At 45.7% G+C, this 54,934-nt stretch carries 48 protein-coding genes and 2 pseudogenes (1 of these 50 running past the window's edge); 40 read left to right on the top strand and 10 right to left on the bottom strand.

The window, feature by feature from the left end:
- Window positions 1-404: 404 nt before the first annotated feature.
- Complete coding sequence (locus tag ACL9RM_RS22370; protein WP_235308172.1) at window positions 405-1,328, top strand: NAD(P)/FAD-dependent oxidoreductase; 924 nt, start codon at window positions 405-407, stop codon at window positions 1,326-1,328.
- Between the two features lie 10 nt (window positions 1,329-1,338).
- Here ACL9RM_RS22370 and ACL9RM_RS22365 read toward each other — a convergent pair whose 3' ends face one another.
- Both ACL9RM_RS22365 and ACL9RM_RS22360 read right to left on the bottom strand, forming a co-directional pair.
- Complete coding sequence (locus ACL9RM_RS22365) at window positions 1,339-1,668, bottom strand: hypothetical protein (RefSeq protein ID WP_061830319.1); 330 nt, start codon at window positions 1,666-1,668, stop codon at window positions 1,339-1,341.
- Between the two features lie 142 nt (window positions 1,669-1,810).
- A complete protein-coding gene (locus ACL9RM_RS22360; RefSeq protein ID WP_007430161.1) occupies window positions 1,811-2,131 on the bottom strand; it encodes a winged helix-turn-helix transcriptional regulator in 321 nt (106 codons plus the stop codon).
- A 290-nt stretch (window positions 2,132-2,421) separates the two neighbouring features.
- Here ACL9RM_RS22360 and zwf point away from each other — a divergent pair, with 290 nt between their 5' ends.
- From zwf to ACL9RM_RS22315, 9 genes are all read left to right on the top strand, one after another.
- Complete coding sequence (gene zwf, locus ACL9RM_RS22355; protein ID WP_165175553.1) at window positions 2,422-3,924, top strand: glucose-6-phosphate dehydrogenase; 1,503 nt, start codon at window positions 2,422-2,424, stop codon at window positions 3,922-3,924.
- 54 nt (window positions 3,925-3,978) lie between these two features.
- Window positions 3,979-4,872: a phosphogluconate dehydrogenase (NAD(+)-dependent, decarboxylating) gene (gene gnd / locus ACL9RM_RS22350; RefSeq protein ID WP_053325295.1), complete on the top strand. Its 894-nt coding sequence runs from the start codon at window positions 3,979-3,981 to the stop codon at window positions 4,870-4,872.
- 156 nt (window positions 4,873-5,028) lie between these two features.
- The gene (locus tag ACL9RM_RS22345; protein WP_235308175.1) at window positions 5,029-5,703 is read left to right on the top strand and encodes an SOS response-associated peptidase; all 675 of its coding nucleotides are present in this window, start codon (window positions 5,029-5,031) and stop codon (window positions 5,701-5,703) included.
- Window positions 5,704-5,724: 21 nt separating this feature from the next.
- Window positions 5,725-5,850, top strand: a complete 126-nt coding sequence (locus ACL9RM_RS22340) for a hypothetical protein (RefSeq protein WP_268819851.1) — start codon at window positions 5,725-5,727, stop codon at window positions 5,848-5,850.
- Window positions 5,851-6,082: 232 nt separating this feature from the next.
- Window positions 6,083-7,291, top strand: coding sequence for an MFS transporter (locus ACL9RM_RS22335; RefSeq protein WP_250268144.1), 1,209 nt, complete (start codon window positions 6,083-6,085; stop codon window positions 7,289-7,291).
- A 55-nt stretch (window positions 7,292-7,346) separates the two neighbouring features.
- A complete protein-coding gene (locus tag ACL9RM_RS22330; protein ID WP_250268145.1) occupies window positions 7,347-7,793 on the top strand; it encodes an OsmC family protein in 447 nt (148 codons plus the stop codon).
- 69 nt (window positions 7,794-7,862) lie between these two features.
- A complete protein-coding gene (locus ACL9RM_RS22325; protein ID WP_061830324.1) occupies window positions 7,863-8,948 on the top strand; it encodes a lactonase family protein in 1,086 nt (361 codons plus the stop codon).
- A gap of 803 nt (window positions 8,949-9,751) precedes the next feature.
- Window positions 9,752-9,907 carry a hypothetical protein gene (locus tag ACL9RM_RS22320; RefSeq protein WP_172828312.1) on the top strand — a complete coding sequence of 52 codons (156 nt, stop codon included), beginning with the start codon at window positions 9,752-9,754 and terminating at the stop codon, window positions 9,905-9,907.
- Between the two features lie 173 nt (window positions 9,908-10,080).
- Entirely contained in the window at window positions 10,081-10,590 is a 510-nt protein-coding gene (locus ACL9RM_RS22315) for a hypothetical protein (RefSeq protein ID WP_061830325.1), read from the top strand.
- A 143-nt stretch (window positions 10,591-10,733) separates the two neighbouring features.
- On the opposite strand, the gene ACL9RM_RS22310 is transcribed toward ACL9RM_RS22315, so the two are convergent.
- Window positions 10,734-11,360 (bottom strand): FMN-dependent NADH-azoreductase, encoded by a 627-nt coding sequence (locus ACL9RM_RS22310; RefSeq protein WP_043882169.1) that lies wholly within the window; start codon window positions 11,358-11,360, stop codon window positions 10,734-10,736.
- Between the two features lie 241 nt (window positions 11,361-11,601).
- Here ACL9RM_RS22310 and murI point away from each other — a divergent pair, with 241 nt between their 5' ends.
- From murI to ACL9RM_RS22280, 6 genes are all read left to right on the top strand, one after another.
- Window positions 11,602-12,456, top strand: coding sequence for a glutamate racemase (gene murI, locus ACL9RM_RS22305; RefSeq protein ID WP_250268146.1), 855 nt, complete (start codon window positions 11,602-11,604; stop codon window positions 12,454-12,456).
- 91 nt (window positions 12,457-12,547) lie between these two features.
- Window positions 12,548-13,396 carry an aminoglycoside phosphotransferase family protein gene (locus ACL9RM_RS22300; RefSeq protein WP_250268147.1) on the top strand — a complete coding sequence of 283 codons (849 nt, stop codon included), beginning with the start codon at window positions 12,548-12,550 and terminating at the stop codon, window positions 13,394-13,396.
- A 14-nt stretch (window positions 13,397-13,410) separates the two neighbouring features.
- On the top strand, window positions 13,411-13,833 hold the full coding sequence (gene fosB, locus ACL9RM_RS22295; protein ID WP_250268148.1) for a metallothiol transferase FosB: 423 nt from the start codon (window positions 13,411-13,413) through the stop codon (window positions 13,831-13,833).
- A 59-nt stretch (window positions 13,834-13,892) separates the two neighbouring features.
- Window positions 13,893-15,287: an MATE family efflux transporter gene (locus tag ACL9RM_RS22290; protein WP_069291764.1), complete on the top strand. Its 1,395-nt coding sequence runs from the start codon at window positions 13,893-13,895 to the stop codon at window positions 15,285-15,287.
- 201 nt (window positions 15,288-15,488) lie between these two features.
- Window positions 15,489-16,469: a S8 family peptidase gene (locus ACL9RM_RS22285; protein WP_250268149.1), complete on the top strand. Its 981-nt coding sequence runs from the start codon at window positions 15,489-15,491 to the stop codon at window positions 16,467-16,469.
- Window positions 16,470-16,624: 155 nt separating this feature from the next.
- Window positions 16,625-17,110 (top strand): tetratricopeptide repeat protein, encoded by a 486-nt coding sequence (locus ACL9RM_RS22280; protein WP_061830331.1) that lies wholly within the window; start codon window positions 16,625-16,627, stop codon window positions 17,108-17,110.
- Between the two features lie 156 nt (window positions 17,111-17,266).
- Here the strand turns inward: ACL9RM_RS22280 and budA are convergent, their stop codons facing one another.
- The gene (budA, locus tag ACL9RM_RS22275; protein ID WP_025722973.1) at window positions 17,267-18,013 is read right to left on the bottom strand and encodes an acetolactate decarboxylase; all 747 of its coding nucleotides are present in this window, start codon (window positions 18,011-18,013) and stop codon (window positions 17,267-17,269) included.
- A gap of 162 nt (window positions 18,014-18,175) precedes the next feature.
- A complete protein-coding gene (gene alsS, locus ACL9RM_RS22270; protein ID WP_172828313.1) occupies window positions 18,176-19,879 on the bottom strand; it encodes an acetolactate synthase AlsS in 1,704 nt (567 codons plus the stop codon).
- A gap of 518 nt (window positions 19,880-20,397) precedes the next feature.
- Here alsS and uxaC point away from each other — a divergent pair.
- The 3 genes from uxaC (at window position 20,398) to ACL9RM_RS22255 (ending at window position 24,586) form a co-directional block, all read left to right on the top strand.
- On the top strand, window positions 20,398-21,822 hold the full coding sequence (gene uxaC / locus ACL9RM_RS22265; RefSeq protein ID WP_061830332.1) for a glucuronate isomerase: 1,425 nt from the start codon (window positions 20,398-20,400) through the stop codon (window positions 21,820-21,822).
- Between the two features lie 271 nt (window positions 21,823-22,093).
- Window positions 22,094-23,494 (top strand): MFS transporter, encoded by a 1,401-nt coding sequence (locus ACL9RM_RS22260; RefSeq protein WP_061830333.1) that lies wholly within the window; start codon window positions 22,094-22,096, stop codon window positions 23,492-23,494.
- Between the two features lie 87 nt (window positions 23,495-23,581).
- On the top strand, window positions 23,582-24,586 hold the full coding sequence (locus ACL9RM_RS22255) for a LacI family DNA-binding transcriptional regulator (RefSeq protein ID WP_069079639.1): 1,005 nt from the start codon (window positions 23,582-23,584) through the stop codon (window positions 24,584-24,586).
- Between the two features lie 99 nt (window positions 24,587-24,685).
- On the opposite strand, the gene poxB is transcribed toward ACL9RM_RS22255, so the two are convergent.
- Entirely contained in the window at window positions 24,686-26,410 is a 1,725-nt protein-coding gene (gene poxB, locus ACL9RM_RS22250; RefSeq protein WP_250268150.1) for a ubiquinone-dependent pyruvate dehydrogenase, read from the bottom strand.
- A gap of 315 nt (window positions 26,411-26,725) precedes the next feature.
- Between poxB and ACL9RM_RS22245 the strand changes: the two genes are divergently transcribed.
- The 4 genes from ACL9RM_RS22245 (at window position 26,726) to ACL9RM_RS22230 (ending at window position 31,349) form a co-directional block, all read left to right on the top strand.
- A complete protein-coding gene (locus ACL9RM_RS22245) occupies window positions 26,726-28,219 on the top strand; it encodes a tagaturonate reductase (protein ID WP_250268151.1) in 1,494 nt (497 codons plus the stop codon).
- A 17-nt stretch (window positions 28,220-28,236) separates the two neighbouring features.
- Window positions 28,237-29,736, top strand: a complete 1,500-nt coding sequence (locus ACL9RM_RS22240) for a UxaA family hydrolase (protein ID WP_250268152.1) — start codon at window positions 28,237-28,239, stop codon at window positions 29,734-29,736.
- Between the two features lie 127 nt (window positions 29,737-29,863).
- Window positions 29,864-30,310: an acetyltransferase gene (locus tag ACL9RM_RS22235; protein ID WP_250268153.1), complete on the top strand. Its 447-nt coding sequence runs from the start codon at window positions 29,864-29,866 to the stop codon at window positions 30,308-30,310.
- A gap of 181 nt (window positions 30,311-30,491) precedes the next feature.
- Complete coding sequence (locus ACL9RM_RS22230; RefSeq protein ID WP_250268154.1) at window positions 30,492-31,349, top strand: DNA-binding protein; 858 nt, start codon at window positions 30,492-30,494, stop codon at window positions 31,347-31,349.
- 246 nt (window positions 31,350-31,595) lie between these two features.
- On the opposite strand, the gene ACL9RM_RS22225 is transcribed toward ACL9RM_RS22230, so the two are convergent.
- On the bottom strand, window positions 31,596-32,486 hold the full coding sequence (locus ACL9RM_RS22225) for a hypothetical protein (protein ID WP_250268155.1): 891 nt from the start codon (window positions 32,484-32,486) through the stop codon (window positions 31,596-31,598).
- A gap of 253 nt (window positions 32,487-32,739) precedes the next feature.
- Here ACL9RM_RS22225 and ACL9RM_RS22220 point away from each other — a divergent pair, with 253 nt between their 5' ends.
- The 6 genes from ACL9RM_RS22220 to ACL9RM_RS22195 all read left to right on the top strand — a co-directional run bounded on the left by ACL9RM_RS22220 (window position 32,740) and on the right by ACL9RM_RS22195 (window position 39,989).
- Complete coding sequence (locus ACL9RM_RS22220; protein ID WP_069291771.1) at window positions 32,740-33,702, top strand: ABC transporter permease; 963 nt, start codon at window positions 32,740-32,742, stop codon at window positions 33,700-33,702.
- 14 nt (window positions 33,703-33,716) lie between these two features.
- Entirely contained in the window at window positions 33,717-34,604 is an 888-nt protein-coding gene (locus tag ACL9RM_RS22215; RefSeq protein WP_061830342.1) for a carbohydrate ABC transporter permease, read from the top strand.
- A gap of 26 nt (window positions 34,605-34,630) precedes the next feature.
- The gene (locus ACL9RM_RS22210) at window positions 34,631-36,277 is read left to right on the top strand and encodes an extracellular solute-binding protein (protein ID WP_250268911.1); all 1,647 of its coding nucleotides are present in this window, start codon (window positions 34,631-34,633) and stop codon (window positions 36,275-36,277) included.
- A 46-nt stretch (window positions 36,278-36,323) separates the two neighbouring features.
- Window positions 36,324-38,285 (top strand): sensor histidine kinase, encoded by a 1,962-nt coding sequence (locus ACL9RM_RS22205; protein ID WP_069291772.1) that lies wholly within the window; start codon window positions 36,324-36,326, stop codon window positions 38,283-38,285.
- Window positions 38,257-39,045: a response regulator transcription factor gene (locus tag ACL9RM_RS22200; RefSeq protein WP_061830344.1), complete on the top strand. Its 789-nt coding sequence runs from the start codon at window positions 38,257-38,259 to the stop codon at window positions 39,043-39,045. The genes ACL9RM_RS22205 and ACL9RM_RS22200 overlap by 29 nt, the downstream gene beginning before the upstream one ends.
- 131 nt (window positions 39,046-39,176) lie before the next feature.
- Complete coding sequence (locus ACL9RM_RS22195; RefSeq protein WP_250268156.1) at window positions 39,177-39,989, top strand: DUF3891 family protein; 813 nt, start codon at window positions 39,177-39,179, stop codon at window positions 39,987-39,989.
- A 114-nt stretch (window positions 39,990-40,103) separates the two neighbouring features.
- Here the strand turns inward: ACL9RM_RS22195 and ACL9RM_RS22190 are convergent, their stop codons facing one another.
- A complete protein-coding gene (locus ACL9RM_RS22190) occupies window positions 40,104-40,241 on the bottom strand; it encodes a hypothetical protein (protein ID WP_023988334.1) in 138 nt (45 codons plus the stop codon).
- Window positions 40,242-40,498: 257 nt separating this feature from the next.
- Here ACL9RM_RS22190 and ACL9RM_RS22185 point away from each other — a divergent pair, with 257 nt between their 5' ends.
- The 7 genes from ACL9RM_RS22185 to ACL9RM_RS22155 all read left to right on the top strand — a co-directional run bounded on the left by ACL9RM_RS22185 (window position 40,499) and on the right by ACL9RM_RS22155 (window position 50,611).
- Window positions 40,499-41,644 carry a glucose-1-phosphate adenylyltransferase gene (locus ACL9RM_RS22185; RefSeq protein WP_069291775.1) on the top strand — a complete coding sequence of 382 codons (1,146 nt, stop codon included), beginning with the start codon at window positions 40,499-40,501 and terminating at the stop codon, window positions 41,642-41,644.
- 23 nt (window positions 41,645-41,667) lie between these two features.
- Entirely contained in the window at window positions 41,668-42,771 is a 1,104-nt protein-coding gene (glgD, locus tag ACL9RM_RS22180) for a glucose-1-phosphate adenylyltransferase subunit GlgD (protein WP_250268157.1), read from the top strand.
- 45 nt (window positions 42,772-42,816) lie between these two features.
- A complete protein-coding gene (locus ACL9RM_RS22175) occupies window positions 42,817-45,270 on the top strand; it encodes a glycogen/starch/alpha-glucan phosphorylase (protein ID WP_250268158.1) in 2,454 nt (817 codons plus the stop codon).
- A gap of 190 nt (window positions 45,271-45,460) precedes the next feature.
- Entirely contained in the window at window positions 45,461-46,012 is a 552-nt protein-coding gene (locus tag ACL9RM_RS22170; protein WP_061830376.1) for a DUF2062 domain-containing protein, read from the top strand.
- A 102-nt stretch (window positions 46,013-46,114) separates the two neighbouring features.
- Window positions 46,115-46,468 carry a hypothetical protein gene (locus ACL9RM_RS22165; RefSeq protein WP_250268159.1) on the top strand — a complete coding sequence of 118 codons (354 nt, stop codon included), beginning with the start codon at window positions 46,115-46,117 and terminating at the stop codon, window positions 46,466-46,468.
- A gap of 90 nt (window positions 46,469-46,558) precedes the next feature.
- Window positions 46,559-49,234 carry a YhgE/Pip family protein gene (locus ACL9RM_RS22160; RefSeq protein WP_414126559.1) on the top strand — a complete coding sequence of 892 codons (2,676 nt, stop codon included), beginning with the start codon at window positions 46,559-46,561 and terminating at the stop codon, window positions 49,232-49,234.
- A 402-nt stretch (window positions 49,235-49,636) separates the two neighbouring features.
- Window positions 49,637-50,611 carry an aldo/keto reductase gene (locus ACL9RM_RS22155; protein WP_165175499.1) on the top strand — a complete coding sequence of 325 codons (975 nt, stop codon included), beginning with the start codon at window positions 49,637-49,639 and terminating at the stop codon, window positions 50,609-50,611.
- Window positions 50,612-50,797: 186 nt separating this feature from the next.
- Here ACL9RM_RS22155 and ACL9RM_RS22150 read toward each other — a convergent pair.
- Window positions 50,798-50,991 (bottom strand): annotated as a pseudogene (locus ACL9RM_RS22150) (multidrug resistance efflux transporter family protein); the annotation flags it as partial.
- 133 nt (window positions 50,992-51,124) lie between these two features.
- On the opposite strand from ACL9RM_RS22150, the gene ACL9RM_RS22145 reads away from it, so the two are divergent.
- Window positions 51,125-52,312, top strand: a complete 1,188-nt coding sequence (locus tag ACL9RM_RS22145; protein ID WP_250268161.1) for a GTP-binding protein — start codon at window positions 51,125-51,127, stop codon at window positions 52,310-52,312.
- A 5-nt stretch (window positions 52,313-52,317) separates the two neighbouring features.
- Here ACL9RM_RS22145 and ACL9RM_RS22140 read toward each other — a convergent pair.
- Window positions 52,318-53,143, bottom strand: a pseudogene (locus ACL9RM_RS22140) (LysR family transcriptional regulator).
- 168 nt (window positions 53,144-53,311) lie between these two features.
- On the opposite strand from ACL9RM_RS22140, the gene ACL9RM_RS22135 reads away from it, so the two are divergent.
- The 3 genes from ACL9RM_RS22135 to ACL9RM_RS22125 form a co-directional block, all read left to right on the top strand.
- On the top strand, window positions 53,312-53,641 hold the full coding sequence (locus ACL9RM_RS22135; protein ID WP_250268162.1) for an antibiotic biosynthesis monooxygenase family protein: 330 nt from the start codon (window positions 53,312-53,314) through the stop codon (window positions 53,639-53,641).
- Between the two features lie 235 nt (window positions 53,642-53,876).
- Window positions 53,877-54,896 carry an ATP-binding cassette domain-containing protein gene (locus ACL9RM_RS22130; protein WP_250268163.1) on the top strand — a complete coding sequence of 340 codons (1,020 nt, stop codon included), beginning with the start codon at window positions 53,877-53,879 and terminating at the stop codon, window positions 54,894-54,896.
- Window positions 54,893-54,934, top strand: partial view of an ABC transporter permease gene (locus ACL9RM_RS22125; protein WP_061830363.1) — the beginning only. 774 nt of this gene lie beyond the right edge of the window; only the first 42 of its 816 coding nucleotides appear in the window; it begins with the start codon at window positions 54,893-54,895; the stop codon falls past the right edge of the window. The genes ACL9RM_RS22130 and ACL9RM_RS22125 overlap by 4 nt, the downstream gene beginning before the upstream one ends.

Here is a 54,934-nt window from a genome sequence, read left to right as displayed (position 1 = left end):
ATATGTATCCACTTTACGAAGCAGATGATCTTGCGGTACCAGTTCTTCCAGAGAAACCAATTCAAAAGATTGTTGTTTGTCTTGATGAGGTCGCAGCATATCAACACCGTCCGTTCTACAATAGTTACCTATATTATATAACATTAACGCGGTGTCGTCTTAAATAAAATGAACATAAAAAAAGCTGTCGAGACTTTCTCGACAGCCTGAGCACTGTGGGTATCCACAGTGCTTTTTGTCATTCCATTTTTAAGGCATATAAGCTTTGATATGTACGGACACAGGGGTTAATTCATCCGTTAGTGGGTGATATTATGTTTAAAATTGGATGAGATGTTTACATTGGTGTTATTGCGGTTTTATGCAGATGTCTAGGATAACGCGCATTCAAAGGAGGAAAAATGATGAACTATGATTGCATTATTGTTGGTGGGGGAATTGCCGGATTGCAAGCAGCGATTCAATTGGGGAGATACAGCAGTCATCGGGTGCTGGTCATAGATTCGGGCTATGGCCGATCTACGCTGTGCCATCAGTATCATAATATTTTGGGCTTTCCTGACGGAATTTCTGGTGAAGAGCTGCGACGGCTTGGACGTAGTGAAGCCACAAAACTAGGTACTGAGTTTATTGAAGGGAAGGCAGTAAAAGCCGCCCAAAGAGGAGAGCTTTTTGACATTCAAGTGGAGGCAGGAACCGTGTATTCATCTAAGACGCTGTTGTTAGCTACAGGGCTAACGGACCGTTTTCCAAAGCTGGAAGGGTTACAAGCCTGCTTGGGCAACAGTGTATATGTGTGCCCGGACTGTGACGGTTACGAGGTTCAGGATCGCAGCACGGTCGTCATGGGGGCCGGTAAAGCAGGAGCTTCCATGGCTCTGATCTTGTCAGCGCGTACCGATCAACTTGTTTATGTCAATCATGAGCGTTCAGAGGTGCCGGACGAGCTGATTGTGAAGCTGCGGGAAAAAGGGATTGGCTATAAGGAAGCAGCCATTTCTGAGATTATAACCGGAGAACCGGGCTGTTTTGAAGGAGTGCGGCTGGCTGATGGACAAGTGGTTCGAGCAGAGCGGGGCTTTTTAGCTTTTGGCAGCAATCATGTTCATTCAGAGCTGGCAGAGCAACTGGGTGTACATCTGCTGCACAATAAGCATATTGAAACTCATCCTCGCAGCAAAATGACAAATGTGGAAAATGTATGGGTAGCCGGGGACTTAGGAGCTCATGCCGAGCAAGCGACTGTGGCAATGGGAGAAGGAGCTATGTCAGCGATTTGGATACACAAGGTATTAACTGGTATGAAAACAAAAGTACCGCAGCTCTGAGAGCTGCGGTTTAGAACGATGGGCGTGTACTCGTTGGGAGTTGAAGTTCAAAGCGTTTAAATTGATCGCTAATGCCATACTTACGTAAAATTTCCGCTTGTTTGTTACCGATGAGATCAAAATGCGGATAGGGCTGACGCTGATGAATATATTGGGGGTCTAATCCGTTTTGGTTGCACCATAAGCGCAGCTTGTCCAAATCAGAACATCCTACCTTGGTGACAGTTGTAATGCCTGGAAAGCGATCATCCAGCCAGTAATGTGTCAGAAAAGCAATTTCACCACGACTGACCTCTCTTTTCCAGGCCATAAGTTCCTGGCGGGTAATGCCAAATGCCATCGTTCTCATCCTTCCTTGGCCCATTCTGAAATTATGAGCTGCTGAGCGGTTGTCCCATTATTTTCGTACTATAGTTTGTATTATGATCCACATGGGGTAACACAATAACAGGAGACCATGTGTGGCGACCTCCTGTTAGCAGTTAAAGCCATCTCTCGGCCCAGCTCTCCACACCATTCAATGCATCACCTAGCTCTTTACCCTTGCGTGTCAGCGAATACTCAGTACGCACAGGCCGCTCTGTGATGACATTGCGAAGGATCAGGCCGGAAAGCTCTAGTTCCTTGATGCGTTCGTTCAGCATGCGTTTGCTAAGATCAGGTATAGAGACGTGAATTTCACTAAATCGTTTGGGATGTTCCATCAAAGTATGAATGATGAGAGCGGTCCATTTTTTGCTGATGATCTGAAAGGACTGTTCCACCTTACCGCACAAAAGCTTAGGCTGCCTGTCGTCGCTCATCTGAATCCCCTCAATTTCATTGTTGTTTTAAACAGTATACTAAAAGTAACTCTGTATACCAATAGTAACTATAACGCTTTGTATCAACTGTGACATATTTAACAGTTTTTTCTCTTTCCTTTCGTCAATCATACCACAGAAAACGTTATCATTACAGGATATATCGAATGTTCACGATTTCGCTAAAATTTGATTGACTTGCCCCTTATTTTGGGTGTATTATGGGTTACGTTAATTCCTCAGGTAACTTTTAATAACCTCATCTTTATAATGGGAAGAAGGAATAATTCATGGATTCAATGACATTTGTCTTATTTGGAGCGACAGGGGATTTGGCGAAACGCAAAATTTACCCTGCCTTGTATAATTTGTTTGTAGAAGGTAAAATTCCGGCTTCCTTTTCTGTAATTGGGATGGGGCGTCGTGAAGTGGCAGACGAGCAATTTCAAAGTAATGTAGAGCAATCCATTAAGGACTTTTCCAGACACGTGAATGAAGACCGTGCACAGATGGATCAGTTCTTAAGTGCTTTCCGTTACAGCGCATTGAACGTCAACCACCCGGAAGATTATAAAAAGCTGCTACAGCTTGCTGAGCAACGTGAAAATGACTTGGGAATTCCGGGGAACCGCATGTTTTACTTATCGGTGGCACCGGAATTTTTTGATGTGATTGCCCTCAATATTCGCGAGAGTGGTTTAGCTGAAACAAAGGGTTGGAAACGGCTCATTATCGAAAAACCATTTGGACATGATTTGGAATCCGCACGTGAGCTGAATGATCGCCTAAGCAGAACCTTTGCTGAGGATGAGATTTATCGTATTGACCATTACTTAGGTAAGCCCATGGTGCAAAACCTGGAAGCCTTAAAATTTGCTAATCCATTACTCCAAGGAATATGGAACAATCAATACATCGCCAATGTGCAAATTACCGCATCCGAGACTGTAGGGGTGGAGGAGCGAGCAGGATACTATGATCATTCCGGCGCTATTCGTGATATGGTACAAAATCACATGCTGCAGGTGTTGATGATGACGGCGATGAACAAGCCGGGACATGTCACGGCTGATCAGGTGCGTGACGAAAAAAGCAAGGTGATGGACGCGCTTCGTGCGCTTGATCCTTCCGACATTGCTTCCAACGTGGTTAGAGGCCAATATACCAACGGTGAGATCAACGGAAAAGCAGTTCCTTCCTATAAAGAAGAGCCGGACATCGGACCTGATTCGCAAAATGATACTTTCATTTCAGCTCGCCTATGGATTGACAACGAACAATGGTCGGGTGTGCCGTTCTATATTCGTACCGGCAAACGTATGAAAGAAAAATCTACTCGTATCGTCGTGGAATTCAAAAAGGACAGCACAGATCCTTATGCCGCTCAAGGGCAACCGACTGACCCGAACTTGCTGATCATCCATGTTAACCCGGATGAAAAGGTAACGCTGCGTCTGAATAGCAGAGACCCGCTAAACGCTGGTCAACTGGAAACGGTTCTGATGAATTATCATTCCGAGGCCAAGGATGTACCAGAAGCCTATGAGCGCCTCATCTTTGATGCGCTGCGCGGCGATTCCACCTTTTTTGCTCATTGGAACGAAGTTGAGCTTTCATGGGTGTGGGTTCAACCTGTACTGGAAGCTTTTGCTCGTGGTGAGGTTCCACTTCACACATATGCAGCAGGCTCTTACGGTCCAGAAGCTTCAGATCAATTGTTGGAAGAACAAGGCTTTACATGGTGGCTGGACGAAAAGTCCGAAAGCACTGAAAAAGCAGTCGTTCGTTCTTAACACCAATAAGAAAGTATATACAAAATATGTTTGCTACGGCAGGAGGCCTTTACAATGCAAGTAGGATTAATTGGTTTGGGAAAAATGGGCTTGAATCTCGGAAAAAATTTGATCGATCATAAGCATGAACTTGTCGCTTACGACGTCAATGCGGCCGCAATCCAAGAAATGAAGGATTATGGAGCTACAGGTGCTTCTACATTGGAAGAGCTTGTACAGGCAACTCAATCCCCTAGAGTATTATGGATTATGGTTCCTCACCAAATTGTTGATTCTGTGCTGGATCAGCTTCAACCGATGTTGTCCAAAGGGGACATCATTATTGAAGGTGGTAATTCTCATTACAAAGAGTCTATTGCTCGTCATGCCCGTCTTCAAGAATATGGTATCAGCTTCATGGATGCTGGAACTTCAGGCGGGATGGAAGGCGCACGTAATGGCGCTTGTTACATGATCGGTGGCGATCCGGAAGCTTGGGCGGTTGTTGAGCCTATTTTCCGTGACACAGCAGTGGAAAATGGATATCTGTATGCAGGTAAATCCGGAAGCGGACATTTTCTGAAAATGGTTCATAACGGTGTGGAATACGGCATGATGGCTTCCATCGGTGAAGGATTTGAAGTGCTAGAAAAAAGCAGCTTTGATTTTGATTATGAACAAGTAGCGCGCGTGTGGAACAACGGTTCTGTTATTCGCTCTTGGCTGATGGGCTTGACTGAACGTGCATTTTCCAAAGATGCAAACCTGGACGAAATTCGTGGGGTTATGCACTCTTCTGGTGAAGGAAAATGGACGGTTGAAGAAGCATTGGACATTCAGGCTGCAACTCCAGTCATCGCTTTGTCCCTGCTGATGCGCTATCGTTCTCTTGATGCGGACACGTTTAACGGGAAAGTGGTTGCTGCGTTGCGCAATGAATTTGGCGGTCACGCGGTAGAAAAGAAGTAATAACAATATAAGTTAGTATCTATCCCCGTAGCTTCACAACTGCGGGGATATTGCTATATGTTTTGTCGTTTATTGGATTTTTGCAAAAGCTGCATATGCATATTTTTCCTTGTATATCCGCACAATAGGTGAAAAAGGCGGAAGGATGAATAGCAAATGTGCAAAAGGTTTTCGTTATCGGCTGATTTGGATGAGGTTAGGGATCATTTTGGTATACAACGGGTGATGTATTATTACAAAACACGCTATAACATGAGTCCCACCCAGCATGTTCCAATTGTGCTGTATCAGGATGGAGAACGAGTACTTGATGAATTTCGCTGGGGATTTATTCCCTACTGGGGCAAGGATTGTGTCAATGCAGACTTGAATACGGTTCGGGTAAATCCAAGTTATCGCAAGATGGCGGAAACCCGGCGCTGTATCATTCCATGCAATGGATTTTATTATTGGCGAAAATTGGGTAAACGCATGTGTGCTGTACGGGTGGTATTGCCGGAACAGAAGATGTTTGCGGTCGCGGGGCTATATGAAGTATGGCAGGATAGTCGTAAGGAGCCTTTACGCACCTGTACGATGATGACAGTTCAGGCCAATACGGATATACGTGAATTCGATACCCGTATGCCGGCTATTTTGGAAGCTGATCATATAGATTCATGGCTGAATCCGTCTGTACAGAACATAGATGAGCTGCTACCTCTACTACGCACGTATGAGCAAGGAGACATGAGCATCTATCCGGTGACCCCACTGGTGGCCAATGATGAACATGATAACCGTGAATGCATTCAGGAAATGGATTTGCAGTGGTCCTGGATTAAACCTTAAAACGTATGGAGATTTTCATCCATGATTGATCATAAGCTTCCCGCCGCCTGCATAGGTATGTATTGGGGAACAAGCGTCATGATCCGGGGAGAGGGGAAACGGCCGAAGGAGTATCTCATATGGGATGGAGGCGATTGGAATGAGTAACGATACACTCATCCAGCTGCTGGTGCTCATGGTGACGATCATCGGTCTGGTCCAAAACCGGTAAGTGGCAGGTTCCAGAAGGCGGGAGAATTGCCGTAGGCAATCTTCCGTTTTTTTTGTGTTAAAAAGCTCGCAGATTAAGGAAGCTTACGGTACAATAGAGCTAGGCTACAGGTGACAAGACACCTGAATATACGTCTACATACGATATATTTTTAAGGGAGAGCAAATCATGAGTGAATTAACTTCATTACCACCAGCCAAAAAAAGAAAATTGCTGTTTAGCGCAGGGCTCAGCTGGTTGTTTGATGCTATGGATGTGGGGCTGCTTTCATTTATAGTCGCAGCGTTGGCAAAGGAGTGGCATCTGGGATCTGAGCAAATTGGACTGCTAACTGCAATGAATTCGATAGGAATGGTGTTCGGAGCCGCTTTGGCGGGGATTTTGGCTGATCGTTACGGTAGACGTGCCATATTAGTGTGGACATTGTTGATCTTTTCTATTGCCAGTGGATTATCCGCTTTGGCGACAGGTCTCGGAATGCTACTGGTACTGCGTTTTATTGCTGGTGCAGGCTTGGGTGGGGAATTGCCTGTTGCTTCGACGCTGGTGTCAGAATCAGTGCCTGTGAAAGAACGAGGAAGAGCGGTTGTCCTGCTGGAAAGCTTTTGGGCGGCAGGCTGGATCCTTTCGGCTCTTATTGCTTATTTTGTTATTCCAAAGTATGGTTGGCAAATGGCGTTTATTCTCGGCGCAGTACCTGCGCTGTACGCTCTTTATCTGCGCAGAGCTATTGATGATTCACCGCGTTATAAGCAGCAAAGCGTCAAACTTCCGCTGCGTGCACGATTGGCTTCGATTTGGTCGGGACCCCATCGCAAGTCTACGCTGATGCTGTGGATTTTATGGTTCACAGTTGTATTTTCATACTACGGCATGTTCCTGTGGCTACCGAGCATGATGTTTATGAAAGGTTTCGAACTGGTTAAAAGCTTTGAGTATGTGCTGATCATGACGCTTGCGCAACTACCAGGTTACTTTACCGCCGCTTATCTAATTGAAAAGCTGGGCCGCAAATTCGTACTGGTCATCTACTTGCTGCTCACAGCAGTGTCCGCCATTTGGTTTGGCACCTCGGAAACGGCGGGAATGCTGTTGGCTGCTGGTATCTGCTTGTCCTTTTTTAATCTTGGTGCATGGGGAGCCATGTACGCCTATACTCCAGAATTGTACCCGACAGCTGTACGTTCAACTGGTGTGGGTATGGCGGCTGCGTTTGGCCGTATTGGAGGCGTTATTGGGCCTTTTGCGGTCGGTATACTCGTAGGACAGGGCGTAGCGCTACCATCAATCTTTGTGATTTTCTTCGTAGCTATCTTGATCGGAGCTGCGGCTGTATGGTTGCTGGGTACGGAAACCAAAAATCAGGAGATTGACTAACCTTTACATTCACCTGTGTAAAGATTCATAATATAAGAGAGAGGAGTGACCTGAAATGGAGCATACCTTTCTGCTCAAGGCAGACTGGAACGGGGGGCGCAACAGCGACGGCCGTATTGAGGCTGGACAGTTGCGGACTGCAATTTCGATCCCGGCTGAGATGGGAGGCCCTGGTGTGGGCACCAATCCAGATGAAATGCTGCTCGGTGCCGCCGCTACCTGCTATTTGATTACGTTGGCGGCGATGATGGAGCGCGCGAGTCTCCCGGTGGCATCACTGGCGCTGGAATCCGAAGGGATTGTCGATGTAACGAACAATATTTTTACATATCGCCGAATTGTGCATCGTCCGCAGGTTCAATTGGCCGCCGATGCGACAGAATCGCAGATTGAACAAGCATTTCGACTGGCAGAGCAGGCAGAAACCTCATGCATGATCTCGCGTGCCGTAGCGGGAAATGTGGCGTTGTCCACAGAGCCCGTGGTGGAGCGCGCCTCTTAAAGCGATATTTGTAACAGGAGCAATCATTCCAATTGCCCATCATTTTTTTAATCCAAGGAGGACACAACCATGACAGCACAACAAAAATTGCTCGTATTTGCAGGCTCTTACGCCGAATTGGAAGGTAACGGAGTTTATTCGTACACTTTTAATGAACAGACAGGAGCACTTACACTACAGGATGAGTTCTCCGGCTTGAAAAATCCTACATTCCTGAATGTGGACGTCAAAAATCGGAAGCTGTATTCCATTGGAGAGACGACTTCTGCTGCAGGAGCGAAAGTAGGCGAAGCCTCTGCTTTCGAAATTGACCCAGTTAAAGGAACATTTACATTGCTGAATCGTGCGGAAAACGTGGGTGCAACAACTTGCCACATTCAGCGTGATCCATCTGACCGTTACCTTATTGTAGTCAGCTACCACGGTGGTATGGTGGGACTGGTGTCTCTGACTGAGGACGGACGTATCGGTGAGTTGCTGGATGTTAAACAGCATGAGGGCAAAGGAGCGCATCCTGAACGTCAGGATCGTCCACATCCACATTCCAGTTTCTTTAGTCCGGACGGCCGCTTCCTGTTCGTACAAGATCTCGGTCTGGATCTGATCCGCGTTTACACCATTGATGACAGCAAAGGACAACTGGTGTTTCATGGTGAAACGAAAACCCATGCAGGTGCAGGTCCACGTCATTTGACGTTCCACCCGAATGGTAAATTTGCTTTTGTCATTAACGAAGTGGATTCTTCCATTACTTCTTTTGCATATGATGCAGAGGCTGGCAAGCTCACTGAGCTTGAGAGCGTACCGACATTACCGTCTGACTTTACAGGTGAAAACACAACTGCTGAAATTGCGATTTCGGGGGATGGAGCTTATCTGTACGGTTCCAACCGTGGGCATGACAGCATTGTCGTATACGCTGTAGACGGAGCAACTGGCAAGCTGAGCCTAGTCGAGCATGTATCTGCTGAAGGAGAGCATCCACGCCATTTTGCTTTGACTCCAAATGGTGACCATATGCTCGTGGCCAACCGCGACACCAACAACATCGTTACGTTCAAAGTGGACAAGGCAAGTGGACGCTTGACCTACACCGGGCAACAAGTAACCGTATCCAAGCCAGTATGCGTACAGCCTTTTTACTTTTCTGTGTAAAAGGAGCGTTACATTTATATCATGCAGAGTGACAAAGTAACGGTATGCGGCTTGTGACCGCTACGAGGACGGATCATTCTTCCGATCGCTGTTGCTCCCAGATTTCTTGTTTGTATGTTCAAGGGTAGAAATCCGGGGGCAAAGGCGAACGCTCCGCTTCTTCAGAACAATTCCGTCCTCTCCGCTGCTTTAGTGCTTTTGGCGACCATTTTTTATGCAGAAACAATAAACGAATACGTTATATGTTGATGGTACTAATAGATTAACCAAGCATATAAAATTTTTTAGTGAAAACGGCTCGTAGAATAACCTACAGCCGTTTTTATTTTAGGACTTAGTCATTTCTAAAGAAGTCACTACCTACAAAAATAATATAAAATTTTATGGTTACAAATAAGATACGAATAATCTCGGTAGGAAAAGGGTACATATGTTATAAGCGGGACAAGAACCCCTCAAGCACTCCGATAATGCAAATCTAGGACAAGCATTGTGAGTTCCATATAAGGGTTAGAGGCTTTAAATAAAAGTATTATATTTGGCCTAAGTATCAGTTTAGGTCGTTGGCTTTTTAGAAGTGAACTCATGAAAAATGAGAATGGCAAGGATAAGCTGGGTAACGAAGCGGGCAGATGGATTTCGGAGAAGCGATAGCGTTCGCCTTTGGAACCTGATTTTAACCATTAAAATATAATTCAAAAAATCAGGCTCCAACAGCGATCGGAGAAACCATCTGATCGCGAAGTGGGATACACAAATCGACAGCCTTGGATTGCACATATTTTACAGGAGGAGGAAACGAAATGAAAATTATCATTACACAACAGGAAGCCGTCGACAAAGGAATATGGACAGAGATCATGGGGATGTTTGCTGTAACTAAAGAGGACGAAGTATGGCAAAATGAAGAGTTTATTCTCACCGAAGAACAGGCACGTCAGGTCGGGTTATTAAGATAGCAAAGATAAATAGGACTTATTATCAAGTTTTAAGACCAAGTCTTAAAAAATCGTAACTTCTTTTTTATGTATCTGATACACTTTTTAACCGTGCAACGTTTATGATAAGTACACAAGGGTAATGAAGCTTACAGACACCGTGTACATACCCAAACGGCAAGGAGAGATCAGACATGATGAAACTAGCTTCGAAATGGACCGTATTGGCTTTAATGATGATGCTGATTACGACGGCAGGGGCAACAGCGCAAGGCTACACGCCTGTAGCAGCTGCTGAAAATCAGGAGACCGTATATATAAACCAAATGGAGATTCGTGACGGACAGATTTATTTGTCGGCAGACCCGATTGAATGGTATGAAGGCGCGGCAGCTGACAAAGCATTATTGGAGCATGAAGGAAATACAGGATTGGATGGAGCTCCAGATGGCTACTACATCGTAAACAATTCCGTGCAAAATGACGTGTATCAGGTTGCACCAGATGCTTCGGTAGAGGTGCAGATTTATGATCACACGGGTAACATAGAAGATACAGACGTGCAATGGAATGAATCGATTCCTCTGGCACAGTTTGAGAAAGATTTTGCTAAAAAGGACGTTCTGGACCTCAGTCAATTTCCATACCATGTTACGCTTCGTGAGGGTAAAGTTGTAAAAATCGTTCAGCAATTCATTCCTTAAAATAGAAGTAATCTCATTTCACAAACACGTGCTTTCACTTGATTATAGATCAGGGGAGCACGTGTTTTTTATACTTTATAACAAAAAAGAGGATATCCAGCCCATATAGGGCGCGGATATCCTCTTCTCTTCATAATATATGATTAGAACGATTTTGCTGTGTCCACTGCACGTTGTACGGCAGAAGCAACGATTTCTTGTGCTTGATCTGGAGCTTGGTTATGTCCTTCCAGAACAACTTTCACGATGTCTTTCACTCCGAAGAAGGATAAGATGTTGTTCATGTAGTTCAAAGACATTTCAGCTGCAGCAGCTGGTCCTTCGGAATAAACGCCGCCTCTTGCATTCAACAGGGCTACTTTAGTTTCAGTTACGAGACCAACTGGACCTTCAGCAGTGTATTTGAATGTTTTACCAGCCTGGTTCAGGTAATCAATGTACGTATGCAGTACAGCTGGAATCGTCATGTTCCAGAGCGGGAAAGCAAATACGACTTTGTCTGCTGCCAGGAATTGATCCAGGTAGCCATTAGCGATGTTTGCTAGGCGAGCTTCTTCTGCGTTCAGCTCCATGCCTCTAGCGGATTTGAACGTGCCGTTGATCATGTTAGCGTTCAAATAAGGAAGCTCAACGGAGAACAGGTCCAGCTCAGTGATTTCATCAGTTGGGTGGGAAGACTTGTAGCTTTCTACGAAGGCGTTATACAATTTAACTGTTGCAGATTCTTCAGCTGTACGATCATTAGCTTTGACAAATAATACTTTAGACATGATTTATTTCCCCCTAAGTAAGTTGAATAAGTAAGTTAAGTTAGTAAGTTACCACGTAATATTACAATATAAAGATAATATCTGTCAACACTTTTATATTAAATTTACTTTGAAAAGCTACTTTATTTTTTACACTGTAAATTTTACGTGTTTCTTTTGCAAAATATCAGTTTTGCGGTAAAATTTAAATGTAAAGTCTTAATGAAGAGAATGGTTTGAGTAGGCGAAGAAGAAAATGAACATGGTGTCTGCAAGATATGGCACAATAGTTGAACGAAAAAAGGTGAGTAGCTTGAAGATAGGTTTTTTTGATTCAGGATTGGGTGGAATTACAGTATTGTCCGAGGCACTAAGACGTTTGCCAAACGAAAATTTTGTATACATGGCGGATACGCTTCATGTGCCTTACGGGACGAAAACTCCTCAAGAGGTGCTTGGTTATGTCAAGGCTTCAGTAGAAACGATCCTTAAAGAAGATGTTAAGGCATTGGTCATTGCCTGCAATACGGCTACAAGTATCGCAGTTGCGGAGCTAAGGAAGGAATATCCTATTCCGATTATTGGTATGGAGCCAGCTGTGAAGCCAGCGGTCGAGATGAACCGAGCCAATGGTAAAAGAGTTCTGGTGTTAGCCACACCATTGACGTTGAAACAATCCTGTTATGCAGCGCTGGTATCCAGGGTTGACGATCATGGGAGCGTGGACTCACTACCTCTGCCGGAGCTAGTACATTATTGCGAACAGTTGAATTTTGACCGGGCAGAAATGTTCGAATATTTTAACCGTGAGCTGTCTTCGTTCAATCTCGACATATATGGCACGGTGGTATTGGGATGTACTCATTATCCTTTTTATAAGGAAATTCTAAGGGAACTACTACCTTCTCATATTCAGTTAATTGACGGGAGCCAGGGAACAGTTAGGCGGTTGAAACAGGTGTTGTCTGAGCGTAATTTGCTGGAACCTTCGCCAAAATCCGGTCCATCGCAGGAGGGACACATTACATTTCTATGTTCTAGTCAGGATGAGGCCTATGTGCATAAGATGGAGCGGGCGCTTGAAATCTATGCGGAGCATGAAAAGATTTATTTTTAAAAGAAGAGTGGCTGGCGAACGTGTGGGAGCTAAATGAAATATCCAAATCGCCAGCCGCATTGTGGATCAGACGCATGGAGGGAGGTGTGAGATGGATGTTCAACTGATCCTGAATGAGCTTCACGAAACGGGCGTGCTTGAAAGCCGTATGCGAAATCTCAAACCACTGACTGGCGGAACTTCGAGCAAAGTGGTAGTTGTCATGGACGGAACTAAGCCACGATACGTGATTAAGCAAAATGATCCCGCTGTCGTAGAAGCCGAGGCAGAATTCTTACATACCTATGTACAGATTGAGAAACTATCGCGTTTGGTTTATGTAGATCCGTTGCACCGTTATTTGGTATACACGTTCAGGTCAGGGTTCACACAGTATCATGGAAGAAACAAAAGCGATTTGTTGCTTCGTCTGGCAACGGAGGTGATCTCGCACTACAAGCCTTGTGGTGAGGAACGTCATTATGGTTATCCGGATCACCCGTTTGTGGAATGGAGAGATTTTCTGCTGCACAGAACGAAGGAATCTGGAAAGATCATACAAGGCGTTTTACCCCGAGAGAATCATCGGTTCGTTCATACCCTTGTGGCTGGATTGCCGCAACGTAATATTAAATATTTGCTTCATGGTGACTGTGGGGTACATAATTTTGTGTTTACCGAAAACGGCACATTGACGGGTATTATTGACCCTGATCCAGTGGTAGGAGAACCTCTGTATGATCTGATATACGCCTTTTGTTCTTCACCGGATAGGCTGACCGTCGATACTATTTTGCCTGCCTTAGAGAAGCTTGAGCCGGAGATGACAGGGGAATACGAGCTGAACAGGGAAGTGTTACTGGGATTATACTTTCGTATAGCTACCTGCATTCGCCATCATCCTAAAGACCTCGATAAATATACAGAAGCGTGGACCTACTGGCTAGACAGGGTACGCTGAAAGGAATAGGGAACATGAGCATACAAGGGTGGAATCATATTTGCTTTTCGGTGTCTGATTTGGAGAAGTCTATACATTTCTATCAGAATGTACTAGATGGAAAACTGCTCGTTAAAGGACGTAAGCTGGCTTATCTGGACTGTTTGGGAATGTGGTTGGCTCTCAATGTGGAAGAGGATATCCCGAGAAATGAAATTCATCATTCCTATACGCATATTGCATTTTCGATAGAGGAAGCTGATTTTGAGAATATGCTCAACAAGCTGAGAACTTTTAATGTCACCATTTTGCCCGGACGAGAGCGGAATGAACAGGATAAAAGATCGGTCTATTTTACAGATCCAGACGGACATAAGTTTGAATTCCACACAGGACAATTGCAGGACCGCTTGGAATATTATAAAAAAGATAAAAAGCATATGACTTTTTATGATTGATTAATTGACGTGTAGGTATTAAGTAATAATTGGGTCGCATTTAGGAGGAATACGGAAGGATGTCACTTTCTCAGGAAAACGGTTCCAAGCAAGCACAAGTCGTTAAAACGATGACGGTTTTTGCAATCACTTGGCCGATCTTTATAGAGATGTTGTTTCACATTTTGATGGGTAGCGTGGATACGTTCATGCTAAGCCATGTTTCTGATGAGGTTGTATCGGCTGTGGGTGTGTCGAGACAGTTGATTGAATTTACGATTATACTTTTCAATCTGCTTGGTCTTGGTGTAGGTGTGATCATTGCTCAGCTATTGGGGGCGCAAAAGCATGTGGATGCAAGCCGTGTTACGGCTTCGGCACTAACCTTTAATCTGGTGTTTGGTCTGGCGCTGAGCTTGATGTTTATTGTGAGCCGGGATTTTTTGCTATCCTTTTACCATATTACCCCGACGATCAAGGAAAATGCAGAGATTTATATGATGCTAGCAGGGGGTTCGCTGTTTCTGGAAGCGCTTATGCTAACCGCAGGTCCGGTTATTCGATCGCATGGTTTTACTAAAGATACGATGATCGTGGGCATTGGTATGAATATATTACATATCGTGGGGAATGCGCTGCTCATTTATGGCTGGTTTGGTCTGCCCCAGATGGGAGTGGCGGGTGCAGCGATTTCAACGGTGATTAGCCGTGCTGTAGCATGTGTCTGGATTTTTCTACTGCTGTACAAGCGTGTGAGTGCGCCGATTCGCATCCGGTATTATGTACAGCTTCAATGGAGTAAGCTGGTAGCAATCCTGAAGATTGGTATTCCTGCCGGGCTGGAATGGTTGTCTTATCAACTTAGCCAAATGATGGTGACCCGATTTGTCAGCTTTATGGGTACAACAGCGATCGCAACCCATTTTTATACGAATACAATTGTGTACTTTTTTATGGTATTTGGAATGGCTGTAGGTGAGGGAACGGAAATTATTGTTGCCCGCCTGATTGGAGCAGGAGACAAGGAAAAAGCCTATCATCAACTTTTACGGAGCCTAAAATGGTCTTTGGTCATTACGATTGCTGTGATCGTGGTAGTATCCTTTTTCCGATATGAAGTGATGGCGATCTTTACAGATGAGCCGGCGATCATTCAATTAGGGGCAGCGATTTTGCTGTTCTGTATACTGCTGGAGCCGGGCCGTGTGTTTAATCATGTTGTCATTAACTCCTTGCGAGCAGCGGGAGATGTTCAGTTCCCGTTAATGATGGCCATTATTTCAATGTGGGGGATTAAAATCCCGCTAGCATATGTGCTGGGTATTCATATGGGATATGGTGTGCTGGGTGTGTGGATTGCACATGCCTGCGATGAGTGGGTACGAGGCATTTTCCACTATTTACGCTGGAAGGGTCGGAAATGGCAGCACAAATCGCTGTTATCTAAGGCTGAACTTCAGGCGGAATCAGTCTAAGGCTGAAAGAGATTCTACAACAGACATTCTCCAAGCAAATTGGGGGATGTCTGTTTTTTACAAAAATAAGCAAAATGGGGATGTTCAAACTTTTCAAAAATTGCTAGAATATAGTAACCTCGAACGTAGTAGAGGTTTTCAAATTTTTCAAAGTTTCAAAGACGGATGGTTTCCGATTGAATCCATGAAGGAGGGAATAGGATGGAACGTAAAGTGCATATCATTCCTTACCAAGTGATCAAGCAGGAGCAACAAGTGAATGAAATACCGCGAGGGGTAGAGCTGATTCAGGCTCCTGCGGTATGGAACCAGACTCGAGGCCGAGGCGTGAAGGTGGCGGTGCTGGACACGGGCTGTGATTCGGACCATCCTGATTTGAAGGCGCGCATTATTGGCGGCCGGAATTTCACGGATGATGATCAAGGTAATCCGGAAATTTTCAAGGATTACAACGGTCATGGTACGCATGTGGCGGGAACTATTGCGGCAGCAGAAAATGCGGATGGTGTCGTGGGTGTTGCTCCAGAGGCAGACCTGCTCATCATCAAAGTGCTAAACAAGCAGGGCTCCGGTCAATATGACTGGATTATTCAAGGCATCTATTATGCGATTGAGCAAAAGGCAGATATCATATCGATGTCACTTGGCGGTCCTGAGGATGTGCCAGAGCTTCATGAAGCAGTAAAAAGGGCTGTAGCTAGCCAAATCTTAGTCATCTGTGCAGCTGGAAATGAGGGAGACGGTGACGACAGAACGGACGAGCTCGGCTACCCCGGCTGCTATAATGAAGTGATTAGCGTAGGTGCTATCAACTTTGATAGGCATGCCTCAGAATTCAGTAATTCAAATAATGAGGTGGATTTGGTTGCACCGGGAGAAGATATTTTGTCCACCGTTCCGGGCGGCAAATATGCGACCTTTAGCGGAACTTCGATGGCTACTCCGCACGTAGCAGGTGCATTGGCGTTGATTAAGCAGCTGGCGAATGCGAGCTTTGAGCGTGATCTTACCGAACCAGAATTATACGCACAACTCATCAAACGCACGATTACACTCGGTAATTCTCCTAAGCTGGAGGGCAACGGTCTACTGTACTTGACGGCAGTGGAGGAGCTCTCCCGTATTTTCGACGCACAACGTGTAGCTGGAATACTCACTACAGGATCATTGAAGGTTAAATAAACCGTAACTTCAGCTTCGGATATATAGCGGCTCTCCTAAAGGGAGGGTCGTTTTTTTGGATTTCAAATCTTAGGAAAAACTCCATTTACATTGCATTCAAATGTCGGGTAACATATACCTCAAAGATAGGCATGAGTCAGAAGTGGAGGATGAATATGAACGATATCATGGCGCAAGCTGACGAGCTTAGACGAACAGGGCAAGCAGAGAAAGCACGTAAGCTTCTTTTAAAGGCATTAGAACAGCAGCAAAATGATGCAGAATTGTGGTATCAGACAGCTTGGACACATGATTCATTGGGCTTAGAGAGGGAAGCGGTTGCCTATTATGAAAAAAGCCTAGGTATGGCGTTATCCGCAGAATCAAGGAAAGGAGCCATCCTGGGATTAAGCAGTACATATCGTGTATTGGGAGATTACGCCAAGGCGAAAGCGTGGTTGGACACAGGAATGAACGAATTTCCGGATTACAGACCGTTTCGGGTATTTTACGCGATGGTGTTATACAATCTGGGGGAATACGGGAAAGCCATGCAGGAGCTGCTAATGGAGGTGGCTGAGACGACCTCGGATTTATCTACACAGGAGTACTCACGTGCTATTCAATATTATGCAGATAAACTGGATCAGATCGAGGCATAGGTGAACCGGAGTGAGAGCATAAGCAGTAACGTATATATATGCTCGTACATAAAAAGATCACAGTCAGAGAGCAGTAATTCTCTTCCCTGACTGTGATCTTTTGCTGTTTATTGTTTAGCTATAGGGTCCGTAACTTGATGAGTTATATAACTGTGATTATTGCGCACCTTCAGTAACGGCAATTTCTTTCTCCAGGTTTTCTCTGGACAGGTTGGCCTTCAAGTAATCCGGCGTATCGGGCAGGACCAGGTGCAGATTGGATTTTTGACAAATGCGGATGGTACACTTTTCGACGATAAAATCAAAGACATGCCCGCCACCAGTGCGTTCATCGTTAATAAAATGCAGATGAAATCCGGCTACCCCAATACCTTGAGCATAGGCAGGTGTCCAAAAACCTGTAATCACGCCGGAAGCCTCATTAAAAGTGAAGGTAGGCTGTGACTTGGTCGCTTCGATAAAAGGTTTGTATGGTTTAACTTGGTGAGGCACGGTCCGTGTCTTTACTTCATGAAAAGTGCCATCCATACGGAAGGCATAGAACAGATTACGGCTTGGAAACAACGTTAACAGCAGAGCTTCCAGCTCTTCACGATGCATAGGGCGGTCAATAGTATATGTGAAATCTTCCTGGAAAAAGGTGACGGTGGAAAAAGGTGTAGTTTCTTCCGGTTTTACGCGATGGGCCGTACCGTCTGGAAGCAAGTGATAAAATTCACCATCGAACGCGATCATCTCGCCATTCAGTTGATCAAAGGTACCAATTCCGAAATCCCCGTGCTTTTGCAACTCCTCAAAGGCAACAACTCCGTCATAAAGACCATCTAATAGAGCAAGCATAGTGGATGTTTGGTAAATATCATGATCAGCTTCTTGCTTGGTTTCCAATTGCGCAACGGTCATGGCAATACACTTCCTTTTATAATTGTATGCATTTATTTTCTTTCTTTTTCAATAATAAACGTAAAATTTCAGTAAATAACATGAATAACTCAAAAAAATCATAAAAAAAACGTTATACTCCATAATTGTCATAAAGCCGTCACGACTGAGACATGGTTAAGGTTAGTTTAATTGGTTAGGCAGCAGTTTACGTCCCAACTGGATGTTATCCTGATAATCAATCGGAATATCGACGACCACAGGACCATCGGTATGAAGTGCCTGCTGCAATACACTTTCTAGTTCTTCAGGAGAGTGCACGCGTAATCCAGTGGCGCCGAAGCTTTCAGCATATTTCACTACATCAACATCTCCAAATTTTACACCAGACGTTCTTCCGTATTTAATCTGTTGTTGAAAAGCGACCATGTCATAGGAACCATCTCTCCATACGATATGCACCAACGGTGAGTTAAGACGTACGGCGGTTTCGAGCTCCATGGATGAAAAAAGAAATCCTCCGTCTCCAGAAATAGAAACGACTTTGTGACCGGGATTGACGAGTGTGGCAGCAATCCCCCAAGGCAGCGCTACGCCTAGCGTCTGCATTCCGTTGCTGAATAGAAGGCGCCGCGGTTCATACGAACGAAAATATCGTGCCATCCAAATATAGTGTGAACCGACATCACAGGTGACTGTGACGTTATCATCAATCAGGCTGCGCAGTGTACGAATAAATTGCAATGGATGAATCAGAAAATCATGCTTGTGTGCGGGAACAGCCGCTTGCTCGTTTAAATCATGGCGCAGACGATTCAATTGGTCGCAGGAGGATTTAGGTAGCTTTAAGGTAGGTAATTCTTCTGCAAGGCTACCCACAATCAGGGCTATATTTCCGATTAGCTCGTAGTCCGGTTGATAATCATGATCAATATCGGCTTGATGGTCATCCAGATGAATGAGTGTTCGGTTTGCCGGAATGTTCCAGTTTTTTGGATCGTATTCGATAGGATCATAGCCAATCGTCAGTACCAAATCTGCGGCTCCAAGAAGCATATCACCCGGTTGATTGTGGAACAGACCCACTCTTCCAAAATAGTGGTCTTCTAGTTCACGGGAGATGGCTCCAGCGGCCTGGAAGGTTTCGACAACAGGCAGATCTGTATCTCGGATGAGAGCACGGATAGCTGCGGTGGCTTCAGGCGTGCTGGCTTTCATGCCAAGAAGAAGTACGGGCAGCTTGGCTTTTTTGATTTGCTCTGCGACTTGTTTGATGAGTCCGGCGGGTGCGGTTCCGAGTTGGGGAAGAGAAACCTTCTCAATGACTGTTACTTCAGATGACGAAGTCAACACGTCCTGCGGCAGGCTGACGAATGTGGCTCCAGGCTGGGCTGAGGTCGCAATTCGAAATGCATTAGCAATTGCTTCCGGTACATTATCAGGATGTTCTACTTCTACACTGTATTTGGTGATGGGTTCGAATAGTCCGGCGTTATCCATGGATTGATGCGTGCGTTTCAAGCGTTCGGATCTTGGGACTGCACCCGCAATGGCGACGACAGGATCACTTTCTGCATTAGCGGTGACAAGTCCTGTCGCCAAGTTAGATGCGCCTGGACCTGAGGTAACAATGCATACGCCCGGTTTACCGGTTAATCGACCGACTGCCGCTGCCATAAAGGCGGCATTTTGTTCATGACGACATACGATCAATTCGGGCCCCCGATCTTGAAGAACATCAAAAACAGAATCGATCTTGGCACCTGGAATGCCAAAAATATGGGTAACCCCTTGCTTGATCAAGCAATCGACAACAAGGTCGGCTCCTTTTGTATCGGATATAGTTTTAGTTTGAACAGCTTGCACTTTTGTACTCAATGCTACCACCTCTTCTTCTTCTCTGTGAAATAACTAATGAAATACTTTTAATGTAAATCAATGGATGTATATTGCAATTATAATACAATAACTGGTATTTTCAAGAAAGAAATTTTCAGAAAAAAAGAGAAAAATATATAAAACGTTTTCAAAGTTTGATCTATCAAGGAAAATTAAAATTGTGGAATTTTCTTGTGGTGTCGGTCATCGAGAAGGTATAGAACAGATCTGTCCCAAATGGAGGCAGATCATTTTTATCCGCTCACATGATAAAAATCACTTTCCTCTACAAAGGATAGCGGTTACAATGTAATTGTTGTTAACGTAAACATTAAATTTAAGGCGAAGCAAACCAGTATGACATGATGTACAGGTATCATATTATAGTTGTATTGTCCTGTACAAATCATATGGATTTCCTACTGCTATGGGGAATGTAATTGTTAAAAGGCAAGTAGTATCTCGAACATTTTTGTTAACGTTAACAAATTGTTAGGAAACACGATTACAGAAGGGATGAGAAAGTAATGACCAAAACGTTTTTAGACGAAAACTTTTTGTTGAGCAATCCAACGGCTGAAACCTTATATCATCAGTATGCCAAGGATATGCCGATTATTGACTATCATTGCCATTTAAGTCCACAAGAAATTTATGAAAATAAAAAGTTCAAGAATATTACGGAAGCCTGGTTGTACGGAGATCATTACAAGTGGAGACTTATGCGGGCCAATGGGGTCGAGGAGCGTTTGATCACGGGTGATGGTGAAGATTATGACAAGTTTTTGGCTTGGGCCAAAACCGTACCTACACTAATCGGCAATCCGCTGTACCATTGGACGCATTTGGAGCTTCAACGCTTTTTTGGTGTCTATGAGCTGCTGAATGAACAGAGCGCACCTGTAATCTGGGAAAAGGTAAACCAAAAGCTGCAGGGAAAGGGCTTTGGCGCACGTGATCTGATTGTGAACTCGAAGGTAACTGTGGTGTGCACCACGGATGATCCGACGGACCATCTCGAATACCACAAACAAATCAGCAAGCTGAACGATTTCCCAGTGGCAGTGCTGCCAAGCTTCCGCCCCGACAAAGCTTTGGAAATTAATCGCGAAACTTTCCAGCCTTGGGTGGCTCGGTTGGGTGAAGTCAGCGGACTGGATGTTTCTGGCCTGGAAGGGTTTTTGAATGCGCTGGCAAGCCGGGTGCGCCATTTCCATGCTGCCGGAGGTCGGGTATCTGATCATGCGCTCGATACTGTTGTCTATGAAGAAACGACACTGGAGGAAGCAGCAGCCATATTCAGCAAGGGGCTGGAGGAAGGCCATGTGACTCCTTTAGAAGAGGCCAAATATAAATCGTACGTTCTAGTTTTCCTTGGCAAACAGTATGCAGAACATGGCTGGGCTATGCAATACCACATTCACGCGCTGCGTAACAACAACACGGCTATGTTCCGTCATTTGGGACCGGATACAGGTTACGATGCCGTAAATGATGGCTCGATCGCTCGTCCATTGGCGGCATTGCTGGACGCACAGGAGACGGCAGGAGGATTACCGAGAACGATTTTGTATTCGCTTAATTCGGTTGATTATCCAGTACTGGCAAGTCTCGCGGGCTGCTTCCAATCCGGTGGAACTGTAGGGAAAATCCAGTTCGGCACGGCATGGTGGTATAACGACCACATCGAAGGTATGCAGGAGCAGATGAAGTTGCTGGCTAACTACGGGGTGCTGTCCCGGTTTATTGGTATGCTGACGGATTCCCGCAGCTTCCTGTCCTACACACGCCATGAATATTTCCGCCGTATACTGTGTGACTTAATTGGAACGTGGGTTCAGGAGGGTAAGGCGCCTGCGGATTTGGAACTGCTCGGAGCAATGGTACAAAATATTTGCTACAATAACGCCGAGCAATATTTTAATTTCCCAACGGTTGTTCATAGTAAGTGAAGTTATTGCCTAGGTGAGAACTCACTAACTTCATAAAAAGAGCTCTTGCCAGGAGCTTGTTTCAAAACTCCCGGTAAGAGCAATTGAAAACAAAATAGTTATCAACTGAGGATTTTGCAAAAATCTCATAAGCGACTTCCAATGAACAAGATATAGATCGAAATGGTTTAGTTCGTCTATATTTTGCACTTCGGAGCGACTGGAATCGAATTTTGCAAAATCCTGAACTAATTATGTGAAAATAATTACAAACATAGAGGGGTGTGTAGGTATGGGAGTGCCTATCGTGCAGGAGAGCGTCCAAACTGACAACAAGACAGGCGAGCATATTAGCCTGAAAGAAAAGATTTCGTATGGTATGGGTGACTTTGGAAACGGATTCATGTTTGATTTGGGGCAGTTGTATTTGCTGAAATTTTTTACCGATGTAGCTGGGGTTTCTGCAGGAGCCGCCGCAGGCATTTTCCTGGTCAGCAAGCTGTTTGCCGCCGTCTGTGATCCCATTGTCGGGTCCTTTGTTGATTATCGCAAACATATCGGTACACGTGGAAAATTTAGACCTTTTCTTATCGTTGGAAGCGTTATCCTTGCAATTCTTACGATTCTTACCTTTATTTCGCCGAATATTTCACCCACAGGCAAACTCATTTACGCTTACGCGTCCTATATGATCTGGGGAATTGGCTACTCTATTGTAAACATTCCATACGGCTCGCTGGGTGCCGCTATTACGCAGGATACTCATCAGCGTGCCTCATTGTCATCTTTCCGTCAGGCGGGATCTCTGGGCGCATTATTCGTCACCAGTGTCGTTGTCATGCCGCTTATTTTACTGTTTCCTAACCATCATGTTGGCTATCCGGTTGTGATGGGGATTATGTCACTCATTGGTGTGATCGCTTTCATCATATGTTACCGAGGAACGAAAGAACGTATTATTAGCCAGTCCGGGCCAAAAGAGAAGCTATCTATAGGCGTTATCGTGCATACCTTTACGAATAACAAGCCTTTGCTGGTACTCGTTTTGATGACGATTTTCACCATATCCGCGTACAATATCAAGTCCGCACTACTGATCTATTTTGCCGAATATAACTTGGGGCATGTAGAATTAATGGCTTATATGAATTTTATTATTATCGGTTCGTCGCTACTGGGTGTGTTGTTCCTGCCCAAGCTGGTACGGCGCTTCGGTAAACGAAAAACAGCCATACTGGGGATGCTGGTTAGTGTCATTGCCGACTCCATTAACTTTTTTATGCCTTCCAATGTATATATTTTTACAATCCTCGCCAGTATTTCTTTCATTGGTATTAGTATTCCTAACGGGGTTACCTGGGCATTCGTGTCCGATATCATTGATTATGGCGAATGGTCATCCGGAGAGCGTAAAGAAGGGATTACTTACTCGTTATTTAACTTTTCACGTAAGTTGGCTCAATCCTTGTCTGGCTTTCTATCGGGTATTGGACTAGCGCTCATCGGGTATGTTCCGAATGTGGTTCAGTCCTCTGGAACGCTGCTTGGGATCAAGGCATTGCTTTGTCTCTATCCGGCTGTTGCCCTGGCTTTGGCCATGCTGGTCATCGGTAAAATGTACAAGCTGACTGACAGCAGACATGCAGAAATGGTTCAAGAGTTACAACGTCGACATGCGGATAACCGCGTATAATTTGTGAAAGTCTTCTTTTCCGGGCGGCTCCTGTGGTATGGTGGGTATATAATTTTTTTAGAGCCTCACTAAGGAAAGGATACGTATATGGCAGCTACCATTAAAGACATTGCCAAATTGGCTAATGTTTCCCATACAACCGTCTCCCGGGCGCTCAATAACAGCCCGCTGATTAAAGAAGATACGAAACGCAAAATTATGGAGTTGGCAGAGCAACTCAATTACATTCCAAATTTTAATGCCAAAAGCCTGGTTCTCCAGCGCTCGCATACGATTGGCCTGTTTTTCACCAGTATTTCAGAAGGCACCAGCTCCAGTTTTTTTGCGGATACCATCCGTGGAGTTAATCATGTCATCGGGGTGGATTACAATCTGTTTGTGCGAGGGATTGACGATTACGCCGATTTTTCGGCCATTCACCGCAAGCGTTTTGATGGTATCATTCTGATGAGCCAGAGCGAGGCGGACAACCCTTTTATTTATCATGTGCTCGGTCAAGGCATTCCGCTTGTTGTACTGAATCGGCAGGTATCCGGGGCGGGGATTGTAAATGTGATTTCAAATGATAAGGAAGGGTCCTATGAAGCGGTCTCCTTTCTCGTTGAAAGTGGGCATGAACGCATTGCGATCATTGAAGGGGTAGAAGGCTTCAAGTCTACCCAGCAACGCCGCGAGGGTTTTATGAATGCGTTAATTGATAGCGGTAAGCCGATTCGACATGAATATATCGTGCAAGGCCATTATGATACTGAAAGCGGAAGCCAGGCAATGAAGCAACTGCTTTCCTTGCAGGAGCCGCCGACAGCGGTATTTTGCTCTAACGATGATATGGCTATTGGGGCAATGAATGCGGTATTCGAAAATGGCTTGAAGGTACCAGAGGATATCTCTGTCATTGGTTTTGACGATATCGGGTTCTCAATGTATACGACTCCACCGTTAACAACGGTCAAAAGACCGATTGAGCAGATAAGTGAGCGCGGAGCCGCCTGCATTCTGGAACGAATTCAGTCACCGTCCAATGAGGGTGAGCTTATATTTATGGAGACCGCGCTCATGAAGCGGAAATCAACGGCAGGCAGACCACGCTGAGTCTCGTTTGATTAACAGGCAGGTCAAAGGGGCAGAAACCATGCTAGATGTATGGTTTCTGCCTCCTTTAGGTTAAAATGTGCTCCGCTTCGTCTGTATTTAACGAAAGAGATTGGTTTTAGCTAGTTCTACAATCTCGTCACCGCGTCCGTTCAGCATCGCTTTCATCATCCACAGTGTAAATCCTTCTGCTTGTTTAAGATTAATTTTGGGTGGCATGGATAGCTCTTGACGGTTCACCACCACGTCTACCACAACAGGGCCATCATGAGCCAATGCTTGCTGAATGGCATCCTCCAGCATTGTCGGATCTTCAACCCGGATGCCCTTGAGTCCCATGGCTTGCGCTACAGCACCAAAATCAGGATTCACCAGTTCCGTGCCATTTTCCAGGAATCCGGCCGCTTTCATTTCCAACTCGACAAAACCGAGAGCGCCATTATTGAAAACAATGACTTTAATAGGCAGCTGATGCTGCTTCAGGGTGAGCAGGTCGCCCATCAGCATCGTGAGTCCGCCATCGCCTGAAAAGGCAATCACTTGTCGGTCAGGCTCAGTGGCCTGCGCTCCGATCGCCTGCGGCAGGGCATTTGCCATCGTGCCATGGTTGAACGAGCCGAGAAGCCGACGCTGACCGTTCATCTGCAAATAACGCGCTGCCCATACAGTGGGAGTACCGACATCACAAGTGAAAATAGCATTTTCCTGCGCGGCGTCACTGATGACCTTGGCGAGATATTGCGGATGGATCGGCGTATGACCTGGTTTACCGACGGCAAGGTCATCCAACTCCTGGCGTACCTTGGTATAGTGGGAGACGGTTTTCTCTAGATGCTTGGAATCATGCTCTGACGTTAAATGCGGTAGCAGCATTTCCAATGTGGCTTTTACATCCCCGCACAAACCATACGTCAACGGAGTACGTCTGCCGAGATGGGCTGGCTCTATATCTACCTGTAGGACAATCGCATCTTCAGGGTAAAATTGTCTGTAAGGGAAGTCTGTTCCGAGCATAAGCAGGACGTCACAATCCATCATCGCATGGTACCCGGAAGAATACCCGATCAGTCCGGTCAATCCAGCATAATAAGGGTTGTCATACTCCAGATATTCCTTGCCTCGCAGAGCGGATACCATGGGGGACTTTAGCTTGTCACATAACTGCATGAGCAAGTCGTGAGATTGTGCACAGCCAGCGCCGCATAGTAACGTAATTCGTTTGCCTTTATTCAAATATTCGGCCAGTCGGGAAATTTCGGAAGCGGACGGATGCACTACAGGTGCAGTGGGATGGTAGACATGTTCAGGGACGGGTACCTTTTCCGCCTCCAAAGCTGCTACATCACCGGGAAGAACAATGACGGAAACACCTGAACGTGAAATTGCCTGTTGAATGGCCATGGTCACCGTTCTGGGAATTTGACGCGGTGTCGTAATCACCTCACAAAAGTGACTGCATTCTCCGAAAAGATGCTCAGGATGTGTAGCTTGAAAATATTCACTTCCGATTTCGTCGCTTGGAATATGAGCGGCAATAGCCAGTACAGGCACCCGATTGCGGTGGCAATCATATAAACCATTAATCAGATGCAAATTTCCGGGACCACTGCTTCCAGCACATACAGCAATGCTGCCACTAAGGTCAGCATCCGCTCCGGCTGCAAAGGCAGCCACTTCTTCGTGCCTTACATGAATCCATTCAATTTGACCGTTGCTGCGAATGGAATCAACCATATTATTTAGAGAATCTCCAACAATGCCATAAATTCGTTTGACCCCTGCATTGACCAAAACTTGTACAATAGTATCTGCGATTGTCTTCATAGATGTTCCTCCTGCCTAGTAAGTAGTGTTATCCTGCCCGTGCTTTTTTGCGTCTATTCTCCTGAAATGTATATAAGAACAAGGTCTCGGGATAGGGTGATAAGTTAGCCTTAACCGTCTTAGATCAGGTGCGAAACAACAGAAAAAGGACGATATACTTGCAGATTTTTATATAAACGTATATGTTAACGTGTTCATATTATTGTCATTATTATTTTTTTAAACTAAAAATGTTGATAAAACTATTTTGTTAACGTGTGCATTGTGATAAAATAACGATGAAATCATTATGGTAATTGTGGGAGGTTACTCCGGATGAAACAAGTAGATGAATTAGACCAATTAAACAGAAAAAGCTTTATCGTTACTGAACCACATCCCGAGAGGGTGCTGCAATTCGGGGAAGGGAACTTCCTGCGTGCTTTTGTAGACTGGCAATTTGACAAAATGAATAAGCTGGCAGAATGGAATACGGGAGTTGTGATTGTACAACCGCAGCCAGGAGGCCTCGTGGAGAAGCTTAACGAGCAGGATGGCCTGTATACGGTTATTCTTGAAGGGATTAAGGATGGGAAGGCCATGAAGGAGCATACCGTTGTGGAGTGCGTCACTCGTGGGATTAATCCGTACGGTTCGGACTTTGTGGAGTATGAAGCATTATCCCAAAAGCCGGAGCTGCGTTTTGTCGTGTCGAACACGACGGAAGCGGGGATCGCTTATGCCCCAGAGGATCAATTGGAAGATCGTCCGCAAAAGAGCTTTCCAGGCAAGCTAGCCGCCTTTCTGTACAAGCGCTTTCAATTCTTCGGGGGCGATCAGAGCAAGGGATTGGTGATCATTCCGTGCGAGCTCATCGACCGTAATGGAGACGCTCTCAAGGAAATCGTACTGAAATATGCGGACCAATGGAAGCTTGGGGCCGAGTTTATTGCATGGTTGGAGGAATCGAATACGTTCTGCAACAGTTTGGTCGATCGGATTGTACCTGGCTATCCCAAAGACCGAATCCATGAAATTCAAGCAGAATTAGGTTACAAGGACGATTTGGTTGTTGTGGGCGAACAGTATCATTTATGGGTTATTGAAGGGCCACAGTGGCTTAAAGAAGAATTACCTGCTCATTTGGCCGGATTGAATGTACTGATTGTTGACGATATGGCACCCTACCGTACACGGAAAGTACGCATTTTGAATGGAGCACATACGGCTCTTACACCTGTAGCTTATTTATATGGCCTGGACACGGTGGGGCAGGCGGTCGAGCATGATATTATGGGCAACTTTATCCAGTCGCTGATCCGAGAAGAAATTATTCCGACGCTGGACTCGTCAGAAGCGGAATTGAATGTATATGCCGACGATGTTATTGAACGATTCCGTAATCCATATGTAAGTCATTATGTTATGAGTATCGCACTAAATTCGGTGTCCAAGTTCAAGACACGGAACTTGCCATCCTTGCTCCAGTATGTGACACAGCGTAAGGCGTTGCCTGCCAAAATTGTATTTTCGCTGGCGTCCCTGATCGTATTTTATCGGGGAGACAGAAATGGTGAGTCGATTGCGTTGGCAGATGAAGCGGAAGTGTTGAGCACGTTTGGTGAACTGTGGAGTCAATATGACGGTACTCTCGCCGGGGCGAAGCAATTGACTGCGCTCGTACTCGGCCAGCAGACATGGTGGGGTCAAGACCTGAACCAGATCGAAGGGCTGGCTGAACAAACGGCACAGCACGTGTATGAAATTACAAGCAGAGGAATAAAGGAGACGCTCGATTCTCTAACCGGGAACAGCGTGCCCAGAGCATAAGCAAGGAGGAGACCGGAATGCTGGAATTCATTCAAATTCATGATCAAGATAACGTGGCTGTCGCCTTGCGTGATTACAAGCAGGGAGAGACACTGGCGTGGGGAGCACAAGAAGAACAACGAGTGGAGCTAGCCGAGGATGTAGCACGTGGGCATAAAATCGCCTTGCAGGATATACCGGAAGGTGAGCATGTTCTGAAATACGGATATCCCATTGGTCATGCCATTCAGCCCATTCAGGCAGGACAGCATGTGCATACGCATAATACGAAGACGAACCTGACAGGCGTGGAGGAGTACACTTATAAGCCTAAGCCAGCTCCTCATTTATATGAACAGGAGAGTCGTACGTTTCAAGGTTTTCGGCGAAAGGACGGTCGTGTGGGGATTCGCAATGAGTTGTGGATTGTGCCGACGGTCGGCTGTGTGAACGGGATCGCTGAACTTATTTTAAACCGTTTCAAGCAGGAAGCGGGAGATATTTCACCTTTTGAAAATGCACTTGTGCTTAAGCATAACTATGGTTGTTCTCAGTTGGGTGACGATCACGCACATACGCGCACGATTTTGATCGATGCTGTGAAACATGCGAACGCAGGTGGCGTACTTGTACTGGGTTTGGGCTGTGAGAACAATGAAATGAAAGAATTTAAGGAAGCCATCGGGGAATATGATTCGGAGCGGGTAAAGTTTTTGCTTTCCCAGGATGTGTCGGATGAAGTAGAGGAAGGGGTAAGGCTGCTTCATGAAATTTTTGCGGCCGTGCAAGAAGATCGACGGGAACCTGTACCTTTGTCTGAGCTGAACATCGGCTTGAAATGCGGTGGATCTGATGGCTTATCGGGTATTACTGCCAACCCACTACTCGGACGATTGTCGGATTATATGGCCGCGCAAGGTGGAACAACGGTATTGACAGAAGTACCTGAAATGTTCGGGGCGGAGACGATTTTAATGGAGCGCGCTGCCGATGAGCAAGTATTTAATAAGATCGTACATCTGATTAACGATTTCAAACAATATTTTCTGGATTACAAGCAGCCAGTATACGAAAATCCGTCGCCGGGCAATAAAGCAGGGGGCATCACGACACTGGAGGATAAATCACTGGGCTGTACGCAAAAATCCGGGTCTTCCACGGTCACTGATGTCATTCAGTACGGGGAGCGTCTTAAGACCAAGGGACTCAACCTACTCAGCGCACCGGGCAACGATCTAGTGGCATCTTCAGCTCTCGCCGCAGCGGGCTGCCAGCTCGTCATTTTCACAACCGGACGCGGTACGCCGTTTGGCTCCTTTGTTCCGACGATGAAGGTCTCAACCAACTCGCCGTTGTATAAAGCTAAACCTCATTGGATCGACTATAACGCCGGTTCACTGGTGGAGGATGTCAGTATGGAAGAAGCGCTCCGCAACTTTGTTGATTACATTGTCGATGTAGCCAGCGGAACCTGGGTGAACAATGAGAAAAACAATTTCAGAGAGCTCGCTATTTTTAAAAACGGTGTTACGTTGTAAAAGGCTGTAGTGTAAGGGAGGCGGAATTATTCCGCTTCCTTTTTTGTGTTTGTATGCTTCAAAATAGGCATGTTAGACTTACTGCAAAACATGCAATATCGATTTTTAAATGAGGGGGGAAGTACAAGTGCAAAATGAAATTGTTGCTTATCGTGAAGAAAATCATGATCAACTCGTTGATATTTGGCAGCGGGCTGTACGCCGGACGCACACATTTTTGTCGGAAGAGGACATTCAATTTTATCATCATATCGTACGCAATGGTGTTTTAAGAGAACTTGAAGTTTGGATGGAATTGAATACAAGTCAAGAACCAACAGGTTTTATCGGGCTGGACGGATTGAAAATAGAGATGCTGTTTGTGGACCCTGAACGGCATGGGCAGGGCATAGGCAGCCGACTCATCCAGTATGCTGAAAAGATAAAAGGGAAGCATCTCAAAGTGGACGTGAATGAGCAGAACGAGAAAGCGTATGCTTTCTACAGACATTACGGCTTTGTACTAACGGGGCGATCTGCACTGGATGGATCAGGTAGGGCATTTCCTTTGCTTCACATGGAAATGAACAAGTGAACGATCCACTTACATCGGTATTTTAAAAACTGGAATATATTATCATAATGCACTTGTCATATGTTTGAATTTATGATATAACTTAATTACGTAATAACTACGTAATTAAGTTATTTTCAGTTAGGATTTAGATCTTACTTTTGTTTGGTGAATATAAAAGTCGGATAAGGAGGCGGGAACGGTGGATGATCTTGTTCACTCCGACATCACAGATCTAGACACACTTGTTAACATGATTAAGCTGTCTTTTTCATTTGCGGATGGTGCCAATATGATTGCTTTATGCGACCGGTTGTATAGCCATGTCAACCAAAAGTATCAGGAATTACAGCTCTACAAAGCGCGCAAGAAACCTATACCACCCATACATACCAAACGGCCGCTAGTCTACTACTACGGCTACAGTCATCTCATGAAAGGCATGGCCTTCCAAAAACAGGGCAAGTATGAGGCCGCTCGCGATTGCATCGAAAAATATGCAGAATTGGGCTGGTTTAATGGTCTCGATCAATATGGGGAAGCAGAGGTCGAATATTACCGCTATGCTGCCAGAGCTAATTTGTATGCCCTTGATATTTTGTCAGGCCATGCCGAAGTGTTGCAGGAATACATGCAATTTCTTCATAATAATCCGGAAGAGCTGTTACCGGGGCTTCTTTCCATCGTTGAGGGAGCGTCGAGATATGACTATCCTTTAGAGGCTGTGCTTGAATCATTTGCCGAACAAATTGAAGGTTTTAAATATTTAGAAGAGCCCGTGAATGTATCTTATTATTTTCGCTTCTGCTATCAGTTGGCTCTTTATTATATCAAGCAACAACAGTTTACGGTTGCGTTGGGCTATATCCTGCAATCTCTCATGTTGTCCGATACCCTGGGTATGGAACATGAGCATGAGTTTAGGAAATGTACTGCTATATTTGAAATTTTCAGATCCCAAGCTACAGCAACACAGCAAGACCAATATATAACTATTTTAAAAGGAGTGTTAAAGGATGAAAAAATTGATTTCACGCCCTCTGTCGCTCAGTCTGTTTAGCTTGCTAGTGTTTGTTACAAGTCATGACCTCATCACGGTATTCTATCATGGAGCCAATCATTAAGAAGGCAGAAGTAAAGTAGAAAATTAGTTGTTTTAGCAGGTAGGCAGTTCATTTGAAAATATGATGTGGAAGTACACCCAATAGCAAGTAAGCTCATTAAGATCAGGGCTTACTTGCTATTTGGCGTATTATGAAGATCGATCATAACGCATATATATAACGTGGTACATGTCCCAAAATATTTAGGCTGTTGTAGGTTTATGCAGCAAACCTTGTTCTGATGGGTGCAATGAAATTCTTGTCTGTTGGTAGCTCGGGAATGGTTCTTCCGTGCTGTATGATCTGCTTTTTAACGCTGCATCTAGTGCCCGTAGCAAGGAGCCTATGAATTGCTCTGGAGAAAAGAAAATGCTTTTCCCGACCATATGAATGTGAAGCTCGTTATGGTCACGGTTACTTACAGACAGCAATATACCTTGACCCTGAAAACCCGTACCGATTGCGCGTATTTTGTTTATACCCGAGAGCAGCATTTCCGTTTTCACCGCACGCCCCTGTTCCTCCACAAATACAGAAATCAGGCGTTTGTCTGTAACGATAACAATTTGGTTACCCCGAAACGTATGGCTCAGGTGTAGAAAATCTTTATATACCCCAATAGTCTGCTCATGCGGAGAAACAATCCCCATTCGTACAAACTCATCCAGCTCAGTGATATCGGGCTCCTGGTGATTTTTAATTCGTTTTTTGATACTGAACTGAATGGTTAGGATACCCAGAATAGCTATGAGAAAAGCGCTAAGTCGGACGTTAAATACAAAGAACATCAGGACAATAAGGCCGCCTACTAACCACTGTCCCCAAGTTAGATAGCGCAGCTTTTGTTGTACCGTACGACGATAATAACCGTAGCCCTTTCCCGGTTGATACTCCTTAGTAAACTTTGTCATACCACGCATCATGGTTAATCCATAGACGGATAAAATTGTCATCGCGAGCGCCAAGAGCGTCATAAGCCATTCCTGAGCTGCAATGCCAACTAAAGTGCACAGGCCAAACATGATGAGCCCCGCCCAGCAGGCAACCTTTTTAATTCGGACCTGTTTCTGAATCGAACGAACCAATTCTTCCATTCTTAATCCTCCTGATCTAGGTATATAGGTAATGATTGGAATCACATATAATCTTATCGTACCATCTGATAGTCTTCTTCGTAAATTAATAGATGTAAATATCCAAAGGCTGGAAGAAAACTTGTGCGTATAGTTAGATCCCCACCTGAAATTTAGATACCAAAATCAAAAAATCCAGTACTACTCATTCGAAGCAGAAGCCTCTAAAATAATAAATGTAAGTGCTTACATCACAAAGAAGGGAGGTCCTCGTATGAGTACAGGATGGAAGAATCTGCAGACACAGCCGCCGGTTCGATCGGGGAGAGGGGCATCACTAGCGCGCAAATGGGTTCAACAAAGACATTTGCAGACCATGGCGCTGCTTGGGGTGGTTTGGATGATTATTTTTCATTACATTCCGATGTACGGTATTTTAATTGCGTTCAAACATTTTGACATCATTGGAACCATATCAAGCGCACCTTGGGCGGGGTTAGAGCATTTTCGGGCCTTTTTGGAGGATGATAACTTTTGGTACATTGTCAAAAACACACTGGGCATTAGCTTGCTCAAGCTGGCGATTGGGTTCCCGTTGCCCATTGTATTTGCTCTGTTCCTGAATGAAATACGATCCATTCGGTTCAAAAAATCTATTCAGACCATTTCGTACCTTCCTCACTTTTTATCTTGGGTTATTCTTGGCGGGATCTTAACGACGTGGCTGGCAGATACCGGGATGATTAATCAACTGTTGCTAGCCTGGGGTTGGATTGACCAGCCGATCAGTTATTTGGCAGAGCCGAGCTATTTTTGGGGTATCGTCGTTAGCTCGGATATCTGGAAGGAGCTTGGATGGTCAGCTATTATCTATTTGGCAGCAATGGCGGGAGTATCTACGGACATGTACGAAGCGGCCACCATTGACGGGGCCGGACGGTTTCAGAAAATGTGGTACGTCACACTTCCCGCTATCAAGGGGACAATATCCATTTTGTTTATTTTGGCGGTCAGCGGCATATTGAACTCCAACTTCGATCAAATTCTCGTCCTGCGTAACTCGCTGAATGAAAGTGCAAGTAATGTAGTTGATATTTATGTATATCAGGTGGGCATTCAGCAGGGCCGTTTCTCGTATTCTACCGCAGTGGGTTTGCTAAAATCGGTTCTTGCTCTCATTTTGCTGCTAATTGCCAATTCGGTGACCAAGCGGGTGAATAATACATCCCTATTTTGAAGGAGGACAGCTGCATGCAGCTATTGCAACGCAGAACAGCAGGCGAAGCGATATTCGATTTCGTGAACAACGTCTTCATGCTGATCATTTGTTTTGTGACGTTGTATCCCGTGTGGTATGTGCTGGTGAACTCCTTTAACGAAGGAGCAGACGCGATGCGGGGCGGTATTTACTGGTGGCCGAGAGTCTTCAGTCTGGGCAGCTATCAGGCTGTGTTTGCCAACAACGGTATTATGACTGCGATGGGAGTGACTATTGCCAAGACGTTAATCGGCACGATTGTTCATGTGTTTTTTACCGCTATGATTGCATATGCATATTCCCGTAAGGAGCTGATCGGGCGCAAGCTATATATGCTGATTGGCACCATTACTCTGTTTTTCGGTGGGGGATTGATTCCAACGTACTTGCTGATTCGTGATCTCGGACTGCTGGACAGCTTTTGGGTGTACATCATTCCTGCGATGTTCAGCTTTTTTGACCTTATTATTTTTATGGCTTTTTTCCGAGAACTGCCGGATGCATTGGAAGAGGCGGCGAAAATAGACGGTGCGAACGATTTCGGTATCTTTTGCCGGATCGTGCTTCCTGTATCTATGCCGGTAGTAGCGACGATTGCGTTGTTTCATGGGGTATACCAGTGGAACGATTATTTTACTGGAATGATCTATATTAATAATACGGATCTTCAGCCGATTCAAACGTATTTGTACCGGGTTGTTGCCCAATCCAGCTCTAATCAGATGATGGCTGCTGCGCCGGGGGTCGTTGCCCAGTCTGTCACTTCGCAATCGATCAAGCTGGCGACGATGGTTGTGACGACACTGCCCATTGTACTGGTATATCCTTTTCTGCAAAAATATTTCGTCAAGGGTCTGATGATCGGCTCGATTAAGGGATAGCACATCATCCAAGGGGGAGATTTATGATGAACATTTGCAAATGGCAGAAGGGGCTGTTGGCTTCTGTTCTGCTGGTGGGTTTGCTCGCGGCATGTACGTCCGGTGGAGGCGGTACTGTCACGGAATTGAAGGACGAGAAGACCAAGGCTACGGCAGATGTACCAGGATGGAAGGCGGATAAGGAGCCGATTACGTTTGACTGGTATTTGAACTTTTCCTGGTTCCCGAACAAGTGGGGGACGGATATGACCTCAAAGTATGTTACACAAAAGACTGGGGTCAGCGTCAATTTTATCGTACCCGCAGGGAATGAAAATGAAAAGCTCAATACCATGCTGGCCTCCGGCAAGCTGCCTGATTTTGTCACGCTGGGTTGGGGAGAGGACGCGGTCAAAAAAATGATCGAGGGTAAGCTGGTGCTTCCGCTCAACAAGCTGGCCGAGAAATACGATCCGTATCTGATTAAAATAGCTGATCCGGCGAAAATGTCCTGGTATCGCCAAACGGACGGGAATGTATACGGGTATCCTAACGCTTCTTCTTCGCCACAGGATTATCAAAATTACGGCCAAAATTTTGTGTCCAACCAGACGTTTATGGTTCGGAAGGATATGTACGAGGCGATCGGCAAACCAGATATGAGGACACCAGAAGGATTTTTGAAAGCGCTTCAAAAAGTGAAAGAGAAATTTCCGGAGGTGAACGGTCAGCCTCTTATCCCGATAGGATTTCACGAATTTACAGATAACGGAAATTATTCTTTTGAAGACTATTTACTCAATTTTCTAGCCATTCCTCATGAAAAGGACGGCAAGCTATACGATCGTCGTTCGGACAAAGAGTATATTCGCTGGCTCAAAACATTCCGTCAAGCAAATGAGCAGGGCCTGATCGCCAAGGACGTATTTATCGACAAACGTCCGCAAATGGAGGAAAAGGTGGCACAGGGCCGATATTTTGCCATGCTATATCAGCGTTCTGACTTTGCCACTCAACAGGTACTGTTATATGCGAAGGACCCGAACTCCGTCTATATCGCGGTGGATGGACCTTCGAACAGTAAGCTGGACCCGCCGACGCTGGCCGGGCCGGGTATTTCCGGCTGGACGGTGACGCTTATTTCGAAGGATGTCAAAGACAAGGAGCGAGCTATTGAATTTCTGACTTATCTGATTAGCGAGGAAGGAAATCGTGACCTGTATCTGGGGGAGCAGGGCAAGCTATGGGACATGGTCAACGGTCGGCCAGCCTTCAAGCCGGAGGTACAGGAGCTGCTGAACAAGGATCGTTCTGCTTTTGATAAAAAATATGGCGCCTCCTTCACCTTCTGGATGCTGATGGATACGAATATGAATTTGCAGTGGGCGCCGCCCAGCGTCGAGCCGTATAAGCAGCCAGAGGATTGGACGAAAGGCAAGACGAAAGGCTTCTCCCAATATGACAATATTAAACCGACCGGAACTTCGGCAGAGGGCATTGCGTCAGGCCAGATAGATAAAATTTGGGGCAGGACATTGCCGAAGCTGCTGCTGGCTTCCTCAGATGAGGAATTCGACCAGCTGTTTGCTCGCTTTTTGGAAGACCGCAGAAAAGTAGGATATGACAAAGTTATGGTCTATCAGCAAAAAGCCTATGAGGAAAACCTTAAGAAAATTGAACAGTTCACCAAATGATCTAATTCAATGCTTTAATCTATTGAACCCCTAAGGATGTGATTTCATGCCAGGCCGTGCACGTTCACAGATGAAGAGCCTGCTGCGCCGCACTATATGGCAGTGGATGAAGGGTACGGCCGATCGGCTTGGCGGTTGCTCCCTTCAAGTTAAGCTCATTGTCGCGTATATCGGAGTCATTTTAATCCCGGTGGTATTATTCTCGCTATATACCTTTCACCAACTGTACGAGAATACCATGCACGACATCACCGTACAAAATCAGTATGTGTTGGATACAGAGCTGGCCCATATTCATAGCAATATGGAAATTATGGAGCGAACCGCACAGCTTGCGATCTCAGATCGCAACGTACTTCGTTATCTGACCGAGGAACGTGAAATAAGCAGCGATGAGCTAGTCCAATTCAACTTGAATGTGTTTCCAAATTTACAGCACTTGCTGTACAGTAATCCCAATGTAGAGAACATTCGACTGTATACCAATAATCCCCAGGCGCATGAAATATGGCCGATGATTTTCAAAGAATCACGATTGCCTAAGGCTTCCTGGCTGAAAATGGCCCAACTCCGACAAGGGAAAATATGGTGGGAAATGTACAAGGGGCCGAAAAGCTTACTTCTGGGGCAATCCCGGCAGGAAAGTGAGACAGTGCAGTATATGGCACTGCTGCGTGAAATTCAGTCTACCGGAGGAAGACACGCAGGTCTGGTAGAAACAAACATGAGGCTGGAGCTGTTTTCACCTAGAGTATTTGGAATCCCACAACGTGATCGTGCATGGCAAATGTTCATTCTGGACGGCGATTCCAGCGCAAGGAACGCTGAAAAACCAATGTCTTCTAGCGATATAGCTACAGCTTCCTCTCTATCAGATTCAATTTCCATCCCTCTGTCCCATGTGCACCATCTGTTTCAGTCCCAGGTTCAGGGACCGGGTGGTGCTTTTGATTTTTCCTATGAGAATAAGCCTTATCTCGGTATGTATCGTTATATAGAAGGGTTGGACGCCTATTTGCTAAATGTGGTGGCGTTGGACGGTCCGCTGGGTGATCTCCGTCAGAAACGCAATGCCATGCTGCTCATTATTAGTATGCTGATTGTGTTTATGTCCGTCATTTCTTATACCCTGCATGCCTTCATTCTCAAGCAGCTACATACACTGCGTGAATCCATGAAAAAAGTAGAGCAGGAGGGTGACTTTCAGCTTAGAATTCCAGTATATGGGCGGGGAGAAGTGGCTGAGCTGGCTCTATATTTTCGCAGTCTGCTAAGTCGGATTAACGGACTCATTGCCGAGGCAGTACACAAGCAGGCCGCTGCTCAGGAGGCTGAACTGCTAGCGCTCAAGCATCAGATTGATTCCCATTTTCTCTATAATACATTGGAAAATTTAAAAATGATGGCGGAGATAGAACGGCAGTATCCGCTGTCGGATGCCCTTACCTCCCTTGGCTCGATGATGCGTTATAATCTCCAATGGTCCGGGTCGTGTGTTGCGTTGCGGGATGAAATCCGACATATCCAGCATTACGTGGCCATCATGAACATTCGCCACGATAACCAAATTGGATTGGAAATTCATCTATCGTCGGCGTTTATGGAACTGGAGATGCTGAAAATGTCGCTGCAGCCTGTAGTCGAAAATGCTATCAAGCACGGTTGGAGTACATTGCAAAGCCCATTCAGCATCACGATTGAAGCCTGCTCTAAGCAGGATATCATAGAATTGCGTATACAGGATAACGGAGTGGGGATATCTGAAGAAAGAAGAAACGCCATCATGGCTGGTCTAGCGCGAACGGATATGGATTCCCATGAGCCCGGGATGAATGGGGGAATCGGTTTGTATAATGTACATCGCCGTTTAAGTATGCAGTATGGCGAAGAGTATGGCATAAGACTGGACAGCATCCCCGGACAATCGACGACAGTGACCCTAATTTTGCCTAGACGTTACATGATGAGGGGGGCGGACCATGACGACCAAGCTGTTGATTGCGGATGACGAGAAAAATATTCGAATGGGACTTCAAGCTATGATCGAACGGGAATTTTCCGGTCTCTATGAATGTTTACTGGTCAAGGACGGAAGGGAAGCCTGGCAGCATGTGAAGCAGTTTTTGCCCGAGTTGGTGATAACGGATATCCGTATGCCTGTTATGGATGGCATTATGCTGATGCAGCATATTCGCGAGCTGGAGCCGGAACGCAGACCTTTGGTGATCATTCTCAGTGGATATGACGAGTTCCAGTATGCGCGCGAAGCGATTCGCTGCGGGGCACGGGAGTATTTGCTCAAGCCGATTGTAAGGGAGGAGCTGTTTGGTGCGCTGGCAGTTTTGAATGAGGAATTGAAGGAGAGGAACCACCTCATAGACGATAGTGTTGTCAGCGTAGAGAAAGATAGACTGGCTGGCGCGAGTGTGATCGCCGATAGAAACGGTAGCATGACACGTGCTATCCAATACATCCATGCTCATTACAGCGAGGATTTAAATATGGCAGTAGTATCCAATTCAGTATCCTTGAATTATACGTATTTTAGTCAGGCTTTCAAAGCCTATACAGGCCTTAGCTTTGTTCAATATGTAAAAAGGCTGCGCATTGCAGAAGCCAAAAAGCTGCTGGAGTGTCAAGGGGGCAAGATTTATGAAATTGCGGCTAACGTGGGTTTTGACAATGCAAAGCATTTTAACAAAGTGTTTCGTGAGCTGGAGGGGATGACCCCACAGCAGTTTCGAGTGCAGAATCAAAAGGGTAATTAGATATAAAGAGGCGGAAAACTTGCCTGCCTTTTTACCCTTATCCTGATATAATAAACGTAAGCATAACCATGGCCTTCGATCAGAGAGTTTGTACACAATCACACGAATCGCCGAACGGAAGGGGAGAGCATATGGTTATTTATGAAACGGACCAAGCTTATATCATGACGACGCAGCATGACCATGCCCATATTTCGGGTGAGTTGGCTTCACAATGGGAAGAGAGTGCCTTCAAGAATAGACGTCATAAGCAGGATTTTGTATATGCAGCAAGGGAGCATGATCGGGGTTGGATACAGTTAGACGCTGCTCCTTTCTGGAATGATCATGTATCTGCACCATATACATTTATTGATTTTCCGCTCAGTCCACGTTTTGTTTTCTATCGTCTTGGGATTGATGAAGTCGAACAAGGAAGTATGTATGCGGCGTTACTGTGTAGCTTGATGTACAAGGAGCTAGTCGGACGGACCGAGCATCAAAACGCTCAGGACAAGCAGATTACGCATGCTTATCAGGAGGCGGAGGAACAGCGTCGGCAGAGGCTCAAACAGGAGCTGGCATGTGGCGTAACCTTCGACCATCAAGTGCGGACCGATGTACGGAGAATGTTGTTTTGCGACGAATTGAGTCTGTTTTTGTGCAGCCGAGAGCCGGGTACGCCTACAGCAGATTATGAATGGTTTGCTGAAGGTTTAAGCTTCCCGGCTGTTCGACATGAAAGCGGGCGAGTTTGGGCCGAGTGGCTATCGGATCAGACTGTAGGTCTTTCCTTTTTTCCTTTCAGGGGAAAGGTAGGGATTACTCATACCTTTAAGCAGGTGGACAAGGAGAAAATTCGTACCTTTGGTCTCCTAGAGGCTTACCGTTCTTCCGAATGGACGCATCGAACCTTTACCGTTGAACATATCATGGAAGTAGAAGAACATAAGGAGAATGCCTGACCGTCTACGGATACAGCCTCGAACCATATTTTGTTCGTAGACGCAGAAAAAAGTCAGAGCAAAGCCTCCCTGAACCATGATTCAGAGAGGCTCGCTTTTTCTACCTTTAACATTCTACGATTTTGCAGATGTTTTCGCACGATTGACAATGGTCTGTACTTTATTCAATACCTTATCGCGTGCCCCTTTATTTTTCATCAGATACGTAACACCCATTCCCAATGCTGCTACCACCCATTTTTTATTCTTCATGAATAACGCCTCCTTATGATCATGTTGTCATACACGAATACTTTAAAAGTATCCAAAATGTGAAAAGATGAACGGGATTTTACGATTTAGTGATTCCTTGCACTCGTTCCGCATAACTATGATTTTACCCTTCTCCATCACATCTTACCCGTTCCTTCGCCAATGAAACGATTACGACTGTCTTTTCATGTTTAATGGATATTATCAAATATCCCGCCACAATTGCTTCAGACGCACATGACAGGGAGGTCTTTGTTATGAGAAAGAAGGAAGTGGTTGCCATGCTGCTCGCCGGCGGACAAGGCAAAAGACTCAAAGGACTTACCCGTACACTAGCCAAACCGGCAGTGTTTTTTGGAGGGACTTACCGCATTATTGATTTCCCTCTCAGCAATTGCACTCATTCTGGTATAGACACCGTAGGCGTATTGACCCAATACGAGCCGTTGGTGCTTCATTCCTATATCGGCGTAGGCAGCGACTGGGATTTGGATCGCCTGGATGGAGGAGTGTTCGTTTTACCTCCGCACGAGAAAGAAAATGGAAACAACTGGTACAGGGGCACGGCGGATGCAATTTATCGAAACCTGCATTTCTTGGATCAGTATGACCCGGAGCATGTACTCATTCTGTCAGGGGATCACATTTATAAAATGGACTACAGTCGAATGCTCCACTATCACAAGGAGAAGGAAGCAGACTGCACCATTTCTGTCATCAATGTCACGATTCAGGAAGCCCAACGATTTGGGATACTGAACGCCGATGATGATCTGAAAATATACGACTTCGAGGAGAAGCCTGAACAGCCGAAAAGTACATTGGCCTCCATGGGCATTTATTTGTTCAAATGGGAGGTGTTGCGTCGCTATTTACTGGAAAGCGCAAGCGATTCTGAATCCTCACATGATTTTGGCAAGGATATCATTCCATTGCTGCTTCAGCATGGCCGGTCGCTGTATGCGTACCCGTTTGCCGGGTACTGGAAGGATGTAGGTACCATTCAGAGCTTGTGGGAGTCCAACATGGATCTTCTGGTTCAGGATCCGCCTTTGGATCTGAACGATCCTTTCTGGCGCATCTATACCCGCAGTCCCAATCAACCGGCCCAGTATATAACCCAACGGGCGATTCTCAAAAACAGTATTGTAAATGAAGGCTGTATGGTGGATGGAGAAGTAAGGCATTCTGTACTATTTTATGGGGTCGAAGTAGGTGAAGGGAGCGTTATTACCGATTCTGTCATCATGCCGAACGTAAAAATTGGGCGCAATGTACGTATCCACCGGGCTATCGTGAATGAGAACATCGTTATTGAAGACAACGCGTTTATCGGACCTGAAGATAGTTCTGATGAGATTATTTTGTTCGATCAGGAAAGCCAGCTTCATGCACGAATTTAACCCGGATAAGGACGGTGTCTGCTATGAGCCGACTCATTGGAGTTATCAACCTGGATCACGAACTGGATCAGTTGAAGGAGTTGACCTATTTCCGGTGCGGGGCCGCAGTTCCCTTTGCCAGTCGATATCGGCTCATTGATTTTACCTTATCCAACATGATGCATGCAGGGGTGCATGATATTGCACTGTTTATCCGCCGCAAATACCGTTCGCTGCTGGATCATCTGGGTGAAGGTCGGCCTTGGGATTTAGACCGCAGACGGGGCGGGTTGTTTATTTTGCCACCGGACTGGAATGATCCGACGGATGCATCACGTGGAGATTTGCAGCATGTGCACAACAATCTGGATTTTTTTCATCGCTCATCGGGGCAAACCCTTGTTCACGCAGGAACTCAGCATGTCAATAAGGTTGATATCGACGATGTATACCGTTATCATCGGGAGAAAAATGCAGATGTTACCCTCGTATATAAACCCATAGACCAGCTCGAATCTGAGCATGCTCCTTGTGCACGACTGGAGATTGATGAGAACGGACGGGTGACTGGTATTCATCAGGAGCAGGATCATCATAATATTTATCTGGAAATGTTCGTGATGGACAAAGGCTTGTATCTGGATCAGGTGAAGCATTGCATAGCCCATCAGGATAATCATTTCTTTCGCGATGCCATCCAGAAAAACCCAAGTGGGCTGCGCATTTATGCGTATCGTTATGAAGGTTATCATGCAGTCATTAATTCTATCGAGAGCTACTATAAAAATAGCATGAAGCTACTGGATCAGCAGCAGTATCAAGCACTGTTTCAGAATCAGCCGGTGCATACCAAAATCAAGTATGAAGCCCCGACTCGTTATACGCACAGCGCCGAGGTGGATCATTCGCTTGTTGCTAATGGCTGCACCATTGGGGGCAAGGTCGAGAACAGTATTCTTTTCCGTGGAGTGCAGGTGGAGGAGGGCGCGCGGGTAAGCAACTCGATTATTATGCAAAAATGTGTCATCCGTAAAGGGGCAGTTGTGGAGAATGTGGTTTTAGATAAAGATGTACAGCTTTCACCAGATCGAACTCTGATTGGAGACATTAGAGTTCCCTATGTCATTGCCAAGAATAGCGTAATTTAAAGGATATACTTAGCCATTAAAACGGAAATAACAGGAGGTACAACTTTGTTCAGCAATAAAGAAGCTTTTAAGCAGGCTTTTCGAGAGCAACTGGTCGGAAGGCTGGGCAAACCGATGCAGGAGGCTCAGTCGGAAGACGTATATAAGGTTTTGGGTGGCATGATTCGTGAACAAGTCGGCAAGAATTGGGCAGAAACGAACCAAGCCTACAAAGAAGGACAAGAGAAGCAGATTTATTATTTTTCACTGGAATTTTTGATAGGTCGTCTACTGGGCAGTAATCTGCTGAATTTGGGCGTACTGGATATGGTTCGGCAGGCATTGGGTGAACTGGGCTGGGATCTGGAGGAAATCGAAGAACAGGAGGCGGACGCGGGGCTAGGCAATGGTGGTCTCGGCCGTCTGGCGGCTTGCTTCATGGACTCGCTGGCATCCCTTGGCTATGCAGGACATGGCTGCGGCATCCGATATAAATATGGTCTGTTTGAACAGCGTATTGTGGATGGAAATCAGGTTGAACTGCCGGATTACTGGCTACAGAAAGGGAATGTCTGGGAGGAACGCCGTCCTGACAAAAAGGTCGAGGTTCATTTTTGGGGAAGAGTGGAAACCCGTGAACAGGAGGGACGTCTTGTATTCGAGACACAGGATGCCGAAACAGTCTGGGCTGTCCCTTACGATATTCCGCTGGTGGGCTATGGTCAAGCGCAGGTGAATACGCTGCGGATTTGGAGTGCGGAATCAGCGCTTGATCCCGTTCGAGGACCGATTCGAGGCGAGGGCGGTTATTACCGCTTTCTCGACTACAATCGATCGGTGGAATCCATCTCGGCATTTCTATATCCGGATGACTCCAATTATGAGGGAAAGCTGCTTCGCTTGAAGCAGCAGTATTTCCTGTGCTCGGCCGGATTGCAAAGTATTTTGCGTACGTTCGAGAAGCTTCGTTTACCTTATAGCCAGTTGCCCGATAAAATAGCACTGCACATTAACGATACACATCCGACGCTGGTTATACCGGAACTGATGCGTATTCTGATAGACGTGAAGGGCTTGGGCTGGGACGATGCATGGGATATTACGACGCGAACCGTTTCATATACAAATCATACGATATTAAGTGAGGCGCTGGAACAATGGCCTGTCAATATGGTACGAGAGCTACTTCCTCGTATTTCCTTGATCATTGAAGAAATGAACAAACGTTATTGCGCTATGCTACTGGAGCGTTACCCGGGTCAGGACATCAAAATTGGTGAAATGGCGATTATTCACGGTGAACAAATCCGTATGGCTCACTTGGCAATCGTCGGCAGCTACAGCGTTAATGGGGTAGCTGCGCTGCATACGCAAATATTAAAGGAACGAGAGATGAAGTCGTTTCACGAGCTGTACCCTGACCGTTTTAATAATAAAACAAACGGGATTGCCCATCGTCGCTGGCTAATACATGCCAACCCGGAGCTGGCAAGCTTGTACGATGAGACCATCGGTACACGTTGGAGGACCCGTCCAAGGGAGCTCATCGACCTGCTTCGTTACAGTGGGGACGAGTCGTTCAAAGAACGGATACAGGCGATTAAGCGAAATAATAAAGTCAGGCTCGCTGAGCATGTTTTTGCAAAACAGGGCGTGCGGCTGGATACGTCCTCCATTTTTGATGTACAGGTCAAACGGTTGCATGGTTATAAGCGACAGCTGCTCAACATTTTGCATGTGATGCATTTATACAGTCAGCTTAAAAGTAATCCTGGCCTGGATGTGACGCCACGCACGTTTGTTTTTGGAGCCAAAGCCGCCCCCGGTTATTTTCTCGCCAAACAGACGATCAAGCTCATTAACAACGTGGCGGACACGATCAATCGGGATGTAGATGTCAAGGACAAGCTGAAAGTCGTTTTCCTTGAAAATTATTCGGTCTCGCTAGCGGAGCTGATTATTCCTGCGGCGGATGTCAGTGAGCAGATTTCCACGGCAGGCAAGGAAGCCTCAGGCACAGGGAACATGAAATTTATGATGAACGGTGCGCTCACAATAGGTACATTGGACGGAGCCAATGTTGAAATGCATGAAATGGTAGGCGATGCCAACATGTTCATTTTTGGATTGAAGGTGGATCAGATCGAGGCATATTACCGAGACGGCCAGTATTCGGCGCGCAAAACAGCCAACAGTGACGAAAGACTGCGTGAAGTGTTGGATCAACTCGTGAACGATGCTCCTTTTACGCGGCATGAACGGGAATTTGAGGCCATTTATCAATCCCTGATTGATCATAATGATGAATACTTTGTGCTCAAGGACTTCGCATCCTATGTGGATACACAGGTTCACATTGAACAAGTGTATCGGAATCCCTCGGAGTGGACTCGGCGTGCTATTGTGAATATGGCCCATTCTGGGAAATTTTCTAGTGATTGTACGATTCAGCAGTACGCGGCTGAGATTTGGGACATTGTACCTCTCCAAAACGATGTCAACAAGCGAATTCTGTCCTAAAACGGCGAAACAGGCGGAATAACATTGCTTTTCGAACGCTGAGGGTTATAATGACAGTATAGACATAAGTAAGGATGGGAGCTGTATTGACTCATTCCTGAACTTGAATAGTACTGTTGAAGGAGTCCTCCTATTGATAAAGCTCAATCCGAAAAGGCTCAAACCTCATAAATCGAAGAAGAAGTATAATATGTTTCAAAATATATGGCGTGCGATTCGGCTGAATTTCATCAAGCTGTTGCGCGCCCCTGGTGGAGTTAAAAAGATTTCTTTGGGCTTCGCCATTGGCTTTGCGTTGGAGATGATCGTGATTTCCACGGCTTCTCTGGTATACCTTGTTTTTTATCCGATTGTTCGTCTCTCTGGCGGCTCGCTGCCTGCGGCCATTGTGGGTAACGTTGTAGGTAAGCTGACCTTTTTGCCAATTGTACTGATGCCATTCGCCAAGCAAGTGGGAGCTTGGATTTATCCAACTCATTATCCGGTACATGTCAGGGGTGGACGACTTCACGAGCATTCTTTTATGGAGCTGTTTCACGGCAACTGGTCTGTATTCAGAGACTTGCTGCACGGAGGCTTGCACATCCTGATCGGCATGTCGATTTTCGGTGTGGTGCTGGGCATTATCTCGTATTTTGTCATACAGGTTCTGTATAATCGTTCGCTGCACAAACGGTTGGAAAAGCGGAAGTTGCGTCATGGTGCAGCATTTTCGGCGGCCAGACTGCTGAAGAATGGATAACTATGCATAAGAAAGAAGCTCCTTGAGCCTATAAATTAGGCCTAAGGGGCTTCTTTGAGTTAGGACAAAAATCTCAATTGAGATGTCAGGAGGAATCGACCCTTGAAAAAATGGAGTTCTGTCACTGCAACAGTTGCGGCAATATCCATGCTTTTGGGAACGGCTCCAGTTCCAGTTCCAGTTGCATGGGCACAGCAGCCCACCGCTGCCATAGCTCAAAACGCACAAACTTCTGTTAACTTGGACCCAACCACCACTAAGCATTTAACAGATGTGCTGAACACATTAGCGGGGAAACAAACGATAGAGTTTACAAGTGCAGACACCTCTTTTGACGCTTGGACGGTAAACGGTACTTTGGCTATGCCCGCGAAGGAGTTCAAATTTAAGCAGATTGATTTTATTGAAAAGCGTATGATCTCTATAAGTGTCATACGCTTTTTACATATTTTGTAACAGGATTGGCTTCATTCGCTCGAATCGTTTACAATACGTGTGCATACAACAATGGACGACAGGTTAATGTACATACGAGGAGTGATGAAGTTGCGGAAGATATGGCAAATCTACTTAACAGACTGGAGAAATGTATTCAAAGTATCGACCGGGACTTTATTAGTCATTGGCATCATTCTTTTGCCTTCCGTCTATGCATGGGTGAATTTGAAAGCGATGTGGGATCCGTATGCGAATACATCTGGGATTAAAATTGCAGTAACCAGCCAAGATCAGGGTGCAGAAGTGAATGGTAAAAAGATTAATATCGGCGATGAGGTTTTGCATAACCTTCAAAATAACAAGAAGCTGGGTTGGACTTTTGTCAATGAAGCGAAAGCACGAAAAGGTGTGTTGAATGGTGATTATTATGCCAGCCTGCTGATCCCGAAAGATTTTTCAGAGAAAATTACAAGTGTGCTGACGGAAAATCCGCAAAAGCCGGAAATTGATTACGCCGTAAATGAAAAAATTAATGCAGTAGCTCCGAAAATTACATCTTCGGGGGCAACCTCTCTGACAAACCAAATTAGCCAAAACTTTATTGAAACTGCCAGCCAGGCAGTATTGACGAAGTTGAAGGAAGCCGGAGTCAAGTTGGAGGAGGAGCTCCCGACGATTCGTAACATTGAGAACCGGGTGTTGGAGCTGAATAATCGATTGCCGGATATCGAAAGGTTGGGCAAACAGGCATTGGAACTGGAGCAAAATTTGCCGAAAATAAAGGCACAGGGACAAAAGATCATTGCATTGAAGGAGAAAATTCCTGAAATTAACCGTGCCGGTGACCTGGTGCTCAAAATTGACAAAAACATGCCTGAGCTGGACAAGGTAGCCACTGTTATTTTGGATATCCAAAAAAGACTACCTGATATTCAAAAGGCCGGTAATCGAATTGTTGAACTGGATCAAAATTTCAGCAAGGTAGAAAGCGCACTGGCCACCGCCCTAGAGGACACGCAAACGGCTCTTAAAGTTATTAATGCTGCCCAGAAGGCACTGCCAGAAGTACAGAAAATAGCGGACACAGGCAAAGACTTTACAACCGGTTTACTTGAATTTCTGGACAAAAATGAGGGTGCGCTTGATTCGATTGGTACAGTAGTTAAAGAAGACTTACAGCTGGTACAACAAATCGCGAATGAAGTTTCTCAGATTACAGACATCATTCGTGGTGTGGATTTTGATCCTAAAGCAGCACAAGCTGCGGTGAATCGTGTCAGCGGTAGGCTGACAACTGCCGTGGGGGTGCTGGATCATATTTCTCAATTGCTGAACCGTGTGAACGGATACTTGCCAAGTCAACCTCTGGATTCACTTATTTCCCGTGTGAGCGGGGTGGAGGATCGTTTCCGTCGTCTGAATAGCACAGTAACTAGCATCGGGGATGCCATTCAGCGCGGTGAAAAGCCTGCGCAAAATCTGCTGGATGACACTGATCGCCTGGCAGGAGAAATCAGTAGCGAAATTGACAGCATTTTGGGCAATTATGATACGGAGTATGCACCCGCCATTCAAAAGGCGCTGGATCAGATCAAATCCGTTGCCCGCAATTCTGCCAATGTGCTGACTACAGCTCAAGAGCAGCTACCGAATATTGAAAAGCTATTGAATGACGCACAGGCTGCAGCAGAATTCGGTCAGCAAGAGCTAACACGTCTCCAGCAGGATCTGCCACAATACCGTCAAAAACTGCATGAAGCGGCGACGACGATTCAGGGACGTATGGGCGAGTTTACGAATGCTGTGAACAAAGCGGCAGACTTCGTAAATAACGATTTGCCGGCGGTTAAAAATAAAATTCATCAGGCAGCAGATTTTGTGCGTAATGATTTGCCCAAAGCGGAACAACAGTTTGTCAAAATGGCTGATTTAATTGAAAATAAATTTCCTGAAGCTGAAAAAGCGGTACACCAAGTAGCCAATTTTGTAAGGACCGATCTTCCAGCTGCCGAGGATTCCATACGCCAGGCTGCAGACACAATTCGCAAGCTTAAGGGCGAAAATGCGCTCGGACGCGCTATTGCATTGCTCAAGGGGGATGTGAAAAAGGAAAGTGATTTTCTCGGCAGTCCGGTATCGTTGAAGCAGGAACGGATATACCCAATCCCCAACTATGGTTCGGCGATGTCACCTTTTTACACTACATTGTCGATTTGGGTGGGTGCGATGCTACTGGTCTCGATGTTTAGGGTAGATGTGGATGACCCGGAAGGACAATTTAAAAGTTACCAAGTGTATTTCGGACGGCTTATGACATTCTCCACGATTGGTATTTTTCAGGCGCTGAGCGTATCTCTCGGTGACTTGTTCCTGCTCGGGGCGTATGTGGATGCCAAAGTAGCTTTTGTACTGTCCTCTATGCTGATCAGTCTGGTGTTTACGGCGATGACCTATACACTAGTTTCTGTGTTCGGCAATATCGGCAAGGGACTGGCAGTCATCCTACTGGTGCTTCAATTCTCCAGTTCAGGAGGGACATTCCCGATTGCGACGAGTACACCGTTCTTTCAGGCGCTGAATCCGTTTGTACCATTCACCTATGCGGTTAGTCTGTTACGAGAGACAGTAGGGGGGATGTTGCTTTCAACGGTGACACGGGATGTGGTGATGCTGTTTGTATTTATCGGTGTTTGCTTCCTGTTTGGATTGGTGTTTAAGAAGCCGCTCAGCAAGCATACGAAAAAAATGGCCGAGCGAGCAAAAGAAACGAAATTGATTCCTTGATTGTAAAAAAAAGAATGAGTTACGGTGGTTGAAGTGAGCCGCTCCGCGAAGGGTTTGATCTTACTATCGCTGTTGCCACGGGATTCTTTGGATTAGATAGACATGAAAAGGTAAGAATCCCGTGGCAAAGGCGAACGCTTCGCTTCTCCAGATTCAAATTCTCCGCTCCGCTGGTAACCATCGTAAAGTCACTTCTTTTAATATTTGGCGGGTAGTATAAGGGGAGATGGCCTCGCGCTTGCTGCTTCGGCGGTGCGTGGGGCTTTTTTGCATGCGCTATCCCTTTAAATTGATTTTGAGGTGTTTCAAAGGAATTTGATTTGGTGAATAAACGAAGTATGGTCTTTTTTGGCATGTCATTTTGCGGAATTTTAAAATCCTTAAGCAAAGGCGGGAGATAGTATGGAGTATTCATACTTAGGAAAGTCAGGCTTGAAGGTTAGTCGGTTATGTCTGGGCACGATGAATTTCGGACCGGAAACCGAAGAAAAGGATGCGTTTAAAATTATGGATGCCGCACTGGATGCAGGCATTAACTTTTTTGATACAGCTAATGTATATGGCCATGATCGTAAAGGTTGGACAGAGGAAATTATCGGACGTTGGTTCCAGCAGGGCGGCGGAAGACGCGAGAAAGTCGTGTTGGCAACGAAGGTATACGGAGATATGAAAAATGAACATGACGGACCCAATGCAGGATCAGGCTTGTCTGCTTACAAAATTCGCCGTCATTTGGACGCGTCGCTGAAACGTCTTCAAACCGACCATGTAGAGCTATATCAAATGCATCACATTGACCGTAATGTGTCATGGGATGAACTATGGGGCGTATTCGAGTCCGTGGTGGATCGCGGACAGGTTGATTATATCGGTTCTAGTAATTTTGCAGGCTGGCATATTGCGGTGGCGCAGGCCGAAGCGAAGGCACGACGTTTTCTGGGGCTTGTATCCGAGCAGCATTTGTATAACCTGAACGAACGTTCCGCTGAGCTTGAAGTATTACCGGCAGCTCAGGAGCTGGGTCTGGGTGTGATTCCATGGAGCCCGCTGGCGGGCGGACTGCTGGGACGGAATGCGTTAGCAGGTACTGGTTCTCGCAGCGCACGCGCCAAAGAAAAGGTGGAGCAGAATCGTGCGAAGCTGGAGCAATTTGCAGCATTGTCCCGCGATCTGGGTGAAAAGGAAGACGTGATTGCATTGGCTTGGGTACTGTCCCATCCGGCCGTAACGGCTCCGATTATCGGACCACGGACCTTAGAACAGTTAGAGGATGCTCTACGGGTACCTGAGGTCAAATTGAGCGAAGATGTGCTTGCCAAGCTGAATGAGATTTTCCCCGGTCCGGGAAAACCTGCCCCAGAAGCCTACGCTTGGTAATCATACTTCGTACTCGTCATAAAGCATCATTCTTTGTGAGAAATAATCGGCAAAAAGCAGCAGATCAGGAGCTTCCTCTTTGATCTGCTGCTTTTTTTCTGATGCCTGATCCACACTTGAACGACCATGGCAAGAATAAATATACGCTAAACGGGATCTATTTTTTTAGATATTATTTGCTGAGTGGATCACCCCTGAAAACACAGCCACCAAGGCGAACTGTACCGTCTTTTCCTTACTTGGCATTTCCGCGCTGAAAACTCCATATAACGAAAGCAATAACCAGAAGGGGAAGCTGGCCAATGTCATCCCGAGCACACATTGATAGGCATCAGTCGTCCCGCACAGGCTTCCATCATTTTACGATTACCTAATGGATAGATCATTCATTTCAAGAGTCTCTTCACAGTTGACAAGGCAAAAGGGATGCTGTATATTACTGAAAGTTGATGTTAATAGTAATTATTACGATTTAAAAAATGAAAAGCTAATATTCAAGGGAGCGTACCAGCGATGAATAAGAAACCAATACCGGTAACCGTGTTGAGCGGATATTTGGGTGCAGGAAAAACAACGATTTTGAATCATGTATTAAACAATCGGGACGGAATGAAAGTGGCAGTCATCGTCAATGACATGAGTGAAGTGAATATAGATGCCGAGCTGGTTAAAAAAGAGGGCGGCTTGTCCAGAACAGAAGAAAAACTGGTCCAGTTGTCTAATGGTTGTATTTGCTGCACATTGCGTGAAGATTTATTACTGGAGGTCAAGAAGCTGACGGAACAAGGCGAGTTTGATTATATTTTAATCGAATCTACAGGCATCAGTGAACCTGTGCCAATTGCTCAAACCTTTACGTACGCCGATGAAGGAACTGGAATTGATTTGGCTTCGCTGGCAAAACTGGATTGCATGGTGACCGTTGTTGATGCGAACCGTTTCTGGCATGATTTTGAATCAGGAGAAACGCTACTGGATCGTAGGCAGGCTACTGGTGAAGACGACACGCGTGATATCTCGGACTTGCTGATTGACCAGATTGAAGCCTGTGATGTATTGATTTTGAATAAGTGCGATCTGGTTCAGCCTGTGGAGCTAGACAAGCTGGAGGGTGTGCTGCGGAGATTACAGCCTGAAGCCCGAATCATTCGAACTTCTAAGGGAAAGGTCGCTCCTTCGGACATTTTGAATACAGGGCTGTTCAATTTTGACAAAGCTAGTCAATCCGCTGGATGGATTCGGGAGCTGGAGCTTGAAAGCCATACACCGGAAACAGACGAATATGGGATCAATTCCTTTGTATATCGCCGTAGAAGACCATTTCATCCTGCGAGATTGGCTGAATTTATGAGCTACTGGCCGGAGGAGGTCGTTCGCGCCAAAGGTTTGGCCTGGATTGCAACCCCGCAGGATTGGGCAGCGAGTATTAGCCAGGCAGGACCATCTATTCAATTTGGCCCTGCGGGAAGCTGGCTTGCTTCGTTATCTGAAGAAGAACGGCAGGAGATCGTGGCAGCCGATCCTGAGGCTCTGGACCATTGGGATGAACAATGGGGCGACCGCATGAACGAAATCGTCATGATAGGAATCGGAATGAATCGACCGGACTTGGAAGAAGAGCTAGATGAATGCCTACTGAACGATAACGAAATGGATATGGACTGGTCCAGTTTTGAGAATCCGCTTCCTTGGCCGACATGATGAAGCTAGTTGATCCATTCAGTAATAAAGTCCATACATTTTTTAGCGGCTGGAGAAACATTTTTTAAGGAAGCGGTAGCGATACCGATAGTACGGGAATGCCTTTCGTCCAAAGGTCGAATAGAGATGTCGTAAGGAATGTGAGACAGGATCATTTCAGGAAGAATACTCACGCCTAGGCCATTCTGCACCATAGCCATAATCGCATGGTCATCTTCTAATTCATATTTGATTTTAGGTGACATATTATGCTGTGAAAAAATATTTCTTACATCCGTGTCACAGCCTGCAACAGGCATAATGAAAGGCTCATCTCTGAGCTGTTCTACTCGAATTGAGGCTTGCTTTCCAAGAATATGATCGGAAGGAAAGTAGACAAAGCATGCTTTCTTCTTTTAATGGCAATGCCTCTAATGCGTCTAACGTGGGTAGGTTCACAAAGCCGAAATCAGCTTCCCCACTGACTATCCAGCTCTCAATTTCATGGTAGTTCCCATCGAGCAGTTTTATCTCAATAAGAGGAAACTGCTCATTGAATTTTTTTAGAATACGGGGCAGCCAATGAATAGAGACGCTTGAAAATGTGCCGATCTTTACGGTTCCGATTTCCAATCCTTTAATTAAAGCTACCTCTTGGTAGAGCTTTTCGTCCATTTGTACAATCTCTCTAAATCGCTTCATTAATCTTTCCCCGTTATTGGTCAATCGGATGCCTGAACGACCTCGGATCAGAAGAGTCAGCCCTAGTTCATGTTCCAATCCAGAGATCGCATGGCTGATTGCTGATTGTGTAAGATTTAAAACTTCCCCGGCCTTTGTGAAACCTCCCATTTCAACTACGCAAAGAAAAATTTTATATTTAAACAAATTCGTGTTCACTCCTATTTTTTATGAAATATATTCATGTATCATATCTGATATATTCATTTTTTTTATTTAATATTTATGATTATAATCAAATTAAAGAAAGGTTATTTAATTTTGTTTTAGGAGGGTCATATGAATTCAATTGCTAAAACTCCTCGTCCGCCCTATTATGCGGCTATCTTTACTTCTGAACGTACGGAAGGAGATAGCGGGTACGGAGTAATGGGAGACAAAATGGTGGAACTGGCTGCCCAACAGCCAGGTTTTCTAGGTGTGGAAAGTGTTCGTGACCACAATGGAGTAGGCATTACAGTTTCCTATTGGGAGTCTCTGGACGCTATAAAAAATTGGAAACATAACGAGCTGCACAAGGTAGCGCAGGAAAAAGGGAAATCCGAGTGGTATAAAACATTTGGTTTAAGAGTGAGCAAGGTAGAACGAGATTATTTTTTTACAGTGTAAATAGGTTCAATATCCAAGTTAGTGCTTAGCATGAAGCCGAATCTTGAAATAAAGGTTTTCCATTATTCATTAAAAGGACATCCATGAGATGAAGCCAAAGAAGTCCCATATAGGGACTTCTTTGGCTTCTCTGTCAGAAAGAAATTATCATCAATTTTGGAAACCGTAAACGGTTCTATTCATATTCAGTTCATAAACGTGGGTTATCCTCTCTATAGAAACCGTATAGGAGGATATGAATGTGGATTATACAGACAGAAAAGAGACCTTGGCCATTGAAGCAAGGGGACTCGTTAAAGCTTTTGGTGATAAGCATGCAGTTGACGGTGTCGATTTGAATGTACGTGCTGGCACGATCTACGGGGTGCTCGGTCCTAATGGAGCAGGCAAAACGACTACCATCCGAATGCTGTCAACATTATTGCGACCTGATAGGGGATCGGCCCGTATCTTCGGGCACGATGCAGTAAAGGAACCGCAGGTTGTGCGTCAATTGATCGGGGTGACAGGCCAGTACGCATCGGTCGATGAGTCGCTTAGCGCTACCGAGAACCTGATCATCTTCTCCAGGCTACTTGGACTGGGACGTGCCGAGGCGCGTCATAAGGCAGCGGAGCTGCTGGAGGAATTTGGCTTGGCCGAAGCGGCCAAACGACCGCTAAAGCATTTCTCGGGAGGTATGCGCCGCCGGCTGGATTTGGCCGCAAGTCTCATTGCCAAGCCGCCGCTAATCTTCTTGGATGAGCCGACCACCGGATTAGACCCGCGCACGCGTGTCCAGATGTGGGACACGATCCGGCGTCTGGTCAAGACCGGTTCCACCGTACTGCTCACAACCCAGTACCTCGACGAGGCGGATCAACTTGCTGACCGAATCGCGGTGATCGATCATGGTCGGGTAGTCGCTGAGGGTACGGTGGATGAACTGAAAGCGGCAGTAGGAGCGTCGACTCTGCAACTCAAAGTGCAAAATCAACAGGACATTGAGAGAGCTGTTCAGATCGTTGAACAGGTGCTTTCAGTCAAGTCCAGCGTGTCAATGGAAGCTGGAAAGATTATTTCTCCGATGGCCAATGCAGATCGGGTAACGGACCTGCTGATTGCCCTCCGTACTGGAGAGATTCGCCTAGCAGAGATGAGTGTGCAAAAGCCGACGCTTGACGAGGTGTTTTTGTCCATCACTGGTCATGGAGCACAAGTAAACAAGCAGCAGACGTCCCAAGGAGCGCATGCTATGGAGGGGGCGAGAGCATGAAGAGTACTACTGTTATGACAGGTACTGATCGCACATTG

The organism is Paenibacillus sp. S29, assembly GCF_049319765.1.
Taxonomy (GTDB): Bacteria; Bacillota; Bacilli; order Paenibacillales; family Paenibacillaceae; genus Paenibacillus; species Paenibacillus polymyxa_B.
This window is presented reverse-complemented; position numbering and strand designations above follow the sequence as displayed.

Excerpts from the sequence above, each read along its gene's own strand:
- uxaC (WP_061830332.1), top strand. The coding sequence starts at position 20,398 with ATGACCAAAACGTTTTTAGACGAAAACTTTTTGTTGAGCAATCCAACG.
- poxB (WP_250268150.1), bottom strand. The coding sequence starts at position 26,410 with ATGAAGACAATCGCAGATACTATTGTACAAGTTTTGGTCAATGCAGGG.
- zwf (WP_165175553.1), top strand. The coding sequence starts at position 2,422 with ATGGATTCAATGACATTTGTCTTATTTGGAGCGACAGGGGATTTGGCG.
- ACL9RM_RS22185 (WP_069291775.1), top strand. The coding sequence starts at position 40,499 with ATGAGAAAGAAGGAAGTGGTTGCCATGCTGCTCGCCGGCGGACAAGGC.
- ACL9RM_RS22195 (WP_250268156.1), top strand. The coding sequence starts at position 39,177 with ATGGTTATTTATGAAACGGACCAAGCTTATATCATGACGACGCAGCAT.
- ACL9RM_RS22320 (WP_172828312.1), top strand. The coding sequence starts at position 9,752 with ATGAAAATTATCATTACACAACAGGAAGCCGTCGACAAAGGAATATGG.
- ACL9RM_RS22145 (WP_250268161.1), top strand. The coding sequence starts at position 51,125 with ATGAATAAGAAACCAATACCGGTAACCGTGTTGAGCGGATATTTGGGT.
- ACL9RM_RS22285 (WP_250268149.1), top strand. The coding sequence starts at position 15,489 with ATGGAACGTAAAGTGCATATCATTCCTTACCAAGTGATCAAGCAGGAG.
- ACL9RM_RS22310 (WP_043882169.1), bottom strand. The coding sequence starts at position 11,360 with ATGTCTAAAGTATTATTTGTCAAAGCTAATGATCGTACAGCTGAAGAA.
- ACL9RM_RS22200 (WP_061830344.1), top strand. The coding sequence starts at position 38,257 with ATGACGACCAAGCTGTTGATTGCGGATGACGAGAAAAATATTCGAATG.
- ACL9RM_RS22370 (WP_235308172.1), top strand. The coding sequence starts at position 405 with ATGAACTATGATTGCATTATTGTTGGTGGGGGAATTGCCGGATTGCAA.
- ACL9RM_RS22210 (WP_250268911.1), top strand. The coding sequence starts at position 34,631 with ATGAACATTTGCAAATGGCAGAAGGGGCTGTTGGCTTCTGTTCTGCTG.
- gnd (WP_053325295.1), top strand. The coding sequence starts at position 3,979 with ATGCAAGTAGGATTAATTGGTTTGGGAAAAATGGGCTTGAATCTCGGA.
- ACL9RM_RS22220 (WP_069291771.1), top strand. The coding sequence starts at position 32,740 with ATGAGTACAGGATGGAAGAATCTGCAGACACAGCCGCCGGTTCGATCG.
- ACL9RM_RS22325 (WP_061830324.1), top strand. The coding sequence starts at position 7,863 with ATGACAGCACAACAAAAATTGCTCGTATTTGCAGGCTCTTACGCCGAA.
- ACL9RM_RS22245 (WP_250268151.1), top strand. The coding sequence starts at position 26,726 with ATGAAACAAGTAGATGAATTAGACCAATTAAACAGAAAAAGCTTTATC.
- ACL9RM_RS22135 (WP_250268162.1), top strand. The coding sequence starts at position 53,312 with ATGAATTCAATTGCTAAAACTCCTCGTCCGCCCTATTATGCGGCTATC.
- ACL9RM_RS22255 (WP_069079639.1), top strand. The coding sequence starts at position 23,582 with ATGGCAGCTACCATTAAAGACATTGCCAAATTGGCTAATGTTTCCCAT.
- ACL9RM_RS22190 (WP_023988334.1), bottom strand. The coding sequence starts at position 40,241 with ATGAAGAATAAAAAATGGGTGGTAGCAGCATTGGGAATGGGTGTTACG.
- murI (WP_250268146.1), top strand. The coding sequence starts at position 11,602 with ATGGTGTCTGCAAGATATGGCACAATAGTTGAACGAAAAAAGGTGAGT.
- ACL9RM_RS22335 (WP_250268144.1), top strand. The coding sequence starts at position 6,083 with ATGAGTGAATTAACTTCATTACCACCAGCCAAAAAAAGAAAATTGCTG.
- ACL9RM_RS22330 (WP_250268145.1), top strand. The coding sequence starts at position 7,347 with ATGGAGCATACCTTTCTGCTCAAGGCAGACTGGAACGGGGGGCGCAAC.
- glgD (WP_250268157.1), top strand. The coding sequence starts at position 41,668 with ATGAGCCGACTCATTGGAGTTATCAACCTGGATCACGAACTGGATCAG.
- ACL9RM_RS22280 (WP_061830331.1), top strand. The coding sequence starts at position 16,625 with ATGAACGATATCATGGCGCAAGCTGACGAGCTTAGACGAACAGGGCAA.
- ACL9RM_RS22340 (WP_268819851.1), top strand. The coding sequence starts at position 5,725 with ATGATTGATCATAAGCTTCCCGCCGCCTGCATAGGTATGTATTGGGGA.
- budA (WP_025722973.1), bottom strand. The coding sequence starts at position 18,013 with ATGACCGTTGCGCAATTGGAAACCAAGCAAGAAGCTGATCATGATATT.
- ACL9RM_RS22205 (WP_069291772.1), top strand. The coding sequence starts at position 36,324 with ATGCCAGGCCGTGCACGTTCACAGATGAAGAGCCTGCTGCGCCGCACT.
- ACL9RM_RS22360 (WP_007430161.1), bottom strand. The coding sequence starts at position 2,131 with ATGAGCGACGACAGGCAGCCTAAGCTTTTGTGCGGTAAGGTGGAACAG.
- ACL9RM_RS22155 (WP_165175499.1), top strand. The coding sequence starts at position 49,637 with ATGGAGTATTCATACTTAGGAAAGTCAGGCTTGAAGGTTAGTCGGTTA.
- fosB (WP_250268148.1), top strand. The coding sequence starts at position 13,411 with ATGAGCATACAAGGGTGGAATCATATTTGCTTTTCGGTGTCTGATTTG.
- ACL9RM_RS22130 (WP_250268163.1), top strand. The coding sequence starts at position 53,877 with ATGAATGTGGATTATACAGACAGAAAAGAGACCTTGGCCATTGAAGCA.
- ACL9RM_RS22315 (WP_061830325.1), top strand. The coding sequence starts at position 10,081 with ATGATGAAACTAGCTTCGAAATGGACCGTATTGGCTTTAATGATGATG.
- ACL9RM_RS22240 (WP_250268152.1), top strand. The coding sequence starts at position 28,237 with ATGCTGGAATTCATTCAAATTCATGATCAAGATAACGTGGCTGTCGCC.
- ACL9RM_RS22345 (WP_235308175.1), top strand. The coding sequence starts at position 5,029 with ATGTGCAAAAGGTTTTCGTTATCGGCTGATTTGGATGAGGTTAGGGAT.
- ACL9RM_RS22260 (WP_061830333.1), top strand. The coding sequence starts at position 22,094 with ATGGGAGTGCCTATCGTGCAGGAGAGCGTCCAAACTGACAACAAGACA.
- ACL9RM_RS22365 (WP_061830319.1), bottom strand. The coding sequence starts at position 1,668 with ATGGCATTTGGCATTACCCGCCAGGAACTTATGGCCTGGAAAAGAGAG.
- ACL9RM_RS22215 (WP_061830342.1), top strand. The coding sequence starts at position 33,717 with ATGCAGCTATTGCAACGCAGAACAGCAGGCGAAGCGATATTCGATTTC.
- ACL9RM_RS22170 (WP_061830376.1), top strand. The coding sequence starts at position 45,461 with ATGTTTCAAAATATATGGCGTGCGATTCGGCTGAATTTCATCAAGCTG.
- ACL9RM_RS22225 (WP_250268155.1), bottom strand. The coding sequence starts at position 32,486 with ATGGAAGAATTGGTTCGTTCGATTCAGAAACAGGTCCGAATTAAAAAG.
- ACL9RM_RS22300 (WP_250268147.1), top strand. The coding sequence starts at position 12,548 with ATGGATGTTCAACTGATCCTGAATGAGCTTCACGAAACGGGCGTGCTT.
- ACL9RM_RS22290 (WP_069291764.1), top strand. The coding sequence starts at position 13,893 with ATGTCACTTTCTCAGGAAAACGGTTCCAAGCAAGCACAAGTCGTTAAA.